This is a genomic window from Actinomadura parmotrematis (genome assembly GCF_019458805.1).
In the GTDB taxonomy this organism is placed as follows: domain Bacteria; phylum Actinomycetota; class Actinomycetes; order Streptosporangiales; family Streptosporangiaceae; genus Spirillospora; species Spirillospora parmotrematis.
In genome coordinates this window covers 1-55,312 of sequence record NZ_JAIBOA010000018.1, presented here as the reverse complement: position 1 = coordinate 55,312, position 55,312 = coordinate 1, and the positions used below count along the sequence as shown (strand labels likewise).

Below are 55,312 nucleotides of genomic sequence, written 5' to 3'. Positions count from 1 at the left end.
CGAGGCCGTCGTCCTCGACAGCGGCACGACGACGCTCGCCGTCGCGCGCGCGCTGGCGGGCCGGCGCCTCACCGTCGTCCCCCTCGACCTGCACGCGGCGATGGCGCTCGCGGACGCGCCGGAGGTGCGGCTGCTGCTGCCGGGCGGCCTCGCCACGCCGGGCTCGCTCTACCTGACCGGCCCGCTCACCGAGAACGCGCTCCGCTCGCTGCGCGTCGACACCGCCGTGATCGGGGTGTGCGGCCTGGACGCCGAGTACGGCCTCACCGCGCACGACCTGCACGAGGTGCCGGCGAAGCGGGCCGCGATCGCGGCGGCGCGGCGGACGATCGCGGTCTGCGAGGGCGGCAAGCTGGCCCGCGCGGGGCTCGGCGTCGTCTGCCCGGCGACCGACCTGGACGCCGTCGTCACCGACGCGAGCGCGCCACCGGAGATCGTCGCCGCGCTGCAGAGCGCCGGCGTCGCCGTCCGGATCGTCTAGCGCCCGGCCCGCGTCCGGCCGGGCTCAGCGGCCCTTGAAGTCCGGTTCGCGGCGCTCCAGGAACGCGGTGATGCCCTCCTTGGCGTCCTCGGTGGCGGCGAGCGCGACCAGCTCGCCGAGCAGGTGCTCGACCTGGTCCTCCAGCGGCCGGCCCTCGATCGCGAAGAACGCCCGCCGGCCGCGGCGCAGCCCGAGCGGGCTCTTGGCGGCGATCGCGCGGGCGAGCGCGTCCACCCGGGCGTCCAGGTCGGCGCGCGGGACGACCTCGCTGACCAGGCCGATCTCGTACCCTTCGGCGGCGCTGATCCGCTCGCCGGTGTAGTAGAGCCGGAAGGCGTGCTTGGGCGCCGTGTTCCGGTTGATCACCGCCATGATCATCATGGGCCAGAGCCCGACGTTCACCTCCGGCGTCGCGAGCGTGACGTCGTCGGCGGCGACCACCACGTCGCAGGACGCGGCGAGGCCGAGGCCGCCCGCGACGGCGTGCCCGGCGAGCCGCGCGATCACCGGCTTGCCGAGCTTCGGGATCGCGGTGAACAGCCGGAACGGGGCGCTCTCGCGGATCGCGCTCCCGTCGGTGACCGACCCGCCGGCGGCCTGCTTGGCGCCGAGGCCGCCGAGGTCGGCGCCCGCGCAGAACGCCCGGTCGCCCGCGCCGGTCAGCACGATGACGCGGACCGCGTCGTCCACGTCGGCCTTGGCGAGCGCGTCGAGGAGCTCGGCCGTCATGGCGTCGCTCAGCGCGTTGCGCGCCTCGGGGCGGTTCAGGGTGATCCGGGCGACCCGGTCGCGCACCTCGAACAGGATCGTGTCGTACATGGGCCTCCTCGGACGCGGAACGGGCGGGACCCCGCCAGGAGGTCCCGCCCGCCGATCGTACGGGTGACGCTAGACGCGCTCGATGATGGTGGCGTTGGCCTGGCCGCCGCCCTCGCACATCGTCTGCAGGCCGTAGCGGCCGCCGGTGCGCTCCAGCTCGTGCAGCAGCTTGGTCATCAGGATGCCGCCGGTCGCCCCGAGGGGGTGGCCGAGGGCGATCGCGCCGCCGTTGGGGTTGGTCTTCTCCAGCGCGGCGCCGGTGTCGTGCGCCCAGGCGAGCGGGACGGGGGCGAACGCCTCGTTGACCTCGAACACGTCGATGTCGTTGATCTTCAGGCCGCTGCGCGACAGCGCCTTCTCGGTCGCCGGGATGGGGCCGGTCAGCATGTAGACCGGGTCCGAGCCGGTGACGGCGAGGGTGTGGATGCGGGCGCGGGGGGTGAGGCCGTAGCGGTTCACCGCGTCCTCGGAGGCGATCATGACGGCGGAGGCGCCGATGGAGATCTGCGAGGCGACGGCGGCGGTGATGACGCCGCCCTCGCGGAGCAGCTTCAGCCCCGCCATCTTCTCCAGGGTGGTGTCGGGGCGGGCGCCCTCGTCCTTGGCCAGCCCGGCGATCGGGGCGATCTCGCGGTCGAAGTAGCCGGCCTCGATGGCCTTGCCCGCGCGCTGGTGGCTCTCCAGCGCGAACCGCTCCAGGTCCTCGCGGGTGTAGCCCCACTTCTCGGCCATGAGCTCGGCGCCGCGGAACTGGGAGATCTCCTGCATGCCGTAGCGGCCGGCCCAGCCCTCGCCGTAGGGGAAGTCCAGGCCCTGCACGATGCTGGCGCCCATCGGCACCTTGGCCATCTGCTCGACGCCGGCGGCGACGACCAGGTCCTGGGTGCCCGACAGCACGCCCTGCGCGGCGAAGTGGATCGCCTGCTGGGACGAGCCGCACTGGCGGTCGATGGTGACGCCCGGCACCGACTCGGGGAGCCCGGCCGACAGCCAGGCGGTGCGCGCGATGTCCAGGGCCTGCGGCCCCACCTGCATCACGCAGCCCATGATCACGTCTTCCACGGCGGACGGGTCCGCCCCGGTCCGGTCCACGAGCTCCTTGAGCACGTGCGCGCCGAGGTCGGCGGGGTGCACGTCCTTCAGGGCGCCCTTGCGGGTACCGACGGGGGTACGGACCGCGCCGACGATGTACGCCTCGGCCACTGCGCCTCCAAAAGCTGGGGTACGGGTTCCGTCCCGAAACCGAGTGGGATTCGGTTAGTCAGTATGAGATTACATCCCCCGGGACGCAACGCCCGCTGTGACCTCGATCCCACCCCGCCCCGACGGCGGCGCGGCCGATACTACTCGCCGGTAGGCCCGCTTGGGGAGTGCACCTCCCGCCCCTCGGCGTCGTCGCCGAGGGTGTCGCGGGCCAGCTCCCGCAGCAGCGCGGTGAGCTCGGGCTTCTCCTCCGGCGACCAGCCGTCCAGGTGCGCGGCGAGGCCCTGCTCGCGGGCGGAGACGAGCCGGTCGGCGGCCTTCGTGCCCGTCCGGGTCACCGTCAGCGCGCCGTTGTCGCGGACCACGTACCCCTCGTCCACGAGCCGGTCGACGAACGGCCGGCCCTGCTCGACCGGGACGCCCGCGCGGTCGGCGAGCTCCTGCCCCGACACCGTGCCGTCCCGGGCGATCCGGCAGAGCGCCCACATGCTGCCGGCCGGCAGCGCGATCCCCGACAGCGCGCCGAGCCGCGCGTAGACCTCCTTGGCGCCGGGGTCGCGGCGCATCAGCTCCGACAGGGCGCGCTCGATCTCGCGCCGCGACGAGCGCGCCGACGCGCCGCCGAGGCCCTCGCCGTAGTCGGTGGCCTGCGCCGTCGCGCGGAGCGGCACCTCCCGCAGGAACCAGGTCAGCACGCAGGCGACGAGCGCGATCGGCACCGCCCACTTGAACACCGTCTGGATCGACGCGGCGTAGGCGTGCAGGAAGTCCTGCTGGACGACCGCCGGCAGCTTCTTGATGACGTCGGGGTTGCCCTGCGCGGCCGTCGCGTCGAACCCGCGGGGCAGCTCGCCGCGCCGCGCGAGGTCGGTCATCTCGGTCGCGAGCCGGCTGGCGAACACGCTGCCGAAGACGGCGACGCCGAACGAGCCGCCGATCTGCCGGAAGAAGGTGACGCCCGAGGTCGCCGCGCCGAGGTCGGCGTAGGGCACCTGGTTCTGCACCGCGATCACCAGCACCTGCATGACGAGGCCGAGGCCGAAGCCGAGCAGCGCGAACCGCAGGCTCATCGACCAGGTGCTGGAGTGCTCGTCCATCCGCGACAGCAGGAACATCGCGAGCGCGACGATCGGGGTGCCGACCACCGGATAGATCTTGTACCGGCCGGTGCGCGAGATGAGCTGCCCGGAGCCGATCGAGGCGACCAGCAGGCCGATCATCATCGGCAGCAGGTGCACGCCCGACAGCGTCGGGCTGACGCCGTGCACCACCTGCAGGAAGATCGGCAGGAAGGTCAGCGCGCCGAACATCGCGAAGCCGATGACGAAGCCGATCGCCGAGCAGAGCGAGAACACCCGGTCCTTGAACAGGTGCAGCGGCAGGACCGGCTCGGCCGCCCGGTGCTCGGCCCAGATCCAGGCGGCGATGAGCACCAGCGCCGCCGCGCCGAGACCGATGATCTGCGGCGAGATCCAGTCGTACTCGGTGCCGCCCCAGGTCGTCATCAGCACGAGCGCCACCGACCAGCCGACGATGAGCAGCGTGCCGAGGTAGTCGATCCGGTGCTGGTGCCGCTCGCCCGGGGTGCGCAGCACGAGCGCGATCGCGATGAGCGCGAGGACGCCGACCGGCAGGTTGATGTAGAAGACCCAGTGCCAGGACAGGTTGTCCACGAACCAGCCGCCGAGCAGCGGCCCGCACACGCTGGACACGCCGAACACCGCGCCGAACAGGCCCTGGTAGCGGCCCCGGTCGCGGGGCGGGACGACGTCGCCGACGATCGCGACCACCAGCACCATCAGGCCGCCGCCGCCGAGCCCCTGGATCGCCCGGAACGCGATGAGCTGCCCCATCGAGCCCGACAGCCCGCAGAGCGCCGACCCGACCAGGAAGATCACGATGGAGGTCTGGAACAGCCGCTTGCGGCCGTACTGGTCGCCGAGCTTGCCCCACAGCGGGGTGGAGGCGGTGGACGACAGCAGGTAGGCGGTGACGACCCACGACAGGTGGTTCAGCCCGCCGAGATCGCTGACGATGGTGGGCAGCGCGGTGGACACGATGGTCTGGTCCAGCGCCGCCAGCAGCATCGCCAGCATCAGCGAGCCGAGGATCACCGCGAGGTTCCTGCCGTGCGGCATCTCCCTCTCGCGCTGGGCCGAAACGTCAGCCGTCATACCGCCCCCCATGGCAGAATCCCCCGGTCACGGGAGAGGCCTACCCATCCGGCCCGCGAAGATCACGTGCCGGCCGGGACGTCCTGCGGCGGCGTCCTGCCGGGGGCGGCCGTCATTTCACCAGGTCGCGCCCCACCTTCGCCGCGCCGAGCGCGGTCGCGCCGCCCGACACCGCGACGGCGGCGGCCGTCGCCCAGAGCGGCACCGCGCCGCGCGACTTCGCGCCGCTGACGGTGTCCAGCGCGTCCACCGCGAGGCCGAGCCGCGCCCACAGGTCGCGGGCGCGGCCGCGCGCCAGCAGGTAGCCGCCGCCGAGCGCCAGCTCGCGGGCGGCGAACGCCCTGGTGATGTAGTCGCGGCCGCCGTCGCCGGCGCCGAGGCCGAGCAGCCTGCCGGTGAGCCCGGGGGCGGCGAAGGCGACGGCGCCGAGCGCGACGCGGCCGAGGGCCAGGTTCTGCATGAGGGCGTCCAGCGTGTCGACGCCGTTCTCTTCCTTCACATCTGCCACATCCGGGAGGCTACCGGCCGCACCCCGGCGCCCGGCGGCCGGGTAAGCCGCTCCTTACCCGGCTAGGCTGGGGGCGGCGGCCCGTCCCCGGACCTGAAGGTGACCATGGAAGGCATCATCGCGCTCGTCGTGGTCGCGCTCCTCGCGGCCTTCTGCATCCGCTGGGCGATGATCCGGATGCACCTGAACCCGCCGGCCCGCAACGCGATCCTGGTGGTGTTCGTCCTCGTCGTGCTCGCCCTGTGGGGGCAGCACCTGAACGGCTGATTTCCGCTGCCGCCGGCGAACCTTTCGGCTCCGCCGTGAGTCATACCCGGTGAAACCGGCTTCCCTTCTTTTCCCCGCTCCCTGATCCGGCGTCCGGTGCGAGCGGCGACCCCGCCCGGTGAGGCCGACCGATCGTAGGGAGATGCGACGTGCCTCAGCCGGCCACCACGACCGAGCAGCCCGGCAGGGGGGCGGTCGCGCCGCACCTGCAGCGGCTGCTCGACTTCGCCGAACCGGCGCGCGGCGACGTGTGCCTGGACGTGGCGCGCGGCCACGGCCCGATGCCGGCCGCGCTCGCGCCGCGCGTCCGGCACGTCAGCGCGGTCGACGCGGTGCCGCCGGCGCCGGTGCGGCGCGCACGCGAGCGGTCCCGCACCGTGGAGTTCGGCACCGGGCCGGTCCGCATCGCCGGCGACGGCGACCTCGCCGCGCGGCGCGTCCCGGCCGCCCGGCCGCAGCCGCGCCCCGAGCGGGCCGACCCCGAGGGCGTCACGGTGCGCGCCGAGGCGACCCGGCTGCCCTACCGCGACGGCGCGTTCTCGCTGGTCACCGCCCGGTTCTCGCTGTACACGCTGGGCGAGCCGCGGCGCGTCGTGCGCGAGCTGCTGCGCGTCTGCGGGCCGGGCGGGCGGCTCGTCGTCGCCGACCTCGTCCGCCCCAACCTGGCGGGACCGGGCCGCGAGCGGCTGGAGCGGCTCCGCGACCCCGACCACCGCGGCACCCCGTCGCTCGCCGCGCTCACCGACCTCATCACCGGGGCGGGCGCGACGGTGCGGCGGATGGACGTGTTCACCGTGGAGCGGCCCATCGAACCGTGGCTCGCCGGCGCGCACAGCGCCCGCGCCGCCGAGCGGATCCGCGACGAGCTGATGGACGAGATCGACGGCGGCCCGGCGACCGGCGCGCGGCCGCGGCTGATCGGCGGCGAGCTCTGGTTCACCCAGTCCTGGGCGCACGTCGCCGCCGAGCCCGTCCAGCCCGTCCAGCCGGCCTAGTCGAGCGGGATCTCGAACCAGACGGCCTTGCCGTCGCTGGTCGGGCGGGCGCCCCACCGGCTGGCGAGCTGGTCGACCAGGTACAGGCCGCGGCCGCCCTCGTCGGTCTCGCCGGCGCTGCGGATGCGCGGCAGCCGCATGTCGGTGTCGAACACCTCGACCCAGACGGCGTCCGCGCCGCGCCGCAGCCGGAGCCGGAACTCCTTGGACCGCGGCTCGCGGCGGCCGAGCTGCTCGGCGAGGTCGGTGGTGAGGCCCCAGTCGTCCTCGTCGAACGGGTCGCCGCCGAACTGGCCGGGGCCGCCGCCGTCCAGCACCAGCTCGCGGCGCGGCGCCGGCGTCGTCGCGGCGTGCAGCACGACGTTGGTGACGACCTCCGACACCAGCAGGCAGGCGAGCTCGGCCCGCTCCTCGGCCATGCCCCAGGACGCGAACGCGTCCGAGGCGAGCCGCCGCGCCTCCGACACCATGATCGGCTCGGCCGGGTAGCTGCGCTCGGTGACGGCGAGCTCCTCGGGCGCGGTGCGGATCACCACGATCGCCACGTCGTCGTTGACGTCGCCGGGCACCGCGTCGTAGGCGGCGTTGGCGATCGCCTCGACGCCCTGCCGGGACACCGCGGCGACCGCGGACCGCACCATCTCGCGGGCCTGCTCGCGCGAGTAGTAGGCGCCGTCCTCGCGGGGCCGCCGGTCGACGAGCCCGTCGGTGTACAGCACCAGGGTGGTGCCGGGCTTCAGCTCGGCCGACTCCTCGGTGAACAGGATCTCGCCGCCCATGCCGGGGCCGCGGACGCCGAGCATGACGCCCTCGCTGCCGAACTCCAGCTCCGACACCACGCCGTCCTGGACGAGCAGCGGCGGGTCGTGGCCGGCGTTGGCGAACTCCAGGACGCGCGACCAGGCGTCGTAGACGAAGTAGGTGCACGACACCAGCGGCGGGCGGACGAGGTCGTCGCTGTTCCAGCCCGACCGCATCCGCTCGGGGCGCGTCATCGTGCGCACCCACTCGTCGAGCTTGCGCAGGATGTCGGCGGGCGGCTTGTCGTCCTGGGCGAAGGCGCGGAGCGCGGCGCGCAGCTGCCCCATGACGGCGGCGGCGCGGGCGCCGCGTCCCTCGACGTCGCCGATGACGAGGCCGACGCGGCCCGCCGACAGCGGGATGACGTCGTACCAGTCGCCGCCGACCTGGGTCTGGATGCCGTGCCCGTGCGACTCCAGCGGCCGGGCCGGCTCGTACCGCCAGGCGATCTGCAGGCCGTCCAGGCGGGGCGGGGAGTCGGCGGGCAGCAGGTGCTTCTGGAAGGCGAGCGCGGTCTCGCGCTCCTCCTCGAACAGCAGCGCGTTGTCGACCGACAGGGCGACGCGGCTGGCGATGGCGCCGAGCAGGTCGCGGTCGAAGCCGTCGTAGTGGGGGTCGACGCGCTTGGTGAGGTTGGACAGGGCGAGGCTCATCACGCCGAGCAGCTCGCCGCGCACCAGCAGCGGCGCGGAGATCACCGAGGTGACGCCCATCGCGTCGCCGAGCCGCTGCGACGGCTCGGTGGGCGCGGCGAAGCGGTGCTGGAGCATGTCCTCGACCAGGACGGCGTCGCGGCGCGCCATCGCCTTGGCGCTGAAGTGGCCGGGCGGGTAGGACACCGCCTCGCCGACCTCGGCCCAGGTGCCCGGCGGCGGCGTCCACCCGCCGGCGTGCCGCGACACCCGGCGGAACAGCCGGTCGCCGGAGAACAGGTCGATGAAGCAGTGGTCGGCGAACTGCGGGACGAGGGTGTCGGCGACGCGGCGGAGCGTGGACTCCAGCTCCAGCGACCCGGCGAGCCGCTCCCCGATGCGCTCCAGCAGGCCGTAGCGGTCCTGCTCGCGCTGGTTGGAGCGGAGCGCCTCCCGCGCGAAGATCACGATGCCGTCGACGGCGCCGGACGGGTGCCGCAGCGGCACCGCGTGCGCCCGCGTGTAGACGGTGGAGCCGTCGGCGCGCAGGTTGCAGAAGGTGCCCTCCCACACGCCGCCCTTCAGGACGTGCTTGGCGAGCTCGGTGGCCTGCTCGTGGTCCTCCTCGGCGATGCCGAGCGACAGCACCGAGTGGCCGATGAGCTCGTCGCCGCCGAACCCGAAGAGCTGGCGCGCGAAGGCGTTGCCGTAGATGACGTTGCTGAAGCGGTCGCAGACGACGACCGCCATCTCCATCTGGTTGAGGACGGTCTCGGGCGGCAGGTGCGCCTCGTAAGGCGTCTCCCCCCAGCGCTTCATGTGCCCATCCCGGTTACCGTCGCGTTCCTCGCCCGCCGCTGCCGTGATCCTCGCTCACCCGGAGGGGCGAGCGCCACTGTCGTATTGAACGACGTCCCGGGGGCCCGGAAGCGCCGGAACGGCGGAACGCTGTGGAGATCTTCGGTAATGACCGCACGGCACGGACCGCCCACCGGCCCACCATAAGGGACGAAGGCGGGCAGGCCATAGCCGCCCGCGGCGCCGGATCGGGTCCGCCCCGCCCGGCCGCCGCGGCCGTCCACGCCCCGCTCCGCCGTCGCGTCCCCTAACGCCGGCTGACGAAGACGTGCTCGGCTATGGTGCTCGGCAGCTCGGTGTCCGGCACGCCGGCCTCGTCGTCGCAGGTGACCCGGACGCCGTCGTCGGTGGCGCGGAGCGTCACCTCGCGGCCGGGCTGCACGCCGATCTGCTTCAGCCGCAGCATGAGGTCGCTGTCGCTCTGCACCTGCTCGCTGATGCGGCGGATGACGACGGGCGCGCCCGCCGCCGACGCCACCGTGCTCATCAGCGCGATCGGGACGCCGGCCGCCTCGTCGTCGTGGCCGCCGAGCTCGGCGAGGCCGGGGATCGGGTTGCCGTGCGGGCAGGCCGTCGGGTTGTCCAGCAGCGCGACGAGGCGCCGCTCGACCTCCTCGGACATGACGTGCTCCCAGCGGCAGGCCTCGATGTGCACGTCCTCCCAGGGCATGCCGATCACGTTGACCAGCAGGCACTCGGCGAGGCGGTGCTTGCGCATGACGCTGACGGCCAGCCGGCGGCCGGAGTCGGTCAGTTCCAGGTGCCGGTCGCCCTCGACCCGCAGCAGCCCGTCGCGCTCCATCCGCGCCACCGTCTGGCTGACCGTCGGGCCGCTCTGCGAGAGCCGCTCGGCGATGCGCGCGCGGAGGGGGACGATCCCCTCCTCCTCGAGCTCGAAGACCGTACGGAGATACATCTCCGTGGTGTCGATCAGGCCGTGTGAGGTCACAGGCTCCCTCCAGTCTCGTGGCCTCGAGTCTACTTGCTCCGCACTCCCTCGAACGGTTCGCGCGGGCATCCCCGTGGTGGGGGAATCGGGACAACGCCGGAACCGGCCGGGTTGTTCCCGTTCGGTCACGCTCCGGGGCCGCCCGCCGCCGGTTCGGCGGTCCCGGCCGCCGTCCGGGTGTCGTAGCGCAGCAGGGCGGGCGCGGCGAGGGCGGCCACGACGACCAGGACGGCGCAGGCCACGCCGCCGCCGACCCAGGACGCGGTGGCGCCGACGGCCGTGGCGGTGACGCCGGCGCGCAGGTCGCCGAGGCGGGGGCCGCCCGCGACGACGACGGTGAACACGCCTTGCAACCGGCCGCGCATCTCGTCGGGTGCGTAGGTCTGCAGCATCGTCTGCCGGAACACCGCCGAGATCAGGTCGGCGGCGCCGCCGACCGCGAGCAGCGCGACGGCGAGCCAGAGCGAGTGGGCGAGGCCGGCGGCGGCGACCGCGAGGCCCCAGGCGACGATGGCGGCGACGAGCGCGACGCCCTGGCGGTGCACCCGGCCGATCCAGCCCGACATGAGGCCGCCGAGCACCGAGCCGATGGCGATCGAGGCGAACAGCCAGCCGACGGCGTGCGCGCCGCCGAACCGCTCGTCGGCGACCTCGGGGAACAGCGCGCGGGGCATCGCGACGCCCATCGCGATGATGTCCACCACGAACGACATCATCAGGACCGGCTGGGTGCCGAGGTAGCGCAGGCCGTCCCAGACCGAGCGGAGGCCGGGCGCGGCGGCGGGGACGTCGCCGAGCGGCGGCAGGTCGGGCAGCCGGAGCGCGGCGTACAGGCCGACAGTGAACAGCACCGCGTCCAGGCCGTAGGCGAGGGAGTAGTGCCCGGTGCCGATGACCAGGCCCGCGAGCAGCGGCCCGGCGAGCATCCCGACCTGGCTGGCGGTGAAGTTCAGGGTGGTCGCCGCGGCCACCTCCTCCTTGGGGAACAGCCGCGGCACGATCGCGCTGCGCGTCGGCGAGGACACCGCGAACCCGACCGACTGGACCCCCACCACCGCCATGAGCAGCAGCAGGCTGTCCAGGCCGAGCAGCGCCTGCACCAGGAGCAGCAGCGTGGACGCCCAGGTGATCAGCGAGGAGGCGAGCAGCAGCTTCCGGCGGTCCATGTGGTCGGCGACGGCGCCGCCCCACAGCCCGAACACGATGAGCGGGACGAGGCTGACGATGCCGAGCGCGCCGACCCAGGCCGAGGAGTGAGAGATGTCATAGACCTGGACCGGCACCGCGACGGACGTCACCTGGAAGCCGACGAACGACACGCCCTGCCCGATCCACAGGCGCCGGAAGGGAGCGTTCCGGAGCGGGTCGGTGTCGATGGCGAAGCGGCGCAGGCCCCGCTTGCGGGGCGGTTCGGGCAGGACGGTGGGGGCGTCGAGCGGGCTCGCCTCGGCGAGCGCCTCCTCCTCGGGCGTCGGCTCGGAGCCGGCGGGGGGTCGTTTCTCCAGTGTCACGGGGACAGTCTGACCATCCGCCAGGAGTGCTCCTCCCCCGCCTCCCCCTCGCGCTCGTAGCGGAGCCGGTCGTGCAGCCGGTTCGGGCGGCCCTGCCAGAACTCCACGGCCGCGGGCACGACGCGGTAGCCGCCCCAGAAGTCCGGCAGCGGGACGGCGTCGGCGTCGTCGCCCTCCGCGGGCGCGGGCCAGCGCGCCTCCAGCTCGGCGTAGCGGTCGGCGAGGTAGGCGTCGTCGGGGATGACGCCGGACTGGTGCTCGCTGGTCCAGGCGCCGATCCGCGACCCGTAGGGCCGCGTCCGGAAGTAGTCGGCCGACTCCTCGCGCGACAGCCGCTCCACCCGGCCGGTCACCCGGACCTGCCGGCGGACGGCGTGCCAGGGGAACACCAGCGCGGCGCGCGGGTTGGCGTCCAGCTCGCGCCCCTTGGCGGAGGTGTAGTTGGTGAAGAACTCGAAACCGGCGGCGCCGTAGCCCTTCAGCAGGACGGTGCGGGCGTCGGGGACGCCGTCGGCGGTGGCCGTGGCGAGCACCATCGCGTTCGGCTCGGGCAGGTCGGCGGCGGCCACGTCGGCGAACCAGGCGGCGAACAGGGTGAGCGGCTCGGCGGGGACGGCCTGCTCGCGCAGCCGGGCCCCCTCGTAAGATCTGCGGAGCCGTGCGGGGTCGGGCGTCGAGTGATCCACGGCGTCATACCTTCCCACCTGGCCTTCGGCCATCGCACCGGGGCCGGGGTACTCGTCGGTAGGGCGGACAGGGTTCAATGGCACGGCACCGCCTTATCACTTCATGGGGACGAAAGGCAGGACGACACATGTCCGACTTCAAACCTGGTCTGGAGGGCGTGGTCGCCTTCGAGACGGAGATCGCCGAACCGGACAAGGAGGGCGGCGCGCTCCGCTACCGGGGCGTCGACATCGAGGAACTGGTCGGCCGCGTGTCCTTCGGCGACGCCTGGGGCCTGCTGGTGGACGACTCCTTCGCCCCGGGCCTCGCCGCGGCCGAGCCGCACCTGCTGCCGGTCACCTCCGGCGACGTGCGGGTGGACGTGCAGGCCGCGCTGCCGACGCTGGCGCCCGCCTACGGGATGCGCCCGCTGCTCGACATCGACGACGAGACGGCGCGCGCCGACCTCGCCCGCACCTCGGTGACCGCCCTGTCGTTCGTGGCGCAGTCCGCGCGCGGCGTCGGCGTCCCGCTCGTCCCGCAGTCCCGCGTCGACGAGGGCAAGACGATCACCGAGCAGTTCATGATCCGCTGGCGCGGCGAGCCGGACCCCAAGCACGTCCAGGCCATCGACGCCTACTGGGTCTCGGCCGCCGAGCACGGCCTGAACGCCTCCACCTTCACCGCCCGCGTCATCGCCTCCACCGGCGCCGACGTGCCGGCGTCCATCTCCGGCGCCATCGGCGCGATGTCCGGCCCGCTGCACGGCGGCGCCCCGGCCCGCGTCCTGCCGATGATCGACGACGTGGAGAAGTCCGGCGACGCCCGCAAGGTCGTCACCGACATCCTCGACGGCGGCGGCCGGCTCATGGGCTTCGGCCACCGCGTCTACCGCGCCGAGGACCCGCGCGCCCGCGTGCTCCGCCGCACCGCCAAGGAGCTGAACGCGCCGCGCTTCGAGGCCGCCAAGTCGCTGGAGGACGCCGCCCTCGCCGTCCTGCGCGAGCGCCGCCCCGACCGCGCGATCGAGACCAACGTCGAGTTCTGGGCCGCGGTCATCCTGGACTTCGCCGAGGTCCCGACCGCGATGATGCCGGCCATGTTCACCTGCGGGCGCACCGCCGGCTGGGCCGCGCACATCCTGGAGCAGAAGCGCACCGGGCGCCTCGTCCGGCCGTCCGCCCGCTACACCGGGCCGGGCACCCGCTCGATCGACGACGTGACCGGTTCCGCGGAGGCCCTCAAGCGTTACGCCGGCTGACGCGCCGGTCCCTCCCGCGCAACGCTGAGGCCCCCGGGACGCCCGGGGGCCTTTTCGTCGCCCTCGGTCAGCCCTTCGGGCACCGCTCGCGGTGCGCGACCTCCGAGGTCAGCCGCCCGCAGACGGTCACCATCCGCACCTTCCCGTCCGGCTGGACCGTCGCCAGCAGCACCGCCTTGTCGGGGACGGCGTGGCCGGTCGCGCGCGGCCCGAACACCAGCGGCCCGGACGCGCCCTGCGCCCTGGCGCCGCCGCCGGGCTCGGTCAGCTCCGACAGCACCGCGGCCGCCGACGGCAGGCTGCGCTGCTCCCCGTAGATCCGCTGCGCGGTGCTCATCAGCGCGCTCGCCGCGTCGTAGCCGAGCGCCGAGTGCGCCTGCGACGGCCGCTCGTTCGCCGGGGCGTCCTTGCCGACCAGGTCGTCGACCAGCGGCCCGAACGAGGTGTAGAACACCTGCAGCGGGCTGGCGCCGACCCACTCGGGCGTCCATGCCTCGCGCGCGGCGAGCGGGGTGTAGAACAGCCGGATCGAGGCGGTGCTGCCGATGTCGGCGGCGTTGTCGCTGACGTACTTGGTGACCTCGTCGCCGGCGAGGACGACGCGGGTGCCGTGGCAGTCGGTGTTGGCGAGCCGGTCGACGAACAGCCGGAACTCGTCGGACCGGCCCGCGTAGTAGAAGATCCGGCCGGCGTCCTGGCACGCCTGCTGGACGCGGGCCGGCACCTGGCTCGGGTCGTTGTAGGGCAGCATCGTCACCGAGCCGCGCGGCAGGCCCTTGCCGAAGTAGTCGGCGAAGTCCCTGGCCAGGTCGGTGCTGTACAGGTCGTCGTTGCTGGTGTCGTAGAACACGTCGGCGCCCTTGGCGGGCGGGCCGGTCTCCCCGTCGCGCGCCCAGAACGCGGCGTGCTCGGCGAGGCGGGAGTTCGGCGGGGCGAGCCGGAAGTAGTACGGCGAGAAGTCGCCGCCGGCCCGCGCCGCATCGTCGATCTTGCCGGTGTCGTCGTAGGTGTTGGTGGTGCCGACCATCGGCAGCGCCGACTTCGACAGCTCGGCGATGGCCTCGCTCGTCTGCCGGCGGCTCTGCCCGAACCCGACCACCCCGACGATCCGCGGGTCGTGCGCGGCCTCCGTGCGGATCCGCTCGGCGACCTCGGCGGCGTATCGGAACCGGCTGCCGGCGTTGGCGAGCACCACCCGCACGTGCGGCAGCCCGCTCGTGGCGTTGTTCCGCTGCTGGGCGAGGGCGACGCCGACGAGCTCGCCGTGCACGTCCGACTGCAGGTCGTTCTGCGGGTTGCGGGTCGTCGGGTCTACCGACATCGCGCCGAGGTAGACGATCGTCACGTAGGGGCGGCCGGAGTCCAGCACCGCGTCGTTCAGCTTCTCGATCCGCCGCTCGGTGGCGGCGAGCCGCCCGGCGAACACGTAGGACCCGTCCGTCAGCCCGACGCACTCGCGGTCGCCGGCCCGCCACACGCTGAACGGCGCGCAGTACCGCACCGCCTGGAACGAGATCACCGCGACGGACGCGGCGACGACCGCGCCCATCGCGATCCACGGCATCGCCGGGTGCGTCGCCCACGGGCGGCGCCGGCCCCGGTAGGGCGGCTCGGTCGACGAGCCGTCGCCGTCCGTCGCGTCGACCAGGAAGGCGCGGGTCGGCCCGAGGACGTTCGCGCGGCGCCGGTCCGCGCGGCTCCGCTCCCAGAACGGCGGGGCCGCGCCCGGCCGGGCGAGCCGGTCGAGCCCGATCATCTCGGCGCTCGCGACGGGCGTCCGCACGAGGCCCGCCAGCTCGGCGGCGTCGCTCGCGGACGCGCACCCGACCGCGATGACCAGGGGGTCGAAGCGCGGCTCCGCCCTCCGCACGCTCTCGACCAGCACGACGAACCGGTGCGCCGCCCGGTCGGCCGGCATCGCGTCGATCACCACGGCCGGGTAGCGCACCCGGGCCCAGGCGGCGCGCCAGATCCGGCGCCGGTAGGACTGCCGCAGGTCCTGGAGGAAGGCGTCGACGAGCAGCTCGGCGACCGGGTCGCCGGATCCGCCGCGCGCGGCGCCGCGAGGCTCGTCGTGGAAGAGGGCGAGGGCGAACCCGGTGAGGCCCTCGCCCGGGTCGCCGCGCAGGTGCCGCTGCTCGGTGAGCCAGCGGTAGTGCCGGCCGCCCGACCAGTCGCGGGTGCGGCCGAGGATCTGCCCGAGCAGGACCGAGAGGCCCGCGGCGGCGGCGATGAGGGCGGTCACGAGGTCCACGGCGGACGCGGCGGTCGCGCTCAGCAGGGCGACCACCGCGACGCCGATCGGCGCGATCTGCCCGATGTAGTCGAGCGCGGAGCCGAGCCGGCCGCGCTGCCCGGGCTCGGCGGCGGGCACGATCACCTGGCGCTGGGCGCGCACGGCGCGCTCCATCCGCTGCCTCTGCTCGGCGTGCTCCCCGGGCCGCCGCAGCTCCTTGACGAGCGCCCACTGCTTCTTGAGGAACTCGTCGGAAGGCTCGTTCTCGTCCCCCCTCTCCTCCTGCTCGATCCGCGTCAGGCGCAGTTCCACCAGCCAGAGCACCAGGCTGAGCAGCGGGAACCGCAGCGCGGCGGGCCCCTGGGACAGCCCGCGGCTGATCTGCCTCAGCAGCAGCGGCAGCTCGTCGGACCGCGGGGACGCGGCGGAGTCGGCGCTCAGGTGGACGGCGGGACCGTCCGTCTTCGCGCCGACCGCCAGCTCGCGGGTCGCGCTCCCGTCGGGGTCCACGACCACCAGCAGCGGGCGCAGCCGGTCGCCCTGCCGGGCCGTCGGCCGCTCGCGCAGCCGCGCGAACAGCGTGAGCAGGCCCGCGTACCGTTCGGCGCCGCCGGGCTGGGACATGGTCACGCATGTTAGACGCCGCGCACCGGCGAAGAGATCACGATGACGTCTCTCCGCCCGTTTGCGATGATTGCCCGGTGAGCACCCACGACGACGAGCCCCTGGACGGCGACATCGGCCCGGCCGCCCCCGCCACGGCCCCGCCGCCGTCCACGCCCGTCCCGGACCGGGCGGCCGAGCTGCGCCGTTACGAGGAGGAGCGCGAGGCGCGCCGCCGCCGCACCGACAGGATCGCCGGCCGCATCGCCCTCTGGGCCGCCGTCCTGCTGCTCGCCTTCCTGGCCTACGACTCGGCGTCCACCGCCGTGGAGGCCCACCGGCGCGGAGACGACTGGCTCTACCCGCCCGCCGCGAACGCCGCCCTCTTCACCCTCGCCGCCCTGGCCCTCACCGCCTGGTCCCGGTCCCGCCACCGCCATCGCCGCCGCACCCGATGACGCGACCGTCTCGGGATGTGAACCCACCGGCGATCTCAGGGCCAGCTCAATTGGCATCCTCTTCGCCTTGAGGGGCGGAGATTCCCTCCATACAACGCGGAGTCCGCGCGGCATCGGGACGGGTTACCGCTTCACGGCGCGGTGCCGGGACGGATCCCGGTCCTACCCGCGCTCGACGGTCGTTTAGCCTCTCCGCCTGCCCGGCGGCGAGCACGTTGAGGGCCGCGTTCACATCCCGGTCGTGGACAGCCCCGCACGGGCAGGTCCACGAGCGGACGTCGAGTGTTTTCTTCTCGCTGATGCGGCCGCAGGCCGAGCACATGCGGGTGGAGGGGAAGAACCGGTCCACCCGGCCGAAGGTTCTGCCGTAGCGGGCGGCCTTGTACTCCAGCATCGCGGTGAACGACGCCCACCCGGCGTCGTACACCGATGTGGCCAGCCGGGTGCGGCCCAGGCCGGTGACGCACAGGTCCTCGACGTACACCGCTTGGTTGTCGCGGATGATCTGGGTCGAGAGCTTGTGCTGCCAGTCGCGCCGGGCATCGGCCACCCGCGCATGCGCACGAGCGACCTTCATCGCGGCCTTGCGACGGTTGGCCGAGCCTTTCCGCTTGCGCGCCAACCCCTGCTGCAACCGCTTGAGCTTGCGGGCCGCCCGCCGCAAGAACTTGGGCGCGGTGACCTTGGTGCCGTCCGACAGCACCGCGAAATGCGTCAACCCCAGATCGATCCCGACCGCCGACTCCACCGGTGGCAATGCCTCGTCTCGGCCGGTGTCCACCACGAACGAGGCGAAGTACCGGCCCGCCGCATCCTTGACGATCGTCACTGACGAGGGATCGGCGGGCAGGGGCCGCGACCAGCGCACCGCCACATCCCCGACCTTCGGCAACCGCAGTCGGCCATTGACCAGCACCTTGAATTTGGCGTTGCGGGTGAAGCGGACGGCCTGCCGGTTGTCCTTGCGCGACCGGTACCGCGGCGGGGCGAACTTGCGTCCTTTGCGTTTCCCGGCGAGGGAGGCGAAGAAATTGCGGTAGGCGGCGTTGAGGTCGGCCAGCGCCTGTTGCAGCACCACCGCCGACACCTCGCCCAACCACGCCCGCTCCGGCATCGCCTTCGCCCGCGTGATGACCCGCTTGGACAACTCCCCATCGGAGATGTACGGCAGGCCCTGCTCGTGTGCGTCCCGCCGGGCACGCAACCCGTCGTTGAACACCACACGCGCGCACCCGAACGCCCTCGCCAACGCGACCTGCTGACCAGGCGACGGATACACGCGGAAGTTGTACCGCAACTGCACGTCACCATCGTACTCCCCAGCGGTTTGACCGTCCGGCCCATACGCAACCGAGCTTCGGCGGCCTTCTCCGCGCGCCCCTTCCACCTGGTCCGAAGGCTCGGAGGGCCGACTTGCGTTCCGGTAGCCTTCTGCGGGTGACCGAAGCCGCGAATCCCGCCATCGTCATTCCCGCCGACCTCAAGCCCGCCGACGGCCGCTTCGGATGCGGTCCGTCCAAGGTCCGGCCCGAGCAGCTCGCCGCTCTGGCCGAGTCCGGCTCGACCTACCTGGGCACCTCGCACCGGCAGAAGCCCGTGAAGTCCCTGGTCGGGCGTGTCCGCGCCGGGCTCGCGGACCTGTTCTCGATCCCCGAGGGCTACGAGGTGCTGCTGAGCAACGGCGGCACGACCGCGTTCTGGGACACCGCCGCGTTCGGGCTGGTCCGCGAGAAGTCCCAGCACCTGGCGTTCGGCGAGTTCTCCAGCAAGTTCGCCAAGGTCACCAAGGGCGCGCCCTGGCTGGCGGACCCCTCGGTGATCTCCAGCGACCCGGGCACCCACCCGGCCGCGGCCGCCGAGGCCGGCGTCGACGTGTACGCGCTCACCCACAACGAGACCTCGACCGGCGTCGCGATGCCGATCGCCCGCCCGGCCGGCACGTCCGCCGACGAGGCGCTCGTGCTGGTGGACGCGACGTCCGGCGCGGGCGGCCTGCCCGTGGACGTCAGCGAGACCGACGTCTACTACTTCGCGCCGCAGAAGTGCTTCGCCGCCGACGGCGGCCTGTGGGTCGCGCTCGCGTCCCCGGCGGCGCTCGCCCGCATCGACGAGATCGCCGCGTCCGACCGGTACGTGCCGGAGTTCTTCAACCTGAAGACGGTCGTGGACAACTCGGCCAAGGACCAGACCTACAACACCCCGGCCGTCGCGACGCTGCTGCTGTTCGCCGAGCAGATCGAGTGGATGAACGCCCAGGGCGGCCTGGAGTGGACGACGGCGCGCACCGCCGACTCGTCCCAGCGGCTCTACACCTGGGCCGAGAAGACGTCCTACACCTCGCCGTTCGTCGCCGACCCGGCGCAGCGCTCGCAGGTCGTCGGCACGATCGACTTCGCCGACGAGGTGGACGCCGCCGCCGTCGCCAAGGCGCTGCGCGCCAACGGCATCGTCGACACCGAGCCGTACCGCAAGCTGGGCCGTAACCAGCTCCGCATCGGCATGTTCCCGGCGATCGACCCGGCCGACGTCGAGGCCCTCACCGCGAGCATCGAGTACGTCGTCGAGCGCCTCTAGCGCGCCGCGTCCCGCCGGGTCACGCCACGCGTGGCCCGGCGGTCGCGTTCCCGACGACCAGGTGGCGGAGGCGGGCGCGGTCGGCGTCGCGGTCGGCGGGGGTGAAGCCGGTCCAGACGCGGTCGTCGAGGTCCCAGTCGCGGGCGGTGGGGACGAAACCCGCGCGCGCCGGGACGTCGCCGGGAGTCAGCCGCAGGTAGGTGCCCTCGCGGAGCATGACGACGGTCGCGAACCGGACGGCGGTGGCGTCCTGCACGCGCCGGAACCAGTCGGGGTTGGACGCCCAGTACAGGTTGCGGTCGGTGTCGGCGGCGACGGCGAGGGGGCTGAGCGCGGCGCGGGCGAGGTGGACCTCGCCGGGCCGGCTCCGGTCGGCCCAGGCGAGCGCGGCGCGGCCGACGAGGCCGCGCAGCACGCCGGTGATCTCGGCGGTGCCGCGGGCGCGGGCGAGGATCTGGAACAGCGGTTCGCTGTCGGTGGTGCCGGTCGCCGGGGGCAGCGAGTACCGGGCGCGGAGCAGGCCCGCCTCGACGTCGCCGTTGTGGGTGGCGACGATGCCGGGCGCCCCGTGCGGGCCGGGGACGACGAGCGGGCTGGCGTTGTCGAGCGAGAACGGCGACCCCTGGGTGGCCCAGCGGGTGTGGCCGAACGCGAGCGGCGCCGCGTCCAGCAGGGGCAGCAGGCCGGTGCCCCAGACGCCGCCGAAGGCGCCGCGGCCCTTGACGACGCGGACGCCGTCGTGGCTGATGTCGGAGCGGCGGTCGTCGGCGGTCCCGGCGGCGGGGCCCTCGGCGCCGTGCGCGACGGGCCGCCCGGTGAACAGGGCGAGGCCGGCGGAGTCGGTGCCGCGCTCCTCGGCCAGGGCGCCGAGCGCGACGAGGGCGTCCGAGGCCCGCTCGGGGTGGTCGGCGTGGGGGGATCGCAGCAGCCCGAACAGTCCGCACATGAACGGTGAGATGCGCCCGGCCGCGTCGGGGTTCGCGCGGCGTTTCCCCGCGACCGGGAGCGGCCGCCGCGCCTATCCTGACCAGGTCCGACACTCCTGGAAGGGGCCGATCTTGCTGGTGCTGCGCGCGACCGTCCTGTTCTTCGCGCTCTACGTGCTGACGGCCTTCGTCCTCGGCCTGTTCGGGCCCGTCCCGCTCGTCGGGCACGCCGGGGCCGTCGCGGTCGCGGCGCTCCTCACCGGGACGGCGGTGTGGGCGGGCGACCGCGCCCCCGCCGCGCAGGGCCGCCTGCTGCTGCTGTTCCTGCGGACGGCGGGGACGTGCGTCGTGCTCTTCCTGGCGATCACGTTCTGCGTCGGCAACCTGGGCCTGGTCGGCCGCTACGAGGTGCTGCTCTTCCTCGGCGTCGCGCTCGCCGCGTCCTACCTGGGCGTGTGGCGGCGCGGGCAGCGCAACGCGGTGCGGGCCGTCACCGGCTGAGCAGGTCGCGGAGGGCGGCGGTGACGCCGGCCGGGTCCTGCTCGGCCATGAAGTGGCCGCTGGTGACGGTGCGGTGCCGCAGGTCGGGCGCCCAGGCGCGCCAGACGGCGGCGGCGTCGTAGCCGAGGGCGGCGCCCCAGTCCTGCTGGAGGACGGTGACGGGCATCGCGAGCCGGTTCCCGGCGGCGCGGTCGGCCTCGTCGTGGTCGAGGTCGACGCCGGCGGAGGCCCGGTAGTCGGCGACGATCGACGGCACGGCGTCCCGGGAGGCGTCCAGGTAGGCGGTGCGGACGGCGGGGGGCAGCGCGTCCGGGGAGGCGCCCCAGGCGTCGAGGAAGTGGCCGAAGAAGGCGTCCGCGGCCGCTCCGATCATGAGTTCGGGCAGGCCGGGCGGCTGCGCCATCAGGTACAGGTGGAAGGCGACGGCGGCGGACGCGCCGTGCAGGACGTCCCACATGTCCAGCGTCGGCAGCACGTCCAGGCAGGCCAGCCGGGTGACGGCGTCCGGGTGGTCGAGGCCGGCGCGGAACGCGACGAGCGCGCCCCGGTCGTGCCCGGCGAGCGCGAACCGCTCGAAGCCGAAAGCGCGCGCGACGGCGACGGTGTCGGCGGCCATGGTGCGCTTGCTGTAGACGTCGGGGCCGGTCTCGGCGGGCTTGTCGCTGGCGCCGTAGCCGCGCAGGTCGGGGCAGATGACGGTGTGGTCGGCGGCGAGGTCGGCGGCGACGTGCCGCCACATCAGGTGGGTCTGGGGGAAGCCGTGCAGCAGGACGACGGGGTCGCCCGTGCCCTTGGTCGCGACGTTGAGGGCGACGCCGTCGGCGACGGTGACGCGCCGGTAGCGGAATCCGCGGTCGGTGAGGTCCATGCCCCGAGGCTGCCCGGGGCGGATCAGCGTTCGGTCAGCGCCTAACGTGGCCGGTGTGGGGGACGTCGGGTTCGCGGTGCTGGGGCCGGTGGGGGCGGCCCGGGACGGCGCGCCGCTGGAGCTGAAGGGGCCGCGCCACCGGGCCGTCCTCGCGCGGCTGATCGTGGCGCGCGGCCGCGTCGTGCCGCTGGACGTGCTGATCGGCGATCTGTGGGACGAGCCGCCGGCGGGCGCCGCCGGGGCGGTGCAGACGTTCGTCGGGGCGCTCCGCCGCGCCCTGGAGCCCGACCGGCCGCCTCGCGCGCCCGCGCGGCTGCTGGTGACCGAGGGCCCCGGTTACGCGCTGCGCGCCGCGCCGGACGCGGTGGACGCCTGGCGGTTCGAGCGGGCCGTCGCCGCGCCGCCGTCCCTGCACCGCCTCCAGGACGCCCTGGATCTGTGGCGCGGCCCCGCCTACGCCGATTTCGCCGATGCGGACTGGGCCGTCCCCGAGCGCGCGCGCTTGGCCGAGCTGCGGCTGCGGGCGGTCGAGCGGCTCGCCGAGGCGCGCCTCGCGGCGGGGCTCGCCGCCGAAGCCGTGCCCGACCTGGACGCGCACGCCGCCGCGCATCCGTGGCGCGAGGAGGGCTGGCGGCTGCTGGCGCTCGCCCTGTACCGGACGGGCCGCCAGGGCGACGCGCTGGCCGTGCTGCGCCGGGCGCGCGCCGCCCTGGCCGAGGGGCTCGGCGTCGACCCGGGCGCGCCCCTACGGCGCTTGGAGGCCGACATCCTGGCGCACGATCCCGGCCTGGAGACCGCCGCGTCGCGGCTGTGGACGCGGGCGGCGGCCGCCTACGACCGGACGGTCGCGGCGGGGGCCCGCGTCCGGCTGGAGTCGACCGTCGGGCTGATCCGCGACCTGGCGGTGACGGGCGGCGGCGGGCTGGCCGAGTCCCGGACGCACCGCCTCGCCGCCGTCGAGGCCGCCGAGGAGACCGGCGACGCCGAGCTGACCGCCCGCGTCATCGGCACGTTCGACGTCCCCGCGCTCTGGCCGCGCTCGGACGATCCGGCGCTCGCCGCCCGGATCGTCACCGCCGCCGAACGCACCCTCGCCGCGCTGACTCCCGGCAGCGACGCGGCGCGGTGCCGTCTGCTCGCGACGGTCGCGGTGGAGTCGCGTGGCACCCGCTCCCCGCGCGGCCCGGCCGCCGCGCGCGAGGCCGAGCGGCTTGCGCGCGCGCTGGACGACCCGGCGTTGCTGGCGTTCGCGCTGAACGGCCGGTTCATGCAGTCGTGCACGCGCGCCGGGATGGCGCCGGAGCGGGACGCGATCGGCGCCGAACTGGTCGCGCTCGCCGCCCGGCACGCCCTGCCGACGTACGAGGTGCTCGGGCGTCTGGTCCGCCTCCAGGCGCGCTCCGCGCTCGCCGACTTCGCCGCCGCGTCCGAGCACGCGGACGCCGCCGACCGGCTCGCCGACCGCCACGAGCTGCCGCTCGCCCGCGTCTTCACCGCCTGGTACCGGGCGATGCGCGCGCCGTCCGAGGACGCCTACCGGGCCGCGGACGCCCTCCTGGACGGCGCCGGCATGCCGGGCGTCCGGGACGGGCTGCTGCCGCTCGCGCTGCTGTCGATCGGCGTGCCGGTCGGCCCGGGCGAGGACTGGGGGCCGTACCGCCCGTGGGCGGAGGCCCGCCACGACCCGGACGCGCTGCGCGCCCTGCCCGAGCCGCCCGCCGACCTGCTGTACGAGGCGCTCTGCTGTCTGGAGGCCGACGCGGCGCGCGCCGCCGGCGACGGCGCCGTCCTCGCCCGCGCCCGCGCGCGCTTGCGGCCCGCCGCAGCCGAGCTGGCGGGCGCGGGCAGCGGCATGCTGAACTTCGGCCCGGTCCGCGACCGGCTCACCGGCTGACTCCCGGTCACCCGCCGAGGCGCGCGGTGACCAGGTCGGTGAAGCCGTTGGCCAGCAGGATGGTGGCGATGGCGGTGAGCAGGATCCCGGCGATGCGGTCGAGGATCTGCGCGCCCTTCAGCGAGATGCGCCGCTGGACGTGCCCGGAGGCGTAGAGCGTCGCGGCCGTCACCGCCGCGAAGCAGACCGCCGCGAGCGACAGCCAGCCCTTCTCGGCGAGGCCGGTCGCGTCGGCGGACGCGGCGACGCCGAAGGCGAAGGTGGTGCCGCCGACCGTCAGCGGGAAGGTGAGCGGGGTGAACAGGATCGCCTTCGGGTCGGCGGCCTCCGGCGGCGCGTCCTGTCCCGGTTCGTCGGTCTCCTCGGCGCCGCCCTTGCCGAGCAGGAGCGGGATCGCGGCGAAGGCCAGGGCGATGCCTCCGGTCGCGGTGAGGGCGGCGGTGCTGATGCCGAGGAGTTGCAGCAGCGGCTCCCCGACCCACAGGGCCGCCAGCACGAACACCGCGACGTTGACGCCGAGCCCGAGCGCGAGCCGCAGGATCTGCGCGCTGCTGTAGGGCCGGACGAGCGGCAGGTAGGAGCCGAGGGCGGCGATCGGGCTGTAGAGGCCGAACAGTGCGAAGAACAGCACCCAGGCCGGATGGCTCGTCATGCGGTGTCCCCCTCCGTCCGCGGAGCGGCGTGGGGGGACGGCGCCGCCGGTCCTTCCGAGTATTCGCGCGGCGGCGTCTGGTTAAGGCAGTGGAACACCCATCTTTCGCCACAGAACGTCCGGCCGGGCCGGGCGGAAAACCCTTCGCCAGGCCCCCGGCCGCCGTGTTCCCATGGCCACCGGACGGCAGGAGAGAGGGCGCTGTGGAAGGGTTCGACCCCGCGACGAGCTTCGGCTACGAGGCGTCGCTCCGCTACGACGAGGTGGACGCGCGCGGCGACGAGGCGCCGACCGTCGCGTTCCTCGCGGACCTCGCCGGCGGCCGCGACGCGCTGGAGCTCGCGATCGGCACCGGCCGGATCGCGCTGCCGCTCCGCGACACCGGCCTCCGCGTCGACGGGATCGAGCTGTCGCCCAACATGGTCGACCGGATGCGCGAGAAGCCCGGCGGCGGCGACATCGCCGTGGCGATGGGCGACATGGCGCGCGTCTCGATGGACCGCCGCTACGGGCTCGTCTACCTGGTCTACAACACGATCGGGAACCTGCTGACCCAGGACGAGCAGGTCCGCTGTTTCCAGAACGCCGCCCGCCACCTGGACGACGGCGGCGTGTTCGTGCTGGAGTGCCGCGTCCCGACCGCGCCCGCCCGGCCCGGCCACCGGTTCGTGGACCCCGAGAAGATCGGCCTCGACCGGGTCACGCTGGACGTCGCCCGCTACGACCCGGTCACCCAGATCATGGACGAGAACCACGTCACCATCGCCGCCGGCGGCATCGCCTTCAGCCCGATCCGGCTGCGGCTGGCCCACCCGCCGGAGTTCGACCTGATGGCCCGCATCGCGGGGCTGCGGCTGCTGGACCGCTGGGGCGGCTGGGACCGCGAGCCGTTCACCGCGGCGTCCTGGCGCCACGTCAGCGTCTACGGACGCTGATCCGCCGCCGGGACGTCGGCCAGAACGGGGCACGGCCGATCACGGCCCCGCCCTGGACGACGTCGCCGCCCGGCTCCTCGCCGCACGGCCCGACGGCCCTCCGTCAGCGCCGGGGGCTCACCACGCGCTTGCCGCCGCCGACCTTGACGGGGGGCGGGCCGTCGGTCCAGCCGGTGTCCTCGAACACCTGGTAACCGGTCAGGTCGCCGGGCGCGAAGAAGCGCTCCGGCATGTCCTTCGCGCGCAGCGACCGCGGCTTGCCGTCGTCTCCCGGGGGCATCTTCCGGCTGCCGCGCGGGGGCGCCACCATGCGGTCCTGGATGGCGAGCAGGGCGCCCTTCGCCGGGTCGATGACCCACTCGCGGCGGTAGGAGCCGAGCTGCACCGGCGCCGAGTGCAGGCCGAGCTCCACCGTCGACGCCACCGGCAGCGACACCACCGTCCCGCTGCGGCCGAGCGGGTCGGTCCCCGTCCCGCCCGCCTCGACGCCGGGCAGCGCCGCGAGCATCCGGAACGCCGCCGCCCGCACCCCCGGCGGGGCGGGCCAGGTGCTCAGCAGGTCGCCCGCGACCTGGGTGAGCGCCCGGACGCGGTCGGTGCCCCGCAGCTCGCCGATCGGGTACGCGGCGGCCTTCTTCTCGACGGCGCGCCAGCTGCCCCTGAGGTGGAGCAGCCGGTCCCGGAGCGCGCCGGGCTCGGTCGGCAGCGCCGCGATCTGGGCGGCGGTGAGGCCGTTGAAGGTGTCGGCCTTGCCGAGCGGCGGCCAGGGCCGGAGCGCGGGGAGGTCGCCCATCTCCACGAACGCGTTCAGGCCCTCCTCGTAGACGGGCACCATGTGCTTGGCGCCGTCGGCCCGCCACCTGGCGGCGTCGGCGGCCGTCAAGGGGCGGCCCACCGGCCCGGCCTGCCGGGCCCCCTGGTTCCCGTTCCGGTCGAGCCACGCCTCGAAGACCTGCCGCGAGTCGACCTTGTAGAAGGCGGCCCGCGTCTTCCCCACGCCGAAGACGTCGCCCCAGGTCCGCCGGTAGTGCCAGTAGGCGCCGCCGGGCGCCTTCGCCGCGCTCGTCGCCGCCACCAGCAGCGCGGCGCGGCCGGTGACCGGCGGCGCGGCCGTCCCGCCCGACGGCGCCCGCGCGCCGCCGTGCGGCAGCGCCAGGACGGCGACCGCGCCGGCCGCCACGACCCCGGCCGCGGCCGCGCTCAGCAGCGGGAGCCGCATTCCGGCGCGGCGCCTCCGCGCCGGGACGGCCCGCCGCCACTCGACGCGCTCGGCGAGCCGGTCGGGGCTCTCCTCCTCGGCGAGCGCGGTGCGCAGGCCGCGCAGGGCGTCCAGGTCATCCATCGAGGTCTCCTTCGGGGAGGGCCTTGCGGAGCTTGGTCCGGGCCCGGTGGATCTTGGCTTTGACGGTGCCGAGGGGCAGCCCGGTCGTCGCGGCGATCTCCGCGTACGACAGGCCGCCCCAGGCGAGGAGCAGCAGGACGTCGCGGTCCTGCGCGCTCAGCGAGGCGAGCCCCTTGGCGAGCCGCGGCCCGAGCGCGGCCGCGCTCGCGCGGTCGGCGGCGGCCTCGGCGATGCCGTCCTCGGCCGGGTCGACGCCGGTCCGGGCGAACGCCCGGTACATGCGGGTCTCCTGCCGGTGGTGCCGGGCGATGACGTTCCCGGCGATGCCCCACAGCCAGGCGCCGAAGTCGGCGCGCCCGTCGTAGCGCTCCCGCTGCCGGAACGCGGTGGCGAACGCCTCCGCGACGACGTCCTCGGCCAGCGGGACGCCGAGCCGCCGCTTGGCGTAGGCGTGCAGGCGCGGCGCGTGCCGGCGGAACAGCTCGCCGAACGCCTCGGGCTCCCGCAACGACGCCGCCACGATCCCCGCGTCGTCGACCGCGTCCCGCGCCGCCCTCACCCGCTGCGCCGCGGCCACAGGTCTCCCGGTCCGTTCATGGGGGGTCCTCCGTCCCTCGGTGGTCGTCACCCCCTCTATCCCGATCCCCCGCCCCCGGTTGCACCGAGGTCGGCCGGGGCCCGGCCCGGCGGCTATCGTGACGCTGGGGCGCCGCGTCGCCCCTGATCCAGCCGAACTCCCGAAGGGCGGTCGTGATGAGTGGCCCGGACCGGAGGGAAGGCCCGTGGGAGATCAGCTTCACCTTCAACACCGGCTACACCGAGACGTTCCGCGTCCGCACCGTGCCGCAGGTGCTCACCGCCTTCGAGGAGCTGTTCAAGCGCACGACCCCGCCGAGCCTGGACGTCACCCGCTGGTCCTCGCGCAACGCGGAGACGGGGCAGACGATCCGCGAGGCCCTCGACGCGCGCGACGACCACGCCGGCAACGCCGCCCTGGAAAGGATCACCAAGGGCTGGCAGACCCCCTAGCCGCGGACGTCCCGGGCGGCGCGCGCGAGGCTCTGCCCGAGGGGCCGTTCGACGTGGTCCGCGCGCGGCTGGTGCTGGCCGGCGACGGCGAGGACGCGCGGCTTCACCGCCGCGGACCGGGCTCGCCTCGCCCGCGCCCTCGGCGACCCGCGCTTCGCCGCCGCGTCCTACCCGATGCACTCGACCGCGGGCCGCCGCCGCGCCGCCCGACGGCGGCTCAGGCGCCGGGGGTGCGGCTGAGGCGGGTGAAGAAGTCGTTGATGTGGCCGACGACGCTGGTGAAGTGGTCGAAGTCGGTCGGCTTGGTGACATAGGCGTTGGCGTGCAGCTCGTAGGTGCCGGCGATGTCCTCGGCGGCCGCGGACGTCGAGAAGATCACCACCGGGATGGTGCGCAGCGCCGCGTCGCCCTTGATCTCGCGCAGCACCGCCCGCCCGTCGTACTTGGGCAGGTTGAGGTCCAGGACGACGAGGTCGGGGCGGGGCGCGTCGGCGTGCTCGGCGCGGCGGTGCAGGAAGTCGAGCGCCTGCGCGCCGTCGTCGACCATCGCGAGCTCGCGCTCGGGGCCGCCGATCTGCTCGAAGGCGTCCTCGATGAGGAGCTGGTCGCCCGGGTCGTCCTCGACAACGAGGACGACCATCGGCCGGTCGCCGGCCCCGTGGTGCGCTGCGTTCATGGTCGCCTCTCGTTCGGACGGCTCCGCCGGCATCTGTTGCCGGACGACAAATATCACGTTCGGGGCGCCGCGGGGTCCCGCGCCGCTCTCCTTGGCAGAATGACATTGTTCCCGGTGTTCTGCCGTCCTCGGGTCGTCCGGGGGCGTCCGGGTGGGGAGGGCGGGGTGAGCGTGGCGGAGGGATCCGGCGGGCGGACGGCGCGCCTGACGGACCGCGGGCGGCTGGCGGCGGTCGCCGAGGTCGGGCTGTCCGCCGAGCGCGAGCCGGGCATGGAGCGGTTCGCGCGCCTGGTGGTGCGGATGCTGGACGTCCCGATGGCGCTGGTCTCGCTGGTCGAGGCGGGCCGGCAGGTGCTGCCCGGCCAGTTCGGGCTGCCCGAGCCGTGGGCGACGCGGCGCGCGATCCCGGTGCCGCACGCGCTCTGCCACCTCGTCGTGGAGGCCGGCGAGCCGCTGGTGCTGCCCGACGCCCGCGCCGACGAGCGGACGGGCGGCAGCCCGGCGATCGACGATCTCGGCCTCGTCGCCTACGCGGGCCTGCCGCTCGCCGACGAGCAGGGCCGCGTCCTCGGCGTGCTGGCGGCCGTCGACACCCGGCCGCGGGCGTGGACGGACGCCGAGCTCGCCGATCTCGCCGACCTGGCCGCGGCGTGCGGCGTGGAGCTGCGGCTCCGCCGCGTCACCCGCCGGTCGATCGAGGCGCGCGAGGCCGCCGAGCTCGGCCGGCTCGGCGCCGAGCGGGCGCAGCGCGTGGCCGAGCGGGCCGGCGAGGAGGCCCTGCACGTCAACGCCCTGTCGCAGGAGGCGCTGCGCCGCGCCGAGCTGCTGCTCCGCGCGGCCGAGGACCTCGGCGACACCTCGGGGCTCGCCGACGTCCGCCGCACCCTGCGCGACCTGGTGAGCGGCGACCTGAAGCCGTCCTACGTCGGGCTGGTCGTCGCCGAGGGCGCGAGCCTCCGCCGCATCCCCGACCCGGACCTGCCGAACGTCCTGGAGGACGCGCCCGCGGCCTACCCGCGCACCGCGCGCCGGCCGAGCGCGACCGCCGTCGCCGAGGGCCGCCCGGTGATCATCGCCGACCGCGCCGAGCTGGCGGCCGGCTACGGCCCGGACGCGCTGCGCTCCTTCGACGCGCTCGGGCTGCGGACCGCCGTCTGCATGCCGCTGCGCGGCGCGCAGGGCGTCCTCGGCGCGCTGGAGCTCGGCTGGGACCGGCCCTACACCATCGACGTGCAGGAGCGGGCGGTCCTCACCACGATCGCCGGGTACGCCGCGCAGGCCCTGGAGCGCGCGGTGTTCCTGGACGAGCGCGTCTCCACCGCCCGCCGCCTCCAGCAGGCGATGCTCACCGACCTGCCGCCCGCCTCCGGCCTGGAGATCGCCGCCCTGTACCGGCCGGCCGCCGACCGGGACATGGTCGGCGGCGACTGGTACGACGCCTACCCGCTGCCCGGCGGCGCGGGCGCGGACGCCGGGGACGCGCCGCGCCCCCTCGCGGTGACGGTCGGCGACATCACCGGCCACGACATGGCCGCCGCCACGATCATGGGGCAGGCGCGGGCGATGCTGCGCCAGGCCGAGGCCGACCACCCGGGCGCCGGCCCGAGCCGCGCCGTGGACGCCCTCGAACACGCCTGCGCGTCACTGCCGCTGGACGCCACCGGCACCCTCGTGCACGCTCACCTGACTCCCGCCGGCAGCGGTTCCTGGGAGCTGACGTGGACGAACGCCGGGCATCCCCCGGCGCTGCTGGCCCTGCCGCGCGGCGGCGCCGAGCAGCTCACCGGCCACGACCGGCTGTTCTGGCCGGGCCTGGCCTTCGGACCCCGCACCGACCACCGCCGCGTCCTGACTCCCGGCGCGACCGTCCTGCTCTACACCGACGGGCTGGTGGAGCGGCCCGGCGAGAGCATCGGCGCCTGCATCGACCGCACCGCCGGCCTGCTCGCGGACCTGCTCGCCGAGGATCCCGGCCGCCCCCTGGACGGCCTGCTGGAGAGCATCACCGACACCGTCGCGGGCCCGCACGCCAAGGACGACGTCGTGCTGCTCGCCGTCCGCGTCCCCGGCGCCTGACCGGGACGGGTCAGCGGCCGCCCGGCGCCAGCGCGAGGGCGCCGGCGGCGGAGTCGGCGCGGGCGATGTGGGCGTCCAGGCCCGTGCTCGCCAGCAGCTCGCGCAGCGACGGGGGGACGGCGGCCAGCACCAGGTCGCGGCCCGCGCCGCCGTGCACGAGGCGCCAGACGCGGATCAGGGTGTTCAGCCCGGCCGAGTCGCAGAAGCCGACGTCCGCGAGGTCCAGGACGACGCGGCGCGCCTCCCCGGGCCCGCCCGCGGCGCGCTCGGCCACCCAGTCGTACAGGGGCGCGGCGACCCGGTAGTCCAGCTCGCCCGCCACGGTGACGACGAGGACCGGCCCGCAGGCCGCCCCGGCGTCCCGCCGGGCGCCCGCGCGCACCTGCCCGCCGCCGAGCTCCACGCCCGCGGGGCGGTCCGCCGCCCCGTCCTCGTCACCGGTCGTCACCTGCACATCCACTCCCACCGTGGCCGCGTCGTTCCCCAACGTATCGGCTGCCGGAGGGTGAAAACCCCAGGTCGGCGTCATCCGCCCGGTTCGGACAGGTCCCAGCCGGCCGTCCAGAGCGGGTCGACCTCGCCGAGCCAGCGGTCCTGCCCGTCGGCGAGGGGGCGGTCCAGGGGCAGCGGCGCGAACCGGCACGCGAAGATCATCCCGGCGTCGGCGCCGTCGCCGCCGGCGGTGTGCTCCCAGGCGTCGGGCGTCCCGGACGGCGCCTGGAGGTGGAAGAACGCGGTGCGGCGGGGCCGGCCCGTCACCGGGTGGGGGCGCTCGTCCACCGCCAGCTCGCGGACGAGGACGGCGCCGCGCAGGCCGGTCTCCTCCTCGACCTCGCGGCGCACCGCGTCGGCGGGCGCCTCGCCCGGGCGCACGCCGCCCGCCGGGACCTGCAGCCCGGCCTGCGGCATCCCGACGTGCTCGAAGACGAGCAGGCCGGGCGCGGCACCGTTGCGGACGACGTAGGCGGCGACGCGGGCGCGCGGAGGGTTCATCCGGGCATCCTGGCCCGCCCCGCCCATGATCGTCTATGGCGGGCGCCCGTGGATTCGCTCACCCCGCGGCGGCCAGCCAGGTCAGGCCGAGCTCGCGCGCGGTCGCCGCGGCCAGCGTCCGCAGGCGCTCCGCCTCCTCCCCCTCCGGCAGGCAGGCCGCGAGGTAGACCGCCGCGGCGGCCGTCTGCGGCCGGGCCCCGAGGCTCGCCCGCAGGTCGTAGGAGCGGCGGAGCATCGCGACGCCCGCCGGGTCGCCCCGCTCGGCCGCCGGGCCGCCGAGGTGCCGGACGGCGTAGGACTCCAGCAGCGGGTCGCCGGTGGCGAGGGCGGCGTCGAGGGCGCGGGAGAAGAGCGCCGGCGCCGCCGCGTCCCCGTCCAGGTTGTCGGCGACGACGCCCTGCCAGAACACCGCCCAGGGCGCCAGGACCGGGTGCGCCTCGGCGGCCGCGAACCCCTCGCGGGCGCGGGCGGCGTCGCCGGCGTCCGGCTCCGGCCCGAACAGCACGCGGGTGTAGGCGAGGACGGCCGCGTGGTAGCCGGCGACGACGGGGTCCTCGGCGGCGAGGGCGGCGACGGCCTCCTCGGCCTCCGCCCGCCCCGACAGCCGCCACCAGTGGGCGTCGACGAGGATCGCGGCGCGCTCCCCGATCGATCCGGCGAGGGGGAGCGCCGCGTCCCAGCGGCCCGCGTGGACGAGCGCCGCCACCGGGCTGTAGGTAGTCTCAGACGTCATGCCGCCTACAGTGCGGCACGATCATGTAGGGGGTCAAGTGCGTCACATCGCCTACATCGGCAACCTGGCCCGGCTCGCCGTCGAGCTCGCCAACGGTGATCCGCCCTCCGGCCTGCGCCGGGAGTTCCACGCCCAGCACCGCGTCCGCGAGCCCGCCGAGCCGGGCGACCTGCTGCCCGCGCTCCGCGCCGCCGTCGCGGCCGTCGCCGACCGGGGCCCCGCCGACGCCGTCAACCGCCTCCTGGAGCGCTTCCCGCCGGACGTCCACATCGCCGAGCACGACGGCGGCGGCCCCCATCTGCACTTCGCCCGCGACGGGGAGGACGGCCTCGCCTGGCTCGGCCGAAGCTGCGCCGCCGCGCTCGCCCATGTGCACTGCGGCGACCCCGACGTCGCGATCGGCCGCTGCCGCGCCGACGGCTGCGCGCGCTTCTACGTGGACGACTCCCGCAACCGCAGCCGCCGGTTCTGCTCCAACGCCTGCGCCAGCCGGACGAGCGTCGCCGCGCACCGGGCCCGGCGCCGCGCGGCCGCCACCGGCGGAGGCTGATGTGACCGACCGGTCAGCTGGGCGGTTCCCATCGGCGCCGCACGCCGCATAGTCTTCCAGGGTGAACCGTGCGCCCCAATGGCTGCTGCCCACCGTGCTGGCCGCGCTCGTCCTCGCCGTGGTGATCGGCGCGCTGCTGAATTGAGCGGGGTGCGGAGCACGGCGGGGCGGACCGGCATGCCTGCCCGGCGCCCGGGCGGGAAAGACATGATCATGCCTGCGCCCGTCCACGCCCGCCTCGCCCGGCCCGCCGCCGGTCTCGCCGCGCTCGCCCTGGCCGCCCTCGCCCCGCTCGCCGCCGCCGTCCCGGCGCGCGCGGACGACGGCGACGCCCGCGAGCTGTTCAAGGTCACCGACAGCCGGATCACCGAGTCCAGCGGCCTCGCGCTGAGCGCCCGCCACCCCGGCGTGATCTACACGCACAACGACTCGGGCGGGCGCCCGCAGATCTTCGCCCTCGGCAAGGACGGCCGGACGCGCGCGGTCCTCACCCTCGGCGGCGCCACCGCCCGCGACTGGGAGGCCATGGCCGTCGGCGAGGACGAGCGCGGCCGCCCCGCGATCTACGTCGCCGACATCGGCGACAACCTCGGCGGCGCCTGGCCCTACGTCACCGTCTACCGGATCCCCGAGCCCGCGACGCTGTCCAGCCGGACGATCCAGGCGACCGCGTTCCGGTTCAAGTACGCCGACGGGCCCCGCAACGCCGAGACGATGATGGTGAACCCGGTGACGAACCGGCTGTACATCGTGTCCAAGCTGTTCGGCGGCGCGATCTACGAGGCGCCCGCGACGCTCCGCACGTCCGGCTTCAACAAGCTGCGCAAGGTCGGCGACGACGTCCCGTCCATCGCCACCGACGGCGCCTTCGCGCCGGACGGCCGCAGCTTCGTCGTGCGCGGCTACTTCGGCGCCCGCGTCTACGCGATGGGCGCCGACGGAAAACCCGGGAAATCCCTGCACTCGGTGTCCCTGCCCGCCCAGGAGCAGGGCGAGTCGATCACCTACACCGCCGGCGGGCGGTCGGTGCTGGTCGGCTCCGAGGGCAGCGACCAGCCCGTCTACGAGGTGCCGCTGCCCGCCGAGGCGATGCCGTCGCCGCCCGTCACGGCCGAGCACGCCGCCGGCAAGGACGACGCCGACCAGGGCCACCGCGACGCGAGCGGCAGCCGGGTCGGGCTGTTCCTCGTCCTCGCGATCGCCGCCGCCGTCGGCTACGGCGTGATCCGCAGGCGGGCATGACGGCGGAGGCGGCCCGTGGGACGCGGGAGGGCACGCCGCCTCACCCCGGCGCCTCATCTCCCTGCGGGCGGCGGCCGGTTCGGGCAAGCGGGCGCCGCACCCGGCGCGACCCATGTGAGGATGCCGACTGTGGAGCATGAGCTGACCGGCCTGCCCGGTCCCGGCGGACGCCGGCGGCCGGTGGCCCCCGGACCGTTCGCGCTGCCCGCCGCGGCCCTCGCCCTGCTGCCCGTCCGCCCGGCCTGGCTGTGGGCGGCCCTCATCGCGGCGGCCGCCGCGCTGCCGTGGGCGCTCGGCGTCGTGCACCGGCGCGGCCGCTCGCGCTGGCGGCTGTCGGCGGCCGGCCTGGAGCGGCTCGGCCCCGACCCGGTCCGCTACGAGCGGTCCCGCATCGACGCCCTCGCCGTCACCACCGCCGACGGCGCGCTGACGGTCCTGCACCGGTTCGGCCGCACCACCGTCGGGACGCTCACCGCGCTCGGCCTGGAGCCGCTCGCGCTGTTCGTCACCGCGCGGCGCCTCGGCATCCGCGTGCACGTCCTGGACGGCGACGCCGCCGACCTCACCGACCCCGCCCTGGAGGACGCCGCGCCCGAGGGCGACGAGGTGCCGCTGCCGCGCGACCACGCCGCCGAGCGCCGCCTCCTCGACCAGGAGGCCGAGCTGCTGGCGGCCGCGCACGAGCCGCCCCCCGCCGCGCCCGACGGCGCCCGCGAACCGCGGGAGCTCTCCTCCCCCGCACCGGTCCCGAGCCGCCACCGCGTCGCGCTGCTGAGCGCGCTCACCGGCCTGCTCGGCGCCGCCATGATCGCCCGGATCGCGCTGGACGGCGCCCCCGACTTCGGCGCCCGCCTCGCCGCCGCCTGCTGGACCCTCATCGCGATCACCGGGGTGCTCGCCGGGCGCCGCCGCCTGCTGCTGTCGCGCCGGATCCGCTGGACGGTCTCCCCCGAGGGGCTGCGCGTCCGCGCCCGCCGCGTCCGCGAGCTCGCCGCCGGCGACGTCGCCGCGCTCGTCGTCGGGCCGGGCCTCCGCCCCGACCCGGTCACCGGCGAGCCGCGCCGCACCGACCTCGCCGTCCTCGCCTTCGACCACCGGCTCGGCCTCGCCGCCCGGCTGCCCGCCCACGGCCTGGACGCCTTTCAGCTCGCGCACGCCCTCGACGACGCCGGCTACCGGGTCGTCACGCCCGGCGTGCGGCCGCCGCACACCCCCGAGTACGGCCTGGAGGGCCTGCCGGAGATCTTCGGGCAGGTGCCCGGCGGCCGCCTCGTCGTCGCCGAGGGCGGCCTCGGCTGGGCCGACGCCGCCGGGGAGATCGTGCTGCGGATGCCCGCGGACCGCATCGGCGGCATCGAGCTGCTCACCATCGGCGGCCACGCCTGGGTGCGGCTCTACGACTCCGACGGCGACGAGTTCTTCGCCGCGCCCCTGTCGGCGCTCCGCGTCTCCCGCACCGACCTGCGCGAGAGCGCCCGCCGCACCGGGCTGCCCGTCAACGACGCCGAGTACGACGCCTACCTGTCGGCGGCGTTCCACTCGGCGGTGTCGGCGCTGTCGGTGCCGCAGCCGGGCGGGCCGTCCGCGCCGGTCGCCGCGCCCGGCGTGCTGCTCGACGCGACCCGCCGCTCGCGGATCGCCACCTACGTGCTGAGCGTCGTGCTCTGCGAGGTGGTGGCGCTGCTCGGGTCGGTGTGGCTCGGCCCGCACCTCGGCGGGTTCGCGGCGACGGCGTCGTGGGCGCTGCCCGCGGGCGTCGCGATCGGGCTCGGCGGGTACTGGCTCTACGACCGCAACCGGGCGCAGCTGAAGGTGTCGGCGGCGGGCCTCGCCGTCGTCACCAAGCGCGGCCGCGTCGAGTGGGACCTCACCCACGACCGGGTCGGCGGCGTCGGCATCGACGACTCGGCCGACCGGACGCCGCGGCTGGTCGTCTGGGCGCCGTCGGGGCGCGTGGTGCGGCACGTCGGGTTCCCGCCCGACCTGGAGGAGCTGCGGCGCGCCTGCGAGCGCTACGGGCTGCCCTGGGGGCCGCCCGACGCCGACCGGCCCGCGCCCCCGCCGCCCGAGCTCTGAGCGTCCGGGCCCTGTGCGTCCGGGCCCTGCGCGTCCGGGCCCTGCGCGTCCGGGCTCTGCGGCAGCGGCCACGACCGGAGCTCCTCGTACTCCAGCGCGGGCCGCTCCCGGGTCGGCAGGTGGCTGCGCATGAGGTGCACGGTGCCCGCCGTCCACGGCGTCCCGGCGAACGCGGCGAGCGGCTCCAGCAGCGGGCGGACGTCCACCGGGCGGCGGCTGCGGGCGAGCGTGAGGTGCGGGCGGAACGTGCGGTAGCGGCCGTCGGGCGGCGTCCCGGCGCGCCGACCGGCCGCGGCGGTCGCGGCGGCGAGCCGGGCCAGGCCGCGCCGGTCGCCGAACAGCCCGGTCCAGAGGACGCGGGCGTGCGTGCCGTTGGCGGGGAAGGCCCCGGCGCCCGCGAGCGACAGCCGGAGCCCGGTGCTGCCGGCCGCCGCCTCCTGGAGGCAGGGCAGCAGCCGTTCCAGGCCCGCGTCGTCGACCTCGCCGAGGAAGGCCAGCGTGACGTGCATCAGGTCGCGGCGCACCCAGCGCAGGTCCGGCCAGTCGCCCTGGTGGGGGGCGACGAACGCGTCCAGGGCGTCCAGGACGTCCGGCGGCGGGGTGAGCGCCACGAACAACCTCATCGGATCGTCCGTTGTGCCACGTAACCAGCCTTTCAGCCCGAAGCGACCCTTGTCACGCGCTTCGCTCCGCCAGGGTCGCGCGCGGGTGCAGGACGCGGTCGCGCAGCGGGCGCGGCGCGGCGAACGCGGCGACCGCCAGCGTCGACACGATCGCGATGAGACCGCCGAACACGATGCTCATGCGGGGCCCGAACGTCTCGGCCATCCAGCCGACGACGGGCGCGCCGATCGGGTTCGTCCCGACGAACACGAACATGTAGAGGCCCATGACGCGGCCGCGCATCTCCGGAGCGACGCCGAGCTGCATGGTCGCGTTCGCGGCCGTCGTGAAGGTCATCAGCGCGATGCCGGTCGGCACCAGCATGAGCAGGAACGCCCAGTAGAACGGCATCAGGCCGCTCAGCACCTCGAAGACCCCGAACGCCAGCGGCGCGAGCAGCAGCAGCCGCATCCGCGGCCGGGACGCGCGGCGGGCGGCCAGCAGCGCGCCGGTGAGCGCGCCGACCGCCAGCATGCTGGAGGCCAGCCCGAACGAGGACGCGCCGGTGTGGAACACCTGCCGGGCGACGAGCGCGATCGTCACCTGGAAGTTCATCCCGAACGTCGCGACGAACCCGACGAGCACCAGCACCAGCACGAGGTCCCGGCGCCCCCTGACGTAGCGCAGGCCCTCGCGGAGCTGCCCCTTGGCGCGCTTCACCACCGGCCCGGCGTACAGCTCGGCCGGGCGCATCAGGTACAGCCCGAACAGCACCGCCCCGAACGAGGCGGCGTTGACCAGGAACACCGGCCCGGTGCCGATCGCGGCGATGAGCACGCCGGCGACGGCCGGGCCGACCAGCCGCGCCCCGTTGAAGATCGCGCTGTTCAGCGCGATCGCGTTCGGCAGGTCCTCCTTGCCGACCATCTCCACCACGAACGACTGCCGCGTCGGGTTGTCGAGGACGGTCGCGAGGCCCAGCCCGAACGCGAGCAGGTAGACGTGCCACACCTGCGCCGAACCGGAGATCGCCAGCAGGCCGAGGACGAGCGCGAGCACGCCCATCGACACCTGGGTGAGCATGAGCACGCGCCGCTTGGGATAGCGGTCGGCGACGACCCCGCCCCACAGCCCGAACAGCAGCAGCGGCAGGAACTGCAGGCCGGTGGTGATGCCGAGCGCCGACCCGCCGCTCCCCTTGGCCAGCTCCAGGACCAGCCAGTCCTGCGCGACCCGCTGCATCCAGGTCCCGGTGTTGGACACGACCTGCCCGGCCGCGAACAACCGGTAGTTGCGCGTCCGCAAGGACCGGAACATGCCCTGCTTGTCGGCCTCGCTCCGCTCGGCGGCTCGGGGGCGCTTCACGCGCCGTCTTCCCTCGTCGCTCTGGTCGCTTCGCTCGCAGTGCTCATGGCCTCGCCTGCGCTCGGCGGCGGACGGCCGCTTCACGCGCCGTCTTCCCTCGTCGCTCCGGTCGCTTCGCTCCCTGCGCTCCTCAGTCCAGACGGCGCGCGGCCGCTCGCGCTCCTCAGTCCAGACGGCGCGCGCCCCCTCGCTCTTGGTGGGCTGCGTCAGGACCGGCTGAGCTTGTCCAGGATCGGCGTCGCCCTCCGCAGGACCTCCCGCTCCTCCTCCGTCAGCAGCGCGACCTGCTGCGCCAGCCACGCCTCCTTGCGCTTCCGCTCGGTCGCCAGCAGCGCCGAGCCCGCGCCCGTCACCGTCAGCCGGACCTGCCGGCCGTCCGTCGGGTGCGGGGTGCGCTCCACCAGCCCCCGCTCCTCCAGATGGGCGATCACGCGGGTCATCGACGGCGGCTGCACCTTCTCGTGGTCGGCCAGCTCGCGCGGGGTCATCGGGCCGTTCCGCTCGATCGCCGCGAGCGCGGCGAACTGGGTGAGCGAGAGCGGACCGGGCGATCCGTCGGCGGGCGGCACCCCCCGCAGCCCGCGCAGGCGCCGCGACAGCCGGGCGATCGCGATGCGCAGCTCCTCGGCCACGGCCGGGGAGGGTGGCGCGTGCCCTGGGGTCGGTGGCGTTGTCATGTTCGTTCGCAGAAGTCATTGCTTTTGCTAACGATATCCGGGGGACCGGTATTCCACCAGATCTCGGCAGCGCGGCCGACTCCACACCTCCGCTCGTGTCCTCGCGTTCATGGTGCCACGCGGTGCCGCGCCCCGCCGGGACGCGGCGCGCGGCACCGCGTCCCGGCCCGCCCGTCCGGCGGCATTTTCCCCGAACCCTTTCCCCGCACCCCGACCGCTTTTTAAGCTCGGAGGAGATTCCGGGCGGAGCGCGGCGTGTCAGCGCGGTGTCGAGGTGAGCGGTGGCCGATCCAGTGAACGGCGCCCCCTGCACGCGGTGCAGGGGGCGGCAAGAGATCGTTTTCACGCACCGCGACGGGCAGCGGTCCGTCGTCTCCTGCTGGGCGTGCGAGACGCCGGGCGCCCCCTACGACGCGGGGCGCGGCCAGAGCCTCACCGTCGCCGACCATCCGGCCGTCCGCGACTCCGGCCTCTGCCGCTTCTGCCTCGGCGCGGGCGTCGTCGTCACCTCGCTGCTCGGCTACGCCGAGTCGGCCTGCCCGGCCTGCGGCACCGACTGACGGCCCGGCCCCGCCCGCCCCTCCACGATGCGGGACTGGCCCGGTAACCTGTGCGTATGTCGCATACGCGCCGTCCGGACCCGCCGCCGCTGGAGACCAACGACGTGCGCGTCGCGCAGGCCGGCACCGTCGCGTGGGCGGTCGCCCTCGCCGTCCTGCTCCTGCTCGATCTGCCGGACGGCGACCGCTGGTGGCTGTGGGTGTGCGTCGGCGGCATCCTCATCGGCCTGTTCGCCTGCTGGTACGTCCCGCGCCTCCAGGCCGGCCGCCGCCGCCAGGCCGCCGAGCACGCCGCCCGCCGCGCCGCCTAGCGCCCGTTCACGAGCGCCCGTTCACCAGGGCGAGCGCCGCGGCGTGCAGCTCCGGGGTCGCCGCGGCGACGACGAAGCCGCCCTCGACGGGCGTGCGCCCCGCCCGGTCGGTGACGGTGCCGCCCGCCGCCTCGATGATCGGGATGAGCGGGACGATGTCGTAGGGGTGCAGGTCGGCCTCCACCACCAGGTCGACCTGGCCGAGGGCGAGCAGGCCGTAGGAGTAGCAGTCGCCGCCGAACCGCTGGAGCCGGACGGCGCCCGCGATCCGGCCGAACGCGGCCCGCTCCTCCTCGGTGGCGAACATGTTCGGGTGCGTGGTGTACATCACCGCGTCCGCCATGCGCGTCGTGCCGCGGGCGCGGAGCGGCGACGCCGCGCCGTCGCGGCCGGTGAACGTGCCGCGGCCGCCCGCGGCGGCGAACGTCTCGCCGAGGTAGGGCTGGTGCAGCCAGCCCGCCACCGGGCGCCCGCCGTCCAGCAGGCCGAGCAGGATCCCCCAGGCCGGGACGCCGCTGACGAACGCCTTGGTCCCGTCGATCGGGTCGACCATCCAGCGGCGCGGGGCGTCCGGGTCGCCGGTGAGGCCCTGCTCCTCGCCGAGGACGGCGTCGCCGGGGAACCGCTCGGCGAGCCCCGCGCGGATGAGGCCCTCGACCGCGCGGTCGGCCTCGGTCACCGGGTCGAACCCGGTGCGGCCGCCCTTGTCGGCGACGCCGAGGGCGGCGGGGTCGGCGCGGAACCAGCGGAGCGCGAGCCGCCCCGCCTCCGCGACCAGCCCGCCGACGCCGTCCAGATCGGCCTGCCCCAGGCCCGCTCCCCCGCTCATACCCCCCTGTTTATCACCAGGCGACGCCGGCGCCGCCCGCGAGGAACTCCCGGACGAGCGGCAGCGTCAGGTCGGTGCGGGTGAAGGAGTCCAGGTGCCCGCAGCCGGGCAGCTCGACGAGGCGGGCGCCGGGGATGCGGCCGGCGCTCTCCCGCGCCCGGGCGAGCGCCCGGTCCTTCTCGCCGACCAGCAGCAGGATGGGCGCGGCGAGGGCGCCGGGCAGCGCGGGGATCTCGGCGAGCGCGCTGTTCAGGGCGGCGAGGGCGAGCGGGTCGGCGCGCTCCATCGGCGCCCGGATGCCGTCCGGGACGGGCCCGAGCATGGCCAGGAACGGCGCCATGCCCTGCTCCCGGAAGATCGTGTTCTCGGGTTCGGGGTCGCCCGAGGCGGCCTCGGCGTGCGCGCCGTTGGCGATGAGGGCGCCGACGCGGCCGGGGTGGCGGGCCAGCAGGGTCAGCGCGACCGTCCCGCCGAGCGAGGAGCCCCAGACGGCCGCCCGGCCGATCCCGGCGTCGTCGAGGACGGCGGCGACGTCGTCGGCCTGCCGGTGCAGCGCGTAGGGGATGGGGTCGTGCGGCGCGGGACTGCGGCCGTGGCCGGGCAGGTCGACCAGGACGAGGCGGAAGTCGCCCGCGAGCCCGGCCACGTGACCGCTGGCGGTCCAGGTCGTGCGGTCGCCGTAGAAGCCGTGCAGCAGCACCAGCGGCCGCCCCTCGCCGACGATCTCGTAGTCCAGCACCGTCACGCCTCCAGATCGGCCTCCGCGAGGATCGCGGCCAGGTTCCCAGGATCGCGCAGGACGGCCTCGGCGAGGAACCGGTCCTCCCACGCCCCGGCCGCCCACGCCAGGCCGCGCGCCAGCCCCGCCGTCCCGGCGGCGTGCACGGCCGCGCCGTCGAACCACCAGGGAACGTCCACGCCGTCCACGACCAGGCGCCCGTGCGCGGCGTAGGTGCCGGGCGCGGCGGGCAGCAGCGTCCGGACGGCGGCGGGCACGGGCGTCTCCTCGCCCGCGCCCGCGACCGCGCCGACGATCTCGGCGCTGGCGAGCGGCAGGTCGAGCAGCTCGGCGAGGTCGCCGGCGGTGCCGCGGGCCGGGATGAGCAGCGGCTGGCCCGCCAGCAGCGGCAGCAGGTCGGGGCGGTCCAGGACGAGCGCGTCGGCGGCGTCCACGACCTCGACCGCGCCGTCCACGACGGCCCGGACGCGCTCGGGCGGCTCGATCGCGAGGTCGGGGCGGTCGGCGAGGGCCGTCCAGAGGGCGCCGAGGTGCGCGCGCGTCACGGTCCGCGCCGGGTCGCCGAGCCGGGCGAACAGCTCGGCGGCGCCGCCGGGCTCGTCCAGCAGCGCCGCCAGCGACGTGCGGACGCCGAGGGCGCGCAGCAGGAACTCGTCGGGACGGCCGGGCGCCTCGTCGTACAGGCCCGCGAGCAGGCCGTCGCCGTCGCGCATCCGGAACTCGCCGGGGCGCCGCCCGTCCAGGACCGGATGCCGCCGCAGCCACCACGCGGTGTACGACGGGACGGGCGCGCGCCGCCCGTCGGGCAGCGACGCGTACGCCGGGTCGACGACCGCGGCCCGGTAGGGAGGCCGGGCCAGCAGGTCGAGGGCGACGGTCCAGTCGTCGACGAGCTCCAGGTCGCGGACGGCGGTGAACTCGGGCACGAGCGGCGGCAGGTCCTGGAGGCCGAGCCGGTCCAGGACCTCGTCGGCCCACTCCTCCTCGCCGTCCAGGTCGAAGGTCTCGGCCTCGTCGGCGAGGCCGGTGAGGTCGGCGTCCTCGGCGCGCACGAGCGCGAAGCCGTCCAGGACGCCGGCGGCGGTGAGCGCCTCGGCGCCCCAGCGCTCCACGAGCCCGGCGGCGGCGACGCCGAACGGCGCGTCGTCGGCGACGACCGCCTGGAGGGCGCCGCCCGGCAGCAGCAGCTCCCCGGCGGCGTACAGCTCGCCGTCCTCGCCGGGCAGCGCCAGCTCGGCGAGCCACGGCTCCTCGCCGGGGTCGAGGCGGGCGGCGGCGACGAGCCCGAGGACGGCGTCCGCGACGGCGCCGGGGTCGTCGGCGTCGAAGGAGTCCTCGACGGCGGCGCGCACGCCCGGGTCGGCGAGGACGGCGCGCGGCCCCGCGTCGAGCGCCCCGAGCCGCGCCAGCAGCGGGTGCACGGCGTCCGGGTGCACGAACCGCAGCCCGAGGACGTCCAGCGGCGCCGGGTCGACGGCGTCGGCGATCAACAGGCCGCGCGGGCCGCGCGCCAGGCGGCCGGAGGCCAGCGGCACCGGCAGCGCGCCGAGCCCGTCGGTGGAGATCGACCCGAGCGAGGCGTACAGGCCGTGCCACCAGGACGGGTCGCGGTCCAGGGTCGCGAGGCCGTCCACGACGTCGGCCATCTCGGTGCGGCGGACGCCGAGCACGGCGAGCGCGGGGTGGCGGGCGGGCCAGTCCGGCGGGACGAGGCCCGGCATCACCTCGGCGAGCATCGCGACGAACGCGGCGGGGCCGTCGACCACGACGGCGTCGCGGCCGCGCAGCCGGCCCGGCAGCAGCGGGACGTCCGGCAGCCGGTCGGAGATCGCGCGGCGCAGCCGGGCGTCCAGCTCGCCCGCGGCGATGCCGGCGGCGGGCACCAGATCGAGAACCTCGGGGCCGCGCTCCTCGGCGACGTCCGCGAGCAGCCGGACGTACGCCTCGGCGGCGCGCTCGATCAGGAAGTCGGTGAGGGGGCCGGGCGCGACGCGGCGCCGGTCGGGGGCCAGCGGGAACGACGCGATGAGCAGCGCGGGCAGCTCGATCCGCTCGTCGCTCGGGGTCGGCGCGTGCAGGACGGCGGGCGTCCCGCCGGGCGGCGGCGCGGCCCAGCGCACCGACCACGCGGTGCGGGCGCGCTCCTCGGTGGGCCGGTCCGCGAGCAGCTCGGGCGGCAGCTCCCCGTGCGCCTCGACGGTGCCGCCGGACGGGCGGGCGATCGTGCGCGCCGCGCCGTCCACGTCGATCTCGATGGTCTCCAGGGCGGGCAGCGCCAGCAGCAGCGCGGGCCCGGCCTCGTCGAGCTGGCGGCGCACCGACGCGGCGGCGTCGGCGTCGCGCAGCGGCAGCCGGACGACCGTCGCGAACCCCTCCGGCAGCACCGCGGGCCCGATCGGGAACGGCAGCCGCAGCAGCGGCACGTGCCCGCCGCGCGCCGCCAGCTCGCCCGCGAGGGCGGGCTCGGCCGCGACCAGCTCGCGGGCCCGCCCCGCCGACCACTCCACCCCGCCGTCGGCGGAGGCGATGGACGGCTCGTCGCTCACCGCGACCACCGACGCGAACCCGACGCCGAAGCGGCCGACGGCGCCGGTGTCGCGCTTGGCGGACGCCCGCAGCGTCGACAGGGCCTGCACCCCGGCGGCGTCCAGCGGCGCGCCGCTGTTGGCGGCGGTCAGCACCGTCCCGGCGAGCACCAGCCGCAGCCGTCCGGGCGTCCCGGCGCGGGCCGCGGAGTCGGCGGCGTTCTGCGCCAGCTCGACGACGACGCGGTCGCGGTAGCCGCCGAGCGCGTGGTCCTCCTCGGTGTTGGCGTCCTCGCGGAAGCGGGCCGGCGAGTCGGCCCAGGCGCGCAGCACGCGCCCGCGGATGAGGTCCGCGCCGAGGTCCACCGGCCGGTCAGCCGTCGCCGGCGGGCGCCGCGGTGGCGACGATCTCGTAGTCGAGCTCGTCCAGCACCGGCGGGCCGTGCTCGGACGCGGCCGGCACGTTCACCGCCTCGGAGTGGGCGCCGCAGCCGTGGTCGGCCGACACCACCCGGCCGTCGTCGGGGGCGTACTCGTTGGCGCACACCCCGAACACCTGCCGCAGCTCCCCCGCCAGCAGCAGGAAGAAGCCGCAGGTGGAGCACTGCGCGGGCGCGGACGCCGCGATCGGCGCGCGCGGCCCGGCGACGCCCTCGTACCAGCGGGCCGTCGCCTCGTCGCGGCCCTCGGCCGACAGCACGCGGACGCGCCCGATGCCGAGCTCCCACTGCGCGGCGCGGTCGAGGTCGGCGGCGGTCTCGGTGAGGCCCGCCGCGAGGCGCGGATCGTCGGGGGCGGTCGGCAGCAGGTCGCCGGGGCCGAGGTCGCCGGGCCGCAGCCGCTCCAGCCACGGCACCCACGCCGGGGCGAGCAGCGCGCGGTCGCCCGGCAGCAGCACGACCTCGTCGACGGTGACGTTGCGGGCGCGGGACGCGCGGGCGACCGTGACGGCCCAGCGCCAGCCGACGTAGGCGGGATCCAGCGACGCGAAGTAGTGCGTGACCACCCGGTCGCCGTCGGGGGTGAGGCCGAGGTGCTCGCCGACGTCGTCCCGGCCCGCCGTCTCCACGGCCGCCTCGCGGGCCAGGTCGACGGCCCCGGCGCAGGCCGGGTCGACGGCCGGGGTACGGGTGCGGCGGGCGGTACTGGTCTGGCGCAGTGGGCTCACAGGTCAATTCTCGCCTATCCCGGGACGTGACCGTGCACCGCGCCCCGCCCACCGTCCGCACGAATCCCCGCAGAACGGCTATTACGGGAAGTGAGCCGGGGTGCGGGCGGGGGACGTAGTCTCGGGTGCGCCCCAGGGAGGGAGGCCGGATGGGCGACCAGGACGGGCCCGGCGCGGCGCGCCGGGCGCTCGGGCGCGCCGGCTGCGCCGTCCGCGGCGCGGGCCGGCTGACGCGGCGCGCCACGCACGCGCACGGCGCCGGGCACAGCGGCCTCGGCAGCCTGATCGAGACGGCCGCGCTGAACTCCGCCGGGGACGCCCTCGTCGCCGTCGCGCTCGCCGGCACCCTGTTCTTCGGCCTGGACGTCGACCAGGCGCGCGGCCAGGTCGCCCTCTACCTGCTGGTGACGATGGCGCCGTTCGCGCTGGTCGCGCCGCTGATCGGCCCGGTGCTGGACCGGATGCGGCACGTCTCCCGGTACGCGATCGCCGCGACGTTCGCGGCGCGCGGGCTGCTCTGCTGGGGCATGGCGGGCGCCCTCCCGCACGGCGACCAGGTGACGTTCCTGCCGGCGGCGTTCGCCGTCCTGGTCCTGTCCAAGGCGTTCGGGGTGCTGCGGGCGGCCGTCACCCCCCGGGTGCTGCCGCCCGGGACGTCGCTGGTCACCGCCAACGCCCGCGCGGCGTTCGCCGGCCTCATCGCCGCGTCGGTCACCGCGCCGCTCGCCGCCGGGCTGGCCGCGCTCGTCGGCGGGGCCTGGCTGATGCGGCTCGGCACCCTGGTGTTCCTGCTCGGCATCGGTTTCAGCCTGGCGCTGCCCCGGCACGCCGACACCCCCGACGCCGACGCGCCGCCGTCCGGCGTCCCGGACGCGCCCGAGCCCGCCGGGCGGCGCTGGCGGACGCTGCCGCGCGTCGGGCCCGTCGTCGCCGAGGCGATGCAGGTGAACGCGGCGCTGCGGGCCTTCTCCGGCTTCCTGATCATCTACCTGGCGTTCCTGCTCCGCCAGGAGCGCTTCGACCCGGTCTCCAGCAACGTCGCGCTCGGCCTGCTCGCCGCCGCGGCGGGCGCCGGCGGCCTCGCCGGGACGGCGGTCGGCGCCTGGATGCGGGCCCGCGCGCCGCGGCTCATCGTCTACGCCACGCTCGCCGCGGTGACCGGCGTCGCCATCGCGGGCGCCGCGCTGTTCGGCCTGTGGGCCGCGCTGGTCGTCGCGCTCGCGGCCGGACTCGGCCAGTCGCTCGGCAAGCTGTCGATGGACGCGGTCGTGCAGCGCGAGATCGGCGAGGAGGTCCGCTCGTCCACCTTCGCCGTCACCGAGACGCTGCACCAGCTCGCCTGGGTGCTCGGCGGCCTGCTCGGCCTCGGCATGTCGGTCGTGGCGGGCGGCCGCCTCGGGCTCGGCGCCGTCGCGGCCGCGCTCGCGCTGACGCTCGCCGCCCTGCTCGCCCGCCGCGCGCGCCGCGACGGCGTGCGCAGCCGCGGCGAGGCGCCCGCCGGCGCCGCCCCCCGCTAGGCGGGCGACTAGGCGGGCGACAGGTCGTCGGCGACCGCGCGCAGCACCGTGGCGATCTTCTTGGCCTCGGCCGGGGCCGGGTGCCGGCCCCGCCGGTAGGTCTCGGAGATCCCGTCCAGCAGCTTGATCAGGTCCTCGGTGATCAGGACCATGTCCTCGGGCTTCTTGCGGCGCTGCTTGGCGATCGTCCGCTCCACCGACGGCAGCGTGTCCAGGACCCGCACCGACAGCGCCTGCTGGCCGCGCCGCCCCTCGGCGACGCCGAACTCCACCCGCTGCCCCTGCTTGAGCAGCGGGGCGCCGGCGGGCAGCGCGGAGGAGTGCACGAAGACCTCACCGCCGTCGTCGCGGGTGAGGAAGCCGAATCCCTTGTCGGCGTCGTACCACTTGACCTTGCCAGTGGGCACGGGAGACCTCGTTCAGCGCTCGTCCTGAATTGGCCTAAAGGTTAGCGCCACCACCCCTGCGGCGGTCACCTCGATTTCGGGCGCCGCGCCGTCACCGCCCGCCCGCCGCGAACGGCTCCAGCCACCCGGGGAACGCCAGCAGGTCGGGCAGCACGACGTCGGCGCCGTAGGCGGTGAGGGCCGCCGCGTCGAACATGCCGGTGGCGACGCCGACGGCGACCGCCCCGGCGGCCCGCGCCGCGTCCACGTCGCCGGTGTGGTCGCCGATGTAGGCGGACGCGGCGTGCTCGCGCAGCGCCACGCCCTTGTCCGCCCCGAACACCCCGCCGATCACCGCGTCGGCGTCCAGGCCGAGCGCGGCGACGGTCCGCTCGGTGTCGCGCTGGTTCTTGCCCGACACCACCACCACGCCGCCGCCGAGGGCGCGGACCCCCTCGACCGCCTGGACCGCGCCGGGCATGAGGGTGCTCGCGGGGATCGCGATCCCCGGGTACAGGGCCCGGTAGCGGTCCACCATGGCGGGCACCTCCGCCGGCGGGAACCAGTACCCGATCTCGACGTCCAGCGGCGGGCCGATGCGCCGCACCACCTGGTCGACGTCGATGGGCATGCCCGTCTCGGCCGACAGGGCGCGGTACACCGCGCCGATCCCCGCGCGGGTGTCGGCGAGGGTCAGGTCCAGGTCGAAGCCGATGACGAGGCGGCCCCCCGGGGCCGGGACGGCCGGGGCGGGCACGGCCGCCGGGAACGCGATCGGCGATGGGTCGTGGTCCAGCACGCCCCACAGGGTAAAGGGACGGTATGAGTGGCGGACCGGCCGGTATCCCAGCACGCGCCCCGGCCCGCGCTCTCCCGGTAGTGGCGATGCGACGGGATCCGAGTGGGAGAGCGCGGGAGTCGGGCGCGCGATCCGCCCTTTCCGCCCGATCTCCATCCCCTGATCCCGCGGGGTCGGACGGCGGCACGAACCGCGTGATCCGGATATGCCCGCCCGCCCCCCGGAAAACCCCCTTACCAGGGAAAACAACGGTGCCCTCACCCCCATCATCCGGCCAAGGCCGGGCTCCGGCCGACCCCCCGAGGAGGAACCCATGGCGGAACGAGACCAGGCCGTGACGGCGGACGGCCGGACCGGCGAGAAGGACGGCCGGCCCCGCCGGGCGCCGTCCGGGGCGGCGGCGCGCGCGAGCGCGGTGCGGGTGCTCGCCGGAGCGGTGTCGGCGATCACCACCGTCGTGGTGGCGATCCTCGCCGTGCACATCGTGTTCACCGTCTTCGAGGCCAACACCGGCAACGGCATCGTGTCCTGGTTCGCCGACTGGGCCGACCGCCTCGCCTGGCAGTTCAAGGACGTCTTCGAGCCCGCCGACGCGAAGCTGCGGGTGGCGGTGAACTACGGCCTGGCCGCGGTCGCCTACCTGGTCGCGGGACGGCTCCTGGTCGCGCTGATCCGCCGGATCCGCTGACCCGGGACGGGCCCCGTCAGGCGAGCTCGTCGCGCCCGGGGAAGCGGACCGTCTGGAACGGCCACGCGGCCGTCGCCCACCCCTGGACGAAGTCGGCGAGCTCGCGCTCGATCCGGGCGTCGGGCTCGTCGGCGCGCACCCAGAACACCACGACGGCGTCCGCGGCGTCGTCGTCGCACGGCGCGACGTGGATGCGCCCGTACTGGCGCTCCCCGTCGGGCGAGGTGACCACGTAGCTGAAGGAGCGGCGCAGCTGCGCCTCCTTCTGCAGCCACGCCACGTCGATCAGCGCCTGCTCGAACGTGAACTCGCGGTCCGGCCAGCCCCACTCGGGCCCGAACCGGCCCCGCAGCGCCTCCAGGCTGCCGAGCACCGCCCCGTAGTCCTTCACCACGTCGTGCACGGTGATCGGGCGGATGTGGAAGCGCTGGCCGGCGACCAGTTCCGGAACGACGAAGTCGGCGGGCAGGAAGGTCCTCGCCCGGCCCTCGACGCGTGCCTCGACAGCCAATTTCGAACCCTCCGACATCGCCCTGCCCGGCGGTTGTACGCGAAGCACAGCACTCTAGTGCCCATGGCCGGGCGGTCACAGGGGTGATTCGCGCCCGTACCAGCGGGGCGCGCCTCCTCCGCAGTCCAGAATGCCTTAGTGTTCTTGCGGAGGAACACGAAACCATGACGAGTTCTACGCGCGAGCGGATCGTGGCCGAGTCGCTGCGCCTGTTCGCCGACCGCGGCTACGCCGCCACGTCGGTCGCCGAGATCGAGGCCGCCGCGGGCCTGTCGCCCGGCGCGGGCGGCCTCTACCGGCACTTCCGGTCGAAGGAGGAGGTGCTCGCCTCCGCCATCCGCGAGCACATCGACCGCACCCGCCGCCAGGTCGTCGACGTCCTGGAGCAGGCCGCCGTCTACGAGGACCGGCCCCTGGAGGTCCGGCTCCGCATGACGTGCCAGGCGGGCCTCGCCAAGATGCGCGAGGAGCAGGACCTCATCCGCGTCCTGTTCCGCGACCTCGACCAGTTCCCCAACCTGGTCGCCGAGATGCGCGAGGGCATCGTCAACCCGCTCTACGACGGCATCGCCACCTGGCTGGAGGCCCAGCCGGAGTTCGAGGGGTCGGGCGAGGACTGGCCCGCCATCGCCTCGATCCTCGGCGGCGCGGTCGTCAACTACTGGCTCGCCAACGAGTCGATGTACGAGCCGCCGACGCGCATCGACGAGAAGCGCTTCGTGGCGAGCTGGGCCCGCCTCGGCCTCGGCCTCGTCGGCCTGGAGAAGTCCTAGCCGGCCCCGCTTTCGGCGGCGTCCCCATCCGGGCGCGCCCATTAAATTGAGAGCGGTATGGAGAGTTACGCGGACTGGCTGCGCGCGCGCGACGACGAGTCGCTGCGCACGCTGCTGTCCGCGCGGCCCGAGCTGATCGCACCCGTCCCCGCCGACCTGACGGCGCTCGCCGCCCGCGCCGCGACCCCCGCCGCGATCTCCCGCGCCCTGGACCGCCTCGACCGCTTCGCCCTCGCCACCCTCGAAGCGCTGCTCGTGCTGCCCCGCCCCGTCCGGATCACCGCGCTGCGCACCGCGCTCGGCGCCAAACCCGCCGACGTGGACGCCGCCCTCGCCACGCTGCGCGCGCACGGCCTCGCCTGGGGCGCCAGGTCGCCGCAGGCCGCGCCGGGCGTCCGGCAGGCCCTCCCCTACCCGGCCGGCCTCGGCCCGCCGGTCACCGAGGTCTTCGCCACCTACTCCCGCGACCGCCTCGCCGCCCTCGTCACCGACCTGACCGGCGAGGAACCGCGCGGCTTCGCCGACGCCGGCGCCCTCCTCACCCGCCTCGCCGAGCTCCTCGCCGCCCCCGGCGCGCTGATCGGCGACGCCGGCGACGACGCCCGCGCCGCCCTCGGCGCCCTGGTGTGGGGGCCGCCCGTCGGCCGCGTCGCCGACGCCCGCCGCCCCGTCCGCCTGGACACCGCCACCACCCCCATCGAGCGGCTCCTCGCCCGCGGCCTGCTCGCCGCCGAGGACGACCGGACCGTCACCCTCCCCCGCGAGATCGCCCTGCACCTGCGCGGCGGCCGCCTCTTCCAGGACCTGTCCGCCCGCCCCGAGCCCCTCACCACCGCCCCGCCCCGGCCCGGCCGCGAGGACGCGGTGGTGCGCACCGCCGCGGGCGAGGCGTTCACCGCCGTCCGCCTCACCGAGGAGCTGCTGGAGCGCTGGGGCCTGGAACCCCCGCCGGTGCTGCGCAGCGGCGGCCTCGCCGTCCGCGACCTGCGGGCCGCCGCGACCCTGCTGGACGTCGAGGAGTGGCACGCCGCCCTCCTCGCCGAGACCGCCTTCGCCGCCGGCCTCCTCACCCGCAGCGGCGACCTGGACGGCGAGTGGCTGCCCACCCCCGCCTACGACCTGTGGCTCATGCGCGACGTCGCCGGCCGCTGGTCCGAGCTCGCCCGCGGCTGGCTGCGCAGCGACCGCGCCGCCGGCCTCGCCGGCGAGCGCGACGACCGCGACCGCCTCATCAACGCCCTCTCCGAGGGCATGGTGCGCGGCAGCGCCTCCCCCGTGCGGCGCGCCGTCCTCGCCGTCCTCGGCGACGCGCCGCCTGGCGCGCCCGCGGACGCCGCCGCCGTCCGCACCCGCCTCGCCTGGCTCCAGCCGCGCCGCGGCGGCCCCCTCCGCGACCGCCTCGTCGGCTGGACGCTCCGCGAGGCCGCCGTCCTCGGCGTCACCGGCTTCGGCGAGCTGGCCCCCTTCGGCCGCGACGTCCTGAACGGCGACGACCCCGAACCCGCCCTCGACAAGCACCTGCCCGAACCCGTCGACAAGGTCCTCCTCCAGGCCGACCTCACCGCGATCGCGCCCGGCCCCCTCGTCACCCGCCTTGCCCGCGAGCTCGCCCTCACCGCCGACGTCGAGTCCACCGGCGGCGCCACCGTCTACCGGTTCACCCCCGCCTCGGTGCGCCGCGCCCTCGACGCCGGCCGCACCGCCGACGAGCTCCGCGACCTGCTCGCCCACCACTCCGCGACGCCCCTCCCGCAGCCCCTCGCCTACCTCATCGACGACGTCGCCCGCCGCCACGGGCACCTCCGCGTCGGCGCCCTGACCTCCTACGTGCGCACCGACACCCCCGCCACCCTCGACGAGATCCTCGCCGACCGCCGCGCGGACGCCCTGCGCCTGCACCGCCTCGCCCCGACCGTCCTCGCCTCCGCCCTCGGCCGCACCGAGCTGCTCGACGGGCTGCGCGCCCTCGGCCTCGCCCCCGTCGCCGAGGCCCCCGGCGGCGGCGTCATCGTGACCCGGCCGGACGCGCAGCGCGCCGACCCGCCGCCCTCCACCGAGATCGTCCGGGTGCGGCCGGGCGCCGACACCGACCCCGGCATGATCGCCGCGGCGGTGCGGGCGCTCCGCGCCGGCGACGAGGCGTCCCGGCTCGGCGCCGAGCACGCCCGCACCGGCGCCCCCGGCGGCGACCCGCCGCGCTCCCCCGCCCTGGCCACCATCGACCTGCTGCGCGGCGCCGTCGACCGCGGCACCCGCGTCTGGATCGGCTACCTCGACCAGCAGGGCCAGACCTCCAGCCGCATCGTCGAGCCCGTCCGCGTCGAGGGCGGCTTCCTCACCGGCTACGACGCCACCCGCGCCGCCGTCCACCGGTTCGCGCTGCACCGCATCACCGGCGTCGCCGAGCTCGCCGACGGCGGCGGCGATGTCGGCGGCGGCGTGTAGCGTGCCCCTGACCGCCCCCTCCTCCAAGGAGCTCCCATGAGCGGCTACGACGGCCGTCCGCCCGGCTGGGAGGACCCCTACGGCCAGTACGGCGCCCAGCCGGACCAGGGCTACGGGCCGCCGCCCGGACAGCCCGGCTACGGCTACGGGCCGCCCGGCGTCCCGCAGCAGCGCGGCGCGAGCGCGTCCACGATCATCGTGCTGGTCCTGTCGAGCCTCATGACGCTGTCGTGCTGCAACGTCCTCGCCATTCCCGCCGTCATCACCTCGATCATCGCGCTCAGCCGGGCGAGCACCGACCCCGAGTCGTCGCGGCGGCTGACCGTGTGGAGCTGGGCGCTGTTCGCGGGCGCCGTCGTCCTCGCGATCGCCGTGTTCGTCGTCCTGATCCTGGTCGGCGCGCTGAACGACGACACCTCGTCCACGTCCACCTACTGACCGCCGGGAAGACCCGGGCGCCCGCCGCCGTTGTGCCTGTGTCCCCCTTCCCGCACCCGACGGAGGCCGCTGCACCGTGTCCGACGGTCCGCTCATCGTCCAGTCCGACAAGACGCTGCTCCTGGAGGTCGAGCACGAGCTCGCGGCCGCCTGCCGCAAGGAGATCGCCCCGTTCGCCGAGCTGGAGCGCGCCCCCGAGCACGTCCACACCTACCGGGTGACGCCGCTCGCCCTCTGGAACGCGCGCGCCGCCGGCCACGACGCCGAGCAGGTCGTCGACACCCTGCTGAAGTACTCGCGCTACCCCGTCCCGCACGCCCTGCTCGTCGACGTCGCCGACACCATGGCCCGCTACGGGCGGCTCCGCCTGGAGAAGCACCCCGCGCACGGCCTCGTCCTCGCCTCCCTCGACCGGTCGGTGCTGGAGGAGGTGCTCCGCGCCAAGAAGATCAAGGGGATGATCGGCGACCGCGTCGGCGACGACGCCGTCCTCGTGCACCCCTCCGAGCGCGGCGCCCTCAAGCAGGCCCTGCTGAAGCTCGGCTGGCCCGCCGAGGACCGCGCCGGCTACGTCGACGGCGAGGCCCACCCCATCGACCTCGCCGAGGACGGCTGGGAGCTCCGCCCCTACCAGCGCGACGCCGCCGACGCCTTCTGGCACGGCGGCTCGGGCGTCGTCGTGCTGCCCTGCGGCTCGGGCAAGACCGTCGTCGGCGCCGCCGCCATGGCCCGCGCCCGCGCCACCACCCTCATCCTCGTCACCAACACCGTCTCGGCGCACCAGTGGAAGCAGGAGCTGATCCGCCGCACCTCCCTCACCGAGGACGAGATCGGCGAGTACACCGGCACCAAGAAGGAGATCCGGCCGGTCACCATCGCCACCTACCAGATCATGACGACCCGCCGGAAGGGCGCCTACCAGCACCTGGAGCTGTTCGACGCCCGCGACTGGGGCCTGGTCGTCTACGACGAGGTGCACCTGCTGCCCGCGCCGATCTTCCGGATGACCGCCGACCTCCAGGCCCGCCGCCGCCTCGGCCTCACCGCCACCCTCGTCCGCGAGGACGACCGCGAGGGCGACGTGTTCTCCCTCATCGGCCCGAAGCGCTACGACGCCCCCTGGAAGGACATGGAGTCGCAGGGCTGGATCGCGCCCGCCGACTGCGTCGAGGTCCGCGTCACCCTCACCGACTCCGAGCGCCTCGCCTACGCCACCGCCGAGCCCGAGGAGCGCTACCGCTTCTGCGCCACCACCGCCACCAAGCAGAACCTCGTCCGCGAGCTCGTCGGCCGCCACGCCGGCGAGCAGGTCCTCGTCATCGGCCAGTACATCGACCAGCTCGACGAGCTCGGCGCGATGCTGGACGCCCCCGTCATCAAGGGCGAGACCCGCGTCCGCGAGCGCGAGCGGCTCTTCGACGCCTTCCGCGCCGGCGAGATCAACGTGCTGGTGGTGTCGAAGGTCGCCAACTTCTCCATCGACCTGCCGGAGGCGACCGTCGCCGTCCAGGTCTCGGGCGCCTACGGCTCCCGCCAGGAGGAGGCCCAGCGCCTCGGCCGGCTGCTCCGCCCGAAGGCGTCCGGCCAGGGCGCCCGCTTCTACGCCGTCGTCGCCCGCGACACCCTCGACCAGGACTACGCCGCCCACCGGCAGCGCTTCCTCGCCGAGCAGGGCTACGCCTACCGCATCGTCGACGCGAACACCGTCCTGTCCGGCGGCGACATCTGACGCTTGACCCTCACACCGTGTGAGGCGATGGGCTCGGAGACGCCATGTTCACCATCGGGGACTTCGCCCGCCACGGCCGCGTGACGGTCCGCATGCTGCGCCACTACGACGCGATCGGGCTGCTGCGCCCGGCCCACGTCGACCCGGCCAGCGGCTACCGCCACTACACCGCCGCCCAGCTCACCGACCTCAACCGCGTCATCGCCCTCAAGGACCTCGGCTTCACCCTCGCGCAGGTGCGGACGATCCTGGACGACCGCGTGACCGCCGGGGAGCTGCACGGCATGCTGCGGCTGCGCCGCGCCGAGCTGGAGGCGGCCGCCGCTGCCGCCGCCGCCCGGCTCGCGCAGGTCGAGGCGAGGCTCCGCACCATCGAGAGCGAGGGACGCATGACCACCGACGAGGTCGTCGTCAAGTCCATCCCCGCCGTCCGCGTCGCCCAGCTGAGCGGCACCGCGGCGAGCTACGCCCCCGAACACATCGGCCCCGTCGCCGGTCCCCTGTTCGCCGAACTGTGCCACCGCCTGGACGCCGCCGGCGTCACTCCGGCGGGCCCCGGCATCGCCTACTACGAGGACGCCCCCGGCGGCATCCTCGTCCACGCCGCCATGCCCGTCGGCCCGGCCGCCGTCCCCGGCCTCACCGTCGCCGACCTGCCGGCCGTCCGCGCCGCCACCATCGTCCACCGCGGCCCGATGGACGACGTCCTCCCGACCGCGCAGGCCCTCGCCCGCTGGATCGACGCGAGCGGCCACCGCTCCGCCGGGTACGCCCGCGAGCTCTACCTCGAATGCCCCGACGACACCGCCGCCTGGGTCACCGAGCTTCAAGAGCCCCTCGGCTGACGGGAATGCTCCGGGCGCCCTCCCCGCAGGAGGGCTCCCGCCCCGTCTACCGTCGAGGACATGACCGGTACCTTCCACGCTCTGCACCGCGCCGCCGAACCGCTGCTGCTGCCGAACGCCTGGGACCACGCGTCGGCGCTCGCCCTCGCGCGCGCCGGGTTCGCCGCCGTCGGCACGACCAGCCTCGGCGTCGCGGCGGCCGCGGGGAAGCCGGACGCCGGCGGCGCCACCCTCGACGAGACGCTGCGGCTCGCCGCCGTCGCGTCCCGCCTGCGCTGCCCGCTCACCGTCGACATCGAGGCCGGCCTCGGCGCCACCCCGCAGGCCGTCGCGGACGTCGCGGCCCGCCTCGCCGACCTCGGCGTCGCCGGCGTCAACCTGGAGGACGGCCGCCCCGACGGCACCCTCACCCCGGTCGCCGACCGGACCGCGACGATCGCGGCCGTCAAGGCCCGCGTCCCCGACCTCTTCGTCAACGCCCGCACCGACACCTACTGGCTGCGCCTCGACGACCCGCTCGCCGAGACCCTCACCCGCGCCACCGCCTACACCGACGCGGGCGCCGACGGCTTCTTCGCGCCCGGTATCACCGACCCGGACGACATCCGCGCGCTCACCGCGCACAGCACCGTCCCCGTCAACGTCCTGTACCAGCCCGGCATGAGCCTGCCCGCCCTCGGCGAGCTGGGCGTCCGCCGGGTGAGCCTCGGCTCGCTCCTCTTCCGCGCCGCCCTGGACGCCACCCTCACCACCGCCCTCGCCGTCGCCGCAGACCGCCCCGTCGCCTCCGGCCTGCCCAGCTACGCCGACGTCGCCACCCTGATCGACCCGCCCCGCTGACCCTCGACACCGGCGAGGAGACGCACGGCCGCTTCGGCCCGCCTCTCCTCGCCTGCACACAATCATCGAACCCCG

Annotated in this window: 53 protein-coding genes (1 of these 53 cut by a window edge); 24 read left to right on the top strand and 29 right to left on the bottom strand. The window is 75.6% G+C overall.

What is annotated here, in order from left to right; all coding sequences use genetic code 11:
• On the top strand, positions 1–481 hold the 3' portion of the coding sequence (locus K1Y72_RS25460; RefSeq protein WP_220168992.1) for a DeoR/GlpR family DNA-binding transcription regulator. Its footprint begins 278 nt before the window's first position; 481 of the gene's 759 nt are visible here — the last part of the coding sequence; the start codon falls outside the window, past its left edge; its stop codon occupies positions 479–481.
• 24 nt (positions 482–505) lie between these two features.
• Here the strand turns inward: K1Y72_RS25460 and K1Y72_RS25455 are convergent, their stop codons facing one another.
• The 4 genes from K1Y72_RS25455 to K1Y72_RS25440 form a co-directional block, all read right to left on the bottom strand.
• Positions 506–1,300, bottom strand: coding sequence for an enoyl-CoA hydratase/isomerase family protein (locus K1Y72_RS25455; protein WP_220168991.1), 795 nt, complete (start codon positions 1,298–1,300; stop codon positions 506–508).
• A 69-nt stretch (positions 1,301–1,369) separates the two neighbouring features.
• Positions 1,370–2,503, bottom strand: coding sequence for an acetyl-CoA C-acetyltransferase (locus K1Y72_RS25450; protein WP_220168990.1), 1,134 nt, complete (start codon positions 2,501–2,503; stop codon positions 1,370–1,372).
• Between the two features lie 140 nt (positions 2,504–2,643).
• The gene (locus tag K1Y72_RS25445; protein ID WP_258573670.1) at positions 2,644–4,677 is read right to left on the bottom strand and encodes an MFS transporter; all 2,034 of its coding nucleotides are present in this window, start codon (positions 4,675–4,677) and stop codon (positions 2,644–2,646) included.
• 112 nt (positions 4,678–4,789) lie between these two features.
• Positions 4,790–5,185 (bottom strand): hypothetical protein, encoded by a 396-nt coding sequence (locus K1Y72_RS25440; protein ID WP_308287224.1) that lies wholly within the window; start codon positions 5,183–5,185, stop codon positions 4,790–4,792.
• A gap of 105 nt (positions 5,186–5,290) precedes the next feature.
• Between K1Y72_RS25440 and K1Y72_RS25435 the strand changes: the two genes are divergently transcribed.
• Positions 5,291–5,452, top strand: coding sequence for a hypothetical protein (locus K1Y72_RS25435; RefSeq protein WP_220168988.1), 162 nt, complete (start codon positions 5,291–5,293; stop codon positions 5,450–5,452).
• A gap of 149 nt (positions 5,453–5,601) precedes the next feature.
• Positions 5,602–6,447 (top strand): class I SAM-dependent methyltransferase, encoded by an 846-nt coding sequence (locus K1Y72_RS25430; RefSeq protein WP_220168987.1) that lies wholly within the window; start codon positions 5,602–5,604, stop codon positions 6,445–6,447.
• Here K1Y72_RS25430 and K1Y72_RS25425 read toward each other — a convergent pair.
• The 4 genes from K1Y72_RS25425 to pdxH form a co-directional block, all read right to left on the bottom strand.
• Complete coding sequence (locus K1Y72_RS25425; RefSeq protein ID WP_220168986.1) at positions 6,444–8,699, bottom strand: ATP-binding SpoIIE family protein phosphatase; 2,256 nt, start codon at positions 8,697–8,699, stop codon at positions 6,444–6,446. The genes K1Y72_RS25430 and K1Y72_RS25425 overlap by 4 nt on opposite strands.
• A 286-nt stretch (positions 8,700–8,985) precedes the next feature.
• The gene (locus K1Y72_RS25420) at positions 8,986–9,687 is read right to left on the bottom strand and encodes an iron-dependent transcriptional repressor DtxR (protein WP_308287223.1); all 702 of its coding nucleotides are present in this window, start codon (positions 9,685–9,687) and stop codon (positions 8,986–8,988) included.
• 125 nt (positions 9,688–9,812) lie between these two features.
• On the bottom strand, positions 9,813–11,198 hold the full coding sequence (locus K1Y72_RS25415; RefSeq protein ID WP_308287222.1) for an MFS transporter: 1,386 nt from the start codon (positions 11,196–11,198) through the stop codon (positions 9,813–9,815).
• Positions 11,195–11,884, bottom strand: a complete 690-nt coding sequence (gene pdxH, locus K1Y72_RS25410; RefSeq protein WP_220168984.1) for a pyridoxamine 5'-phosphate oxidase — start codon at positions 11,882–11,884, stop codon at positions 11,195–11,197. The genes K1Y72_RS25415 and pdxH overlap by 4 nt, the downstream gene beginning before the upstream one ends.
• 128 nt (positions 11,885–12,012) lie before the next feature.
• On the opposite strand from pdxH, the gene K1Y72_RS25405 reads away from it, so the two are divergent.
• Positions 12,013–13,125: a citrate synthase 2 gene (locus tag K1Y72_RS25405; protein WP_220168983.1), complete on the top strand. Its 1,113-nt coding sequence runs from the start codon at positions 12,013–12,015 to the stop codon at positions 13,123–13,125.
• A gap of 67 nt (positions 13,126–13,192) precedes the next feature.
• On the opposite strand, the gene K1Y72_RS25400 is transcribed toward K1Y72_RS25405, so the two are convergent.
• On the bottom strand, positions 13,193–15,985 hold the full coding sequence (locus K1Y72_RS25400) for an ABC transporter substrate-binding protein (RefSeq protein ID WP_220168982.1): 2,793 nt from the start codon (positions 15,983–15,985) through the stop codon (positions 13,193–13,195).
• A 77-nt stretch (positions 15,986–16,062) separates the two neighbouring features.
• Between K1Y72_RS25400 and K1Y72_RS25395 the strand changes: the two genes are divergently transcribed.
• Positions 16,063–16,422: a hypothetical protein gene (locus K1Y72_RS25395; protein ID WP_220168981.1), complete on the top strand. Its 360-nt coding sequence runs from the start codon at positions 16,063–16,065 to the stop codon at positions 16,420–16,422.
• Between the two features lie 46 nt (positions 16,423–16,468).
• On the opposite strand, the gene K1Y72_RS25390 is transcribed toward K1Y72_RS25395, so the two are convergent.
• Positions 16,469–17,725 carry an RNA-guided endonuclease InsQ/TnpB family protein gene (locus K1Y72_RS25390; RefSeq protein ID WP_308287221.1) on the bottom strand — a complete coding sequence of 419 codons (1,257 nt, stop codon included), beginning with the start codon at positions 17,723–17,725 and terminating at the stop codon, positions 16,469–16,471.
• Between the two features lie 134 nt (positions 17,726–17,859).
• Here K1Y72_RS25390 and serC point away from each other — a divergent pair, with 134 nt between their 5' ends.
• Complete coding sequence (gene serC, locus K1Y72_RS25385; RefSeq protein ID WP_220168980.1) at positions 17,860–18,996, top strand: phosphoserine transaminase; 1,137 nt, start codon at positions 17,860–17,862, stop codon at positions 18,994–18,996.
• Between the two features lie 19 nt (positions 18,997–19,015).
• Here serC and K1Y72_RS25380 read toward each other — a convergent pair whose 3' ends face one another.
• The gene (locus tag K1Y72_RS25380) at positions 19,016–19,942 is read right to left on the bottom strand and encodes a class II glutamine amidotransferase (protein ID WP_220168979.1); all 927 of its coding nucleotides are present in this window, start codon (positions 19,940–19,942) and stop codon (positions 19,016–19,018) included.
• On the opposite strand from K1Y72_RS25380, the gene K1Y72_RS25375 reads away from it, so the two are divergent.
• Entirely contained in the window at positions 19,941–20,423 is a 483-nt protein-coding gene (locus K1Y72_RS25375; RefSeq protein ID WP_220168978.1) for a hypothetical protein, read from the top strand. The genes K1Y72_RS25380 and K1Y72_RS25375 overlap by 2 nt on opposite strands.
• Here K1Y72_RS25375 and K1Y72_RS25370 read toward each other — a convergent pair.
• On the bottom strand, positions 20,413–21,291 hold the full coding sequence (locus K1Y72_RS25370; protein ID WP_220168977.1) for an alpha/beta fold hydrolase: 879 nt from the start codon (positions 21,289–21,291) through the stop codon (positions 20,413–20,415). The genes K1Y72_RS25375 and K1Y72_RS25370 overlap by 11 nt on opposite strands.
• 55 nt (positions 21,292–21,346) lie before the next feature.
• On the opposite strand from K1Y72_RS25370, the gene K1Y72_RS25365 reads away from it, so the two are divergent.
• Complete coding sequence (locus K1Y72_RS25365; RefSeq protein ID WP_308287220.1) at positions 21,347–23,185, top strand: AfsR/SARP family transcriptional regulator; 1,839 nt, start codon at positions 21,347–21,349, stop codon at positions 23,183–23,185.
• Between the two features lie 7 nt (positions 23,186–23,192).
• Here the strand turns inward: K1Y72_RS25365 and K1Y72_RS25360 are convergent, their stop codons facing one another.
• On the bottom strand, positions 23,193–23,837 hold the full coding sequence (locus tag K1Y72_RS25360; protein WP_220168975.1) for a MarC family protein: 645 nt from the start codon (positions 23,835–23,837) through the stop codon (positions 23,193–23,195).
• Between the two features lie 203 nt (positions 23,838–24,040).
• Between K1Y72_RS25360 and K1Y72_RS25355 the strand changes: the two genes are divergently transcribed.
• On the top strand, positions 24,041–24,772 hold the full coding sequence (locus K1Y72_RS25355) for a class I SAM-dependent DNA methyltransferase (protein ID WP_220168974.1): 732 nt from the start codon (positions 24,041–24,043) through the stop codon (positions 24,770–24,772).
• A gap of 103 nt (positions 24,773–24,875) precedes the next feature.
• Here the strand turns inward: K1Y72_RS25355 and K1Y72_RS25350 are convergent, their stop codons facing one another.
• Both K1Y72_RS25350 and K1Y72_RS25345 read right to left on the bottom strand, forming a co-directional pair.
• The gene (locus tag K1Y72_RS25350) at positions 24,876–26,114 is read right to left on the bottom strand and encodes a CU044_5270 family protein (RefSeq protein ID WP_220168973.1); all 1,239 of its coding nucleotides are present in this window, start codon (positions 26,112–26,114) and stop codon (positions 24,876–24,878) included.
• On the bottom strand, positions 26,107–26,691 hold the full coding sequence (locus tag K1Y72_RS25345; protein WP_308287219.1) for an RNA polymerase sigma factor: 585 nt from the start codon (positions 26,689–26,691) through the stop codon (positions 26,107–26,109). Before K1Y72_RS25345 ends, K1Y72_RS25350 begins: the two co-directional genes overlap by 8 nt.
• Before the next feature lie 176 nt (positions 26,692–26,867).
• On the opposite strand from K1Y72_RS25345, the gene K1Y72_RS25340 reads away from it, so the two are divergent.
• A complete protein-coding gene (locus K1Y72_RS25340; protein ID WP_220168972.1) occupies positions 26,868–27,143 on the top strand; it encodes a hypothetical protein in 276 nt (91 codons plus the stop codon).
• Between the two features lie 217 nt (positions 27,144–27,360).
• Here the strand turns inward: K1Y72_RS25340 and K1Y72_RS25335 are convergent, their stop codons facing one another.
• Entirely contained in the window at positions 27,361–27,819 is a 459-nt protein-coding gene (locus tag K1Y72_RS25335; protein ID WP_220168971.1) for a response regulator, read from the bottom strand.
• A 165-nt stretch (positions 27,820–27,984) separates the two neighbouring features.
• Between K1Y72_RS25335 and K1Y72_RS25330 the strand changes: the two genes are divergently transcribed.
• The gene (locus tag K1Y72_RS25330) at positions 27,985–29,895 is read left to right on the top strand and encodes a SpoIIE family protein phosphatase (RefSeq protein WP_220168970.1); all 1,911 of its coding nucleotides are present in this window, start codon (positions 27,985–27,987) and stop codon (positions 29,893–29,895) included.
• A gap of 10 nt (positions 29,896–29,905) precedes the next feature.
• On the opposite strand, the gene K1Y72_RS25325 is transcribed toward K1Y72_RS25330, so the two are convergent.
• The 3 genes from K1Y72_RS25325 to K1Y72_RS25315 all read right to left on the bottom strand — a co-directional run bounded on the left by K1Y72_RS25325 (position 29,906) and on the right by K1Y72_RS25315 (position 31,621).
• Positions 29,906–30,343 carry an STAS domain-containing protein gene (locus tag K1Y72_RS25325; protein ID WP_220168969.1) on the bottom strand — a complete coding sequence of 146 codons (438 nt, stop codon included), beginning with the start codon at positions 30,341–30,343 and terminating at the stop codon, positions 29,906–29,908.
• Positions 30,344–30,420: 77 nt separating this feature from the next.
• Complete coding sequence (locus K1Y72_RS25320) at positions 30,421–30,888, bottom strand: NUDIX hydrolase (RefSeq protein WP_220168968.1); 468 nt, start codon at positions 30,886–30,888, stop codon at positions 30,421–30,423.
• 58 nt (positions 30,889–30,946) lie between these two features.
• Entirely contained in the window at positions 30,947–31,621 is a 675-nt protein-coding gene (locus tag K1Y72_RS25315) for a hypothetical protein (protein WP_220168967.1), read from the bottom strand.
• A gap of 37 nt (positions 31,622–31,658) precedes the next feature.
• Here K1Y72_RS25315 and K1Y72_RS25310 point away from each other — a divergent pair, with 37 nt between their 5' ends.
• The 3 genes from K1Y72_RS25310 to K1Y72_RS25300 all read left to right on the top strand — a co-directional run bounded on the left by K1Y72_RS25310 (position 31,659) and on the right by K1Y72_RS25300 (position 35,489).
• On the top strand, positions 31,659–32,171 hold the full coding sequence (locus K1Y72_RS25310) for a CGNR zinc finger domain-containing protein (RefSeq protein WP_308287218.1): 513 nt from the start codon (positions 31,659–31,661) through the stop codon (positions 32,169–32,171).
• 213 nt (positions 32,172–32,384) lie between these two features.
• Positions 32,385–33,413: a hypothetical protein gene (locus tag K1Y72_RS25305; RefSeq protein WP_258573668.1), complete on the top strand. Its 1,029-nt coding sequence runs from the start codon at positions 32,385–32,387 to the stop codon at positions 33,411–33,413.
• A 129-nt stretch (positions 33,414–33,542) separates the two neighbouring features.
• Positions 33,543–35,489: a hypothetical protein gene (locus K1Y72_RS25300; protein ID WP_220168964.1), complete on the top strand. Its 1,947-nt coding sequence runs from the start codon at positions 33,543–33,545 to the stop codon at positions 35,487–35,489.
• Here the strand turns inward: K1Y72_RS25300 and thpR are convergent.
• The 3 genes from thpR to K1Y72_RS25285 form a co-directional block, all read right to left on the bottom strand.
• Positions 35,426–36,112 (bottom strand): RNA 2',3'-cyclic phosphodiesterase, encoded by a 687-nt coding sequence (thpR, locus tag K1Y72_RS25295; RefSeq protein WP_220168963.1) that lies wholly within the window; start codon positions 36,110–36,112, stop codon positions 35,426–35,428. The genes K1Y72_RS25300 and thpR overlap by 64 nt on opposite strands.
• A gap of 52 nt (positions 36,113–36,164) precedes the next feature.
• Positions 36,165–37,409, bottom strand: coding sequence for an MFS transporter (locus K1Y72_RS25290; protein ID WP_220169072.1), 1,245 nt, complete (start codon positions 37,407–37,409; stop codon positions 36,165–36,167).
• A 254-nt stretch (positions 37,410–37,663) separates the two neighbouring features.
• Positions 37,664–38,134 (bottom strand): MarR family winged helix-turn-helix transcriptional regulator, encoded by a 471-nt coding sequence (locus K1Y72_RS25285; protein WP_220168962.1) that lies wholly within the window; start codon positions 38,132–38,134, stop codon positions 37,664–37,666.
• A 281-nt stretch (positions 38,135–38,415) separates the two neighbouring features.
• Between K1Y72_RS25285 and K1Y72_RS25280 the strand changes: the two genes are divergently transcribed.
• Entirely contained in the window at positions 38,416–38,694 is a 279-nt protein-coding gene (locus tag K1Y72_RS25280) for a hypothetical protein (protein WP_220168961.1), read from the top strand.
• 56 nt (positions 38,695–38,750) lie between these two features.
• Positions 38,751–39,005 carry a DUF2530 domain-containing protein gene (locus tag K1Y72_RS25275; protein ID WP_220168960.1) on the top strand — a complete coding sequence of 85 codons (255 nt, stop codon included), beginning with the start codon at positions 38,751–38,753 and terminating at the stop codon, positions 39,003–39,005.
• Positions 39,006–39,012: 7 nt separating this feature from the next.
• Here K1Y72_RS25275 and K1Y72_RS25270 read toward each other — a convergent pair whose 3' ends face one another.
• Genes K1Y72_RS25270 through K1Y72_RS25255 form a run of 4 tightly spaced genes read right to left on the bottom strand, consistent with a single transcriptional unit; the run spans position 39,013 to position 44,266 of the window.
• Positions 39,013–39,834, bottom strand: a complete 822-nt coding sequence (locus K1Y72_RS25270) for an inositol monophosphatase family protein (protein WP_220168959.1) — start codon at positions 39,832–39,834, stop codon at positions 39,013–39,015.
• Positions 39,835–39,847: 13 nt separating this feature from the next.
• Positions 39,848–40,579 (bottom strand): alpha/beta fold hydrolase, encoded by a 732-nt coding sequence (locus K1Y72_RS25265; RefSeq protein WP_220168958.1) that lies wholly within the window; start codon positions 40,577–40,579, stop codon positions 39,848–39,850.
• Positions 40,576–43,464 (bottom strand): sacsin N-terminal ATP-binding-like domain-containing protein, encoded by a 2,889-nt coding sequence (locus K1Y72_RS25260; RefSeq protein ID WP_220168957.1) that lies wholly within the window; start codon positions 43,462–43,464, stop codon positions 40,576–40,578. The genes K1Y72_RS25265 and K1Y72_RS25260 overlap by 4 nt, the downstream gene beginning before the upstream one ends.
• Positions 43,465–43,471: 7 nt before the next feature.
• The gene (locus K1Y72_RS25255; RefSeq protein WP_220168956.1) at positions 43,472–44,266 is read right to left on the bottom strand and encodes a DUF3027 domain-containing protein; all 795 of its coding nucleotides are present in this window, start codon (positions 44,264–44,266) and stop codon (positions 43,472–43,474) included.
• 149 nt (positions 44,267–44,415) lie between these two features.
• Here K1Y72_RS25255 and K1Y72_RS25250 point away from each other — a divergent pair, with 149 nt between their 5' ends.
• Positions 44,416–45,783, top strand: coding sequence for an MFS transporter (locus K1Y72_RS25250; RefSeq protein WP_220168955.1), 1,368 nt, complete (start codon positions 44,416–44,418; stop codon positions 45,781–45,783).
• An 8-nt stretch (positions 45,784–45,791) separates the two neighbouring features.
• On the opposite strand, the gene K1Y72_RS25245 is transcribed toward K1Y72_RS25250, so the two are convergent.
• Both K1Y72_RS25245 and K1Y72_RS25240 read right to left on the bottom strand, forming a co-directional pair.
• The gene (locus K1Y72_RS25245) at positions 45,792–46,190 is read right to left on the bottom strand and encodes a cold-shock protein (RefSeq protein ID WP_220168954.1); all 399 of its coding nucleotides are present in this window, start codon (positions 46,188–46,190) and stop codon (positions 45,792–45,794) included.
• Positions 46,191–46,281: 91 nt separating this feature from the next.
• Entirely contained in the window at positions 46,282–46,968 is a 687-nt protein-coding gene (locus tag K1Y72_RS25240) for an HAD family hydrolase (RefSeq protein ID WP_308287217.1), read from the bottom strand.
• A gap of 313 nt (positions 46,969–47,281) precedes the next feature.
• On the opposite strand from K1Y72_RS25240, the gene K1Y72_RS25235 reads away from it, so the two are divergent.
• Positions 47,282–47,656, top strand: a complete 375-nt coding sequence (locus K1Y72_RS25235; RefSeq protein ID WP_220168952.1) for a hypothetical protein — start codon at positions 47,282–47,284, stop codon at positions 47,654–47,656.
• Positions 47,657–47,672: 16 nt separating this feature from the next.
• Here the strand turns inward: K1Y72_RS25235 and K1Y72_RS25230 are convergent, their stop codons facing one another.
• Positions 47,673–48,167 (bottom strand): GNAT family N-acetyltransferase, encoded by a 495-nt coding sequence (locus K1Y72_RS25230; protein WP_258573667.1) that lies wholly within the window; start codon positions 48,165–48,167, stop codon positions 47,673–47,675.
• A gap of 164 nt (positions 48,168–48,331) precedes the next feature.
• Here K1Y72_RS25230 and K1Y72_RS25225 point away from each other — a divergent pair, with 164 nt between their 5' ends.
• The 6 genes from K1Y72_RS25225 (at position 48,332) to K1Y72_RS25200 (ending at position 55,237) form a co-directional block, all read left to right on the top strand.
• Complete coding sequence (locus K1Y72_RS25225) at positions 48,332–48,940, top strand: TetR/AcrR family transcriptional regulator (RefSeq protein WP_220168951.1); 609 nt, start codon at positions 48,332–48,334, stop codon at positions 48,938–48,940.
• Between the two features lie 57 nt (positions 48,941–48,997).
• Complete coding sequence (locus K1Y72_RS25220; RefSeq protein WP_220168950.1) at positions 48,998–51,385, top strand: helicase-associated domain-containing protein; 2,388 nt, start codon at positions 48,998–49,000, stop codon at positions 51,383–51,385.
• Positions 51,386–51,421: 36 nt separating this feature from the next.
• Positions 51,422–51,823 (top strand): hypothetical protein, encoded by a 402-nt coding sequence (locus K1Y72_RS25215; RefSeq protein ID WP_220168949.1) that lies wholly within the window; start codon positions 51,422–51,424, stop codon positions 51,821–51,823.
• A 76-nt stretch (positions 51,824–51,899) separates the two neighbouring features.
• On the top strand, positions 51,900–53,552 hold the full coding sequence (locus K1Y72_RS25210; RefSeq protein ID WP_220168948.1) for a DNA repair helicase XPB: 1,653 nt from the start codon (positions 51,900–51,902) through the stop codon (positions 53,550–53,552).
• 44 nt (positions 53,553–53,596) lie between these two features.
• Positions 53,597–54,397, top strand: a complete 801-nt coding sequence (locus tag K1Y72_RS25205; protein WP_220168947.1) for a MerR family transcriptional regulator — start codon at positions 53,597–53,599, stop codon at positions 54,395–54,397.
• Between the two features lie 60 nt (positions 54,398–54,457).
• Positions 54,458–55,237, top strand: coding sequence for an isocitrate lyase/PEP mutase family protein (locus K1Y72_RS25200; protein ID WP_220168946.1), 780 nt, complete (start codon positions 54,458–54,460; stop codon positions 55,235–55,237).
• The last annotated feature ends 75 nt before the right edge of the window (positions 55,238–55,312 follow it).

Bases quoted from the DNA above. Each gene is read 5' to 3' on its own strand.
- K1Y72_RS25455 (WP_220168991.1), bottom strand. From the start codon at position 1,300: ATGTACGACACGATCCTGTTCGAGGTGCGCGACCGGGTCGCCCGGATC.
- K1Y72_RS25445 (WP_258573670.1), bottom strand. From the start codon at position 4,677: ATGACGGCTGACGTTTCGGCCCAGCGCGAGAGGGAGATGCCGCACGGC.
- K1Y72_RS25435 (WP_220168988.1), top strand. From the start codon at position 5,291: ATGGAAGGCATCATCGCGCTCGTCGTGGTCGCGCTCCTCGCGGCCTTC.
- K1Y72_RS25425 (WP_220168986.1), bottom strand. From the start codon at position 8,699: ATGAAGCGCTGGGGGGAGACGCCTTACGAGGCGCACCTGCCGCCCGAG.
- K1Y72_RS25405 (WP_220168983.1), top strand. From the start codon at position 12,013: ATGTCCGACTTCAAACCTGGTCTGGAGGGCGTGGTCGCCTTCGAGACG.
- K1Y72_RS25400 (WP_220168982.1), bottom strand. From the start codon at position 15,985: ATGTCCCAGCCCGGCGGCGCCGAACGGTACGCGGGCCTGCTCACGCTG.
- K1Y72_RS25375 (WP_220168978.1), top strand. From the start codon at position 19,941: ATGAACGGTGAGATGCGCCCGGCCGCGTCGGGGTTCGCGCGGCGTTTC.
- K1Y72_RS25380 (WP_220168979.1), bottom strand. From the start codon at position 19,942: ATGTGCGGACTGTTCGGGCTGCTGCGATCCCCCCACGCCGACCACCCC.
- K1Y72_RS25370 (WP_220168977.1), bottom strand. From the start codon at position 21,291: ATGGACCTCACCGACCGCGGATTCCGCTACCGGCGCGTCACCGTCGCC.
- K1Y72_RS25360 (WP_220168975.1), bottom strand. From the start codon at position 23,837: ATGACGAGCCATCCGGCCTGGGTGCTGTTCTTCGCACTGTTCGGCCTC.
- K1Y72_RS25350 (WP_220168973.1), bottom strand. From the start codon at position 26,114: ATGGATGACCTGGACGCCCTGCGCGGCCTGCGCACCGCGCTCGCCGAG.
- K1Y72_RS25340 (WP_220168972.1), top strand. From the start codon at position 26,868: ATGAGTGGCCCGGACCGGAGGGAAGGCCCGTGGGAGATCAGCTTCACC.
- K1Y72_RS25335 (WP_220168971.1), bottom strand. From the start codon at position 27,819: ATGAACGCAGCGCACCACGGGGCCGGCGACCGGCCGATGGTCGTCCTC.
- K1Y72_RS25320 (WP_220168968.1), bottom strand. From the start codon at position 30,888: ATGAACCCTCCGCGCGCCCGCGTCGCCGCCTACGTCGTCCGCAACGGT.
- K1Y72_RS25315 (WP_220168967.1), bottom strand. From the start codon at position 31,621: ATGACGTCTGAGACTACCTACAGCCCGGTGGCGGCGCTCGTCCACGCG.
- K1Y72_RS25305 (WP_258573668.1), top strand. From the start codon at position 32,385: ATGCCTGCGCCCGTCCACGCCCGCCTCGCCCGGCCCGCCGCCGGTCTC.
- thpR (WP_220168963.1), bottom strand. From the start codon at position 36,112: ATGAGGTTGTTCGTGGCGCTCACCCCGCCGCCGGACGTCCTGGACGCC.
- K1Y72_RS25290 (WP_220169072.1), bottom strand. From the start codon at position 37,409: ATGTTCCGGTCCTTGCGGACGCGCAACTACCGGTTGTTCGCGGCCGGG.
- K1Y72_RS25285 (WP_220168962.1), bottom strand. From the start codon at position 38,134: ATGACAACGCCACCGACCCCAGGGCACGCGCCACCCTCCCCGGCCGTG.
- K1Y72_RS25275 (WP_220168960.1), top strand. From the start codon at position 38,751: ATGTCGCATACGCGCCGTCCGGACCCGCCGCCGCTGGAGACCAACGAC.
- K1Y72_RS25270 (WP_220168959.1), bottom strand. From the start codon at position 39,834: ATGAGCGGGGGAGCGGGCCTGGGGCAGGCCGATCTGGACGGCGTCGGC.
- K1Y72_RS25250 (WP_220168955.1), top strand. From the start codon at position 44,416: ATGGGCGACCAGGACGGGCCCGGCGCGGCGCGCCGGGCGCTCGGGCGC.
- K1Y72_RS25235 (WP_220168952.1), top strand. From the start codon at position 47,282: ATGGCGGAACGAGACCAGGCCGTGACGGCGGACGGCCGGACCGGCGAG.
- K1Y72_RS25225 (WP_220168951.1), top strand. From the start codon at position 48,332: ATGACGAGTTCTACGCGCGAGCGGATCGTGGCCGAGTCGCTGCGCCTG.
- K1Y72_RS25220 (WP_220168950.1), top strand. From the start codon at position 48,998: ATGGAGAGTTACGCGGACTGGCTGCGCGCGCGCGACGACGAGTCGCTG.
- K1Y72_RS25215 (WP_220168949.1), top strand. From the start codon at position 51,422: ATGAGCGGCTACGACGGCCGTCCGCCCGGCTGGGAGGACCCCTACGGC.
- K1Y72_RS25205 (WP_220168947.1), top strand. From the start codon at position 53,597: ATGTTCACCATCGGGGACTTCGCCCGCCACGGCCGCGTGACGGTCCGC.
- K1Y72_RS25200 (WP_220168946.1), top strand. From the start codon at position 54,458: ATGACCGGTACCTTCCACGCTCTGCACCGCGCCGCCGAACCGCTGCTG.